Genomic DNA, 57,671 nt, shown 5'->3' on the forward strand with positions numbered 1-57,671 from the left:
ATTCTTCATAGGACTCGCCTCTCTTTACTCAGATGCCGGTTTGCTTTCTCTACAGATTAAGCATGGCACATTGTTAGGGGGGCGGGTCCATCTTATTTCCTACCTGTAGGAGCTCGGTCTCCGAGCGATTTTTTGCTTAATCCAACCGTTCGATAATGGTTGAAATCCCCTGACCCATACCGATACACATGGTTGCCAGACCTAGTCTGCCGCCCTTGTCTTCCAGTATGTTCAGCAAGGTGGTGCTGATACGGGTGCCAGAGCAGCCCAGTGGGTGACCCAGTGCAATCGCGCCACCATTCAGGTTCACCTTGTCATCCATTTTGTCCAGCAGCTTCAGGTTTTTCAGTACCGACAAGCCCTGTGCAGCAAAGGCTTCGTTCAGCTCAACATAATCGATATCTTCGATTTTCAGGCCGGCCTTTTTCAGCGCTTTCTGGGTAGCAGGTACCGGACCAAAGCCCATGATCGATGGATCGCAACCAGCCACACCCATGCTGACAATACGGGCACGCGGTTTCAGACCCAATTCCTGGGCTTTAGCCGCTGACATAATCAGCATGGCGGACGCACCGTCGGAATAGGCTGATGAAGTCCCTGCGGTGACCGTACCCACTTTCGGCACGAATACCGGCTTGAGCTGGCCCAGGGTTTCCACCGTCGTCTCCGGGCGAATCACTTCGTCGTAGGTTAGCAGGGATTTAAAGCCCTTTTCATCATGCCCTTCAACCGGCAGGATTTCGTTATCAAAGCGGCCTTGCAAGCGGGCTTCATAAGCCAGGCGATGTGAACGGGCGCCCATCTCATCCTGCATCTCACGGGTGATGCCGTTCATCTTGCCCAGCATCTCGGCTGTTACACCCATCAGCATGGCCGCTTTGGCCGCGTATTTGGATGCCTGCGGATTGATATCCACACCATGGGCCATATCGACATGCCCCATGTGCTCCACCCCACCGACCAGGTAAACATCACCCTGACCTGACAGGATCGATGCGGCGGCGGTGTGCATCGCTGACATGGAAGAACCACATAAGCGGTTGACTGTTTGCGCCGCAACCGTATGTGGCAAACCGGCAATCACCGCGGCGTTACGGCCAATGTTAAAGCCCTGCTCCAGGGTCTGGTTTACGCAGCCCCAGATAATGTCATCTATATCAGCCGGGTTCAGCGCCGGGTTGCGTTTCAGAATACCCTGCATCACCGCCGCAGACAGCCCTTCAGCACGAACATTACGGAAGGAGCCACCTTTGGATCGGCCCATCGGGGTACGTATGGCATCCACGATTACCGCGTCATTAGGTTGTAAAGTCATCAGAATTCCTCCGTTATTCGCCGAAATAGGTTTCGCCGTTCGCAGCCATCTGCTGCATACGTGCGGTTGGCTGGTACAGCGGACCTAAGTCCGCATAAGGCGCAGCCATCTCCAGGAAGGCCTGCAAGCCCATCTGATCGAGGTAATGCAACGCACCACCACGGAACGGCGGGAAGCCGATGCCATAAATCAGACCCATATCGGCCTCAGCCGGGGTGGCCACTATGCCATCTTCAAGACAGCGAACTGTTTCGATACACAGAGGAATCATCATTCGGGCAATGATCTCTTCATCGCTAAAATCACGCGCTGCGCCAACAATCCCTTCCAGCAGCGCCGGAACCGATTCATCAATCAGCTTGACCTGCTTGCCGCGACGGTCCAGCTCGTAGCGGTAAAAGCCCTTGTCATTTTTCTGACCATAGCGTTCCTGTTTATACATGCGATCTATGGCATTTTCGCCTTCATGTCCCATGCGATCCGGGAAGCCTTCGGCCATAACCGCATCCGCATGATGACCGGTATCGATACCCACTACGTCCAGCAGATACGCTGGCCCCATAGGCCAACCGAACTTTTCCATCACTTTATCTACGCGGGTAAAATCGGCGCCATCACGCAGCAGCAGACTGAAACCGGCAAAGTAAGGGAAAAGTACCCGGTTCACCAGGAATCCCGGGCAGTCATTCACCACGATCGGGGTTTTACCCATGGATTTGGCATAGGCCACGGTACGGGCGATCGCCGCTTCAGAGCTTTGCTCACCACGAATGACTTCGACCAGCGGCATGCGGTGCACCGGGTTGAAAAAATGCATACCACAGAAATTTTCCGGGCGCTGCAGTGATTTCGCCAGTGCTGTGATTGAGATGGTCGAGGTATTGGAAGTGATAATCGTGTCATCACTGACCTGCTGCTCCACTTCAGCCAGAACTGCCGCTTTGATTTTGGCATTTTCCACAACAGCCTCAACCACCAGATCGACACGACCAAAGTCACCATAACTCAGGGTCGGGGTAATCTGTGTCAGCACTTTGGCCATCTTCTGTGCATCCATACGGCCACGTTTAACCTGGCCGTTCAGCAGTTTGGTGGCTTCATCAAGACCCAGCTGCAAAGCTTTATCATTGATATCCTTCATCAGGATCGGCACGCCCTTGGAGGCAGACTGATAAGCCACACCGCCGCCCATAATACCTGCACCCAACACAGCCGCCAGCTTCACCGGCGTAGTATCTTTCTCAAAGGCTTTGCTGACTTTTTTAACATACTGATCTTTTAAGAACAGACCCACTAATGCCTTGGTCACACTGTTGGTTGCCAGCTTGGCAAAGCCTTTGGCTTCGACCTGAATGGCTTTATCGCGGGTCATATTGGCGCTCTTCTGAATCGAATTCAGTGCCGCCATAGGTGCCGGATAATGTGGTCCAGCTTTGGCACCGATAAACCCCTTGGCGGATTCGAACGCCATCATCTGTTCAACCTGGTTTAACTTGATCGCGGTAGTCTTTTCAGTACGACGCGCCTGGTAATCAAACACACCATCTGCTGATTTAGTCAGCAGATCCAATGCAGCATCACGCACAGCCTCAGTGGCAACAACAGCATCAACAGCACCATCTTTCAGTGCATCTGCTGCACGTTTTTCCGCACCACCACAGATCCACTCATTGGCATTATCCACACCGATCAGGCGCGGCAGGCGTACGGTGCCACCCCAACCCGGGTAGATACCGAGCTTCACTTCCGGCAGTCCTACCTTGGCCTTGTCACCCATCACCCGGAAATCGGTAGACAGGCAAAGTTCGAAACCACCGCCCAGCGCAATACCATTAATGGCGGTGACTGTCGGGCAAGGCAGGTCTTCAATGGCATTGAAAATCTCATGTAATGACAGCAGATGTTCAACAATGCTCTCTTCCGACTGATCAAACATCTGGCTGAATTCAGTGATATCGGCGCCGACAATAAAACAGTCTTTGGCACTACTGAACATGACACCCTTGACGTCCGCTAACGCGCTAATGGCGGCAACGGCTTCACGCAGTTCATTCAGTGTCAATTGATTGAATTTATTAACACTGTCACCCTGCAAGTCAAACACTACCTCAACGCAACCACCATCAATCTGGCGCGCTGTAATCGCTTTACCTTGATAAATCATTCCTGCTCTCCTGTATTAGAGACTTGCTTCCAGTTCGGGAACCGCGTCGAACAGATCGGCGACCAGTCCATAATCAGCCACCTGAAAAATCGGTGCCTCTTCGTCTTTGTTGATCGCAACGATCACTTTGGAATCTTTCATACCCGCCAGATGCTGAATCGCACCGGAAATACCTACGGCGATATACAGATCAGGCGCCACCATCTTGCCGGTCTGCCCTACCTGCATATCATTCGGCACATAACCCGCATCCACCGCCGCACGGGATGCACCCACCGCCGCACCCAGCTTGTCGGCCACTCGGTACAAGAGGTCAAAGTTTTCACCCTTACCCAGGCCACGACCACCCGACACCACAGTACTGGCCGCGGTTAACTCCGGACGATCAGATTCGGCCAGCGCTTCATGACTGAAGCTGACATCAGCACTGTCAAATACCTTGTCCAGCATCTGTACAGAGGCGTTGCCGCCGTCAGCCGCAACCGGATCAAAGGCGGTGCCACGCACTGTCATGACTACGACAGGATCACTGGTTTCGACTGTGGCGATGGCATTTCCGGCATAAATAGCGCGTTTAAAGCGTTGTGGTGACTCAACGGCCATCACATCAGTCAACTGGTTAACGTCCAATAGCGCGGCAACCCGCGGCAGGATATTTTTACCCGTAGTGGTCGATGCGGCCAGAATATGGCTGTAACCTTCCGCCTGATCCAGCAGCAATTGACTGATATTTTCAGCCAGCTGATGGGCATAGGCCGGTGCATCGGCACAGAGTACCTGAGTGACGCCCGCCACTTTGGCGGCCTGCTCTGCAACGGCAGCGCAGTTGTGTCCCGCCACCAGCAGGGTGATGTCTTTACCTATCGCCTGAGCGGCGGCCAATACATTCAGGGTCACTGGTTTGAGTCCCTGATTATCATGTTCGGCCAGTATTAGAATACTCATGCAATCACCTTTGCTTCATTGCGCAGCTTGTCAATCAACTCTGCGACAGAACCCACTTTAATACCCGCACTACGCTGTGCCGGGGGCTCCACCGATACCAGGGTGATGTTGGACGCGACCGTAACACCCAGTTCCTCAGCCGTCTTGACATCCAGCGGCTTTTTCTTGGCTTTCATGATGTTTGGCAGGGAGGCATAACGCGGTTCATTCAGGCGTAAATCGGTGGTGACAACGGCTGGCAAGGTGACGTTGAGGGTTTGTAAGCCCCCATCTACTTCACGCGTGACCTGTAGTGTTTTCCCGTCAATCTTCACTTCTGAGGCGAAGGTAGCCTGAGGACGATCAAGCAGGGCGGCCAACATCTGGCCGGTCTGGTTGTTATCCGAATCGATAGCTTGCTTGCCCAGTAAAATCAGATCAGGCTGTTCAGCTTCTGCCACCTTAGCCAGCAAACGTGCCACTGACAGGGCATCAGGAGCCGCCTCGGTATCAATACGCAAGGCACGATCAGCCCCCAACGCCAGGGCGGTTCTAAGCTGTTCTTCACAGGACTTGTTACCGATGGATACCACCAGAATTTCCGTGGCAATACCTTGTTCTTTAAGGCGTACCGCTTGTTCAACCGCGATTTCACAGAAGGGGTTTAACGCCATTTTGACATTGGCGAGATCAACATCGCTACGGTCAGCTTTGACACGAACCTTGACGTTGTAATCGATCACGCGCTTTACGGCGACGAGTATTTTCATTATTACTCCTCTGATTGTTATTTTTTTCAAGGGTAACAATATGCGTCAGAGTGTCGCTTTTAACAATAACAAAATCCACCCGCTTGCATGACAAAAGCGATCACTCTAAGAAAGACAATATTATTTTTTCGGCTTTTGCATAAACGCCATAAACGCGGCACGTGCTTCATCTGAGCTTAAACGGGCCGCAAAAGCATCCACTTCAGAGACCAGCACCGACTGTAAACGGTTATCATCATGCTGCTTCAGCATCGCTTTGCTCTGTTGCACCGCCTCGGCCCCCATGCTGGCCAATGCGCGCGCTTTATCCATGGCAAAATCGATCACCGAACCTTGTTCTACACACTGATTCACCAGCCCGACTTCAACCGCTTGCTCAGCGCCAAACGCCTCTCCCAACACTAGCAGTTCAAAGGCTTTGCGATGACCCAGGCTGGATGGCAACAACAGACTGGTGCCACCCTCCGGCACCAGCCCCATGCGCGTGAAGGGTAGCTGAAAGCGTGCGCTGGCATCCGCATAGACCAGATCACAATGCAGCAGCATGGAAGTACCGATACCTATAGCCACACCCGATACAGCCGCCACAACCGGCTTGGGGAAGGTTGAAATGCATTGCAGAAAGCCCAGCGGGATACGAATTTTCTCAGGATCATTGATCGCCGCGACAAAGTCATTAATGTCGTTACCGGCGGAAAAATCACTGCCACTGCCACTCAGCACCACCACTCGCACGCCAGCATCTTTGGCAGCAGCATTCAGTGCGTCAGTCAGGGCCTGATACATCGCACCGGTCAGGGCATTTTTTTTACCGGGTCGATTCAGCGTCAGATGTAAAATACCCTGCTGCTGCACTGTTACTATTACGGCATCCGTCATTTTGCTTGCTCCAGATAACCACTAGAGAGCTGTGCAAAGTGATCAGTGGCATCCCGATACTCATCCTGCAGACGTTCCACTAACTCAGCCACTGGCGGTGCATCGGCAATCGAACCCACACCCTGCCCGGCTGACCAGATACTTTTCCAGGCGCTGGCACCACCTTCCGGTGCCTGTAATTCCTCACCCAGATCTACTTTTTTCTTTTCACCACTGTCCGGCTCCAACCCTGCTTTTTCCAGGCTTGGTTTGAGGAAGTTGGCCCAGATACCGGATATTTTCGGTGTGTAAGTGATATCAGCGGCACTGGATTCAACAATCATCTGTTTGTATTCAGGGTTGGCGCGGCTTTCCCGGGTATTGATAAAGCGTGTACCCATGTAGGCCAGATCAGCACCCATCATCTGCGCAGTCGCGACATCCTGCCCCGTCGACATGGAGCCTGACAGAATTATAGTGCCCTGATAAAACTGACGAATTTCAGCCAGTAAAGCAAAGGGGCTCAGGGTACCGGCATGACCACCGGCACCGTTACACACAGCGATCAAGCCATCAACACCCGCCGAAGCGGCTTTTTTAGCATGACGCACATTGATCACATCATGGAACACCAGCCCGCCATAACTGTGCACAGCATCGACGAGATCCTTGACCGCCCCCAGGGAAGTAATAATCAACGGTACTTTGTGTTTGATGCAGAGTTCCAGATCAGCCTGCACCCGCGGGTTGGTATGGTGTACGATCAGGTTAACTCCAAAGGGTGCCGCTTTTTTGCCTGTTTCTGCTTCAAAACTGTCCAGAGCTTCACGTATCTGTATCAGCCAGGACTCAAAACCCTCACTGCTACGCTCGTTCAGCGCCGGAAATGTCCCGACGACGCCAGCTTTACAGGCCTCGATAACCAGCTCCGGACCTGACACCAAGAACATCGGTGCCGAAATTAAAGGCAAGCGCAATCTGCCCTGAAAGGATTCGGGGATACTCATGTTGTTATTCTCCGTGTTAAACGCTGAGCACTAGCCGTTTGGCGGCTCAGCCAAGTAGAGTTCCGGCAAATATTGCTGCACTGCCGGTGAATTTTGTGCCCAGGTATGGCAGGTATTCAGCAATCCCTTGGCACCCAGTTTGACCATATCCTCATCACCACTGGGCCAAAGTGTCTGGATGGCCGTAGTTGTCAGAGGTTTCAGCAACTCATTCAGGTGGGTGCAGCCTTGAACGCCCCCGGTCAGCTCCAGCGCTTTGCGGTGCCATCCTGAACCTATCCGTGTACCTTCCAAGCGCTTATAGACAGCCACGATACCAGGGCACATCTGAAAGGGTGTGGCATCCATGCTGGCCTCTACCTGATGAATTTTCAGACTGCGGTCCAGTGTCAGACGCATACGGATATCATGAAAATACTCACCCGCTGCAACAAAACCGCCACGCTCAGGGTTATCCAGTGTATTAGTCTTTTTATCGGTCATTCGGGCTTCAATATCCCAAAGACCATCTTCCCGCTCATAGCCTTCACAAACGATCTGACGACGGTGGTGAAGCTTACGGCGAACGGGTTTAGACAAGGGCATGTATTTCTCCTGAAATCTGTAGAGCAGAACTCAAGCCACCTTGTCAGCGGCCTGCTGCTCCTTAAGCTTACGCCTGAGTACCTTACCCACATTGGTTTTGGGCAGGTCGGCAACGAATTCGATATATTTGGGTATTTTATACCGAGTCAGGCGCTCTTTACTCCAGTCTTTCAGTTCTTTGATATCCGGTATTTCATCTCTGGCTACGGCAATAAGTTTAACCGCCTCGCCACTGTGCTCATCGGCTACACCGATGGCAGCGCATTCAAGAATCGCAGGGTGCGAACAAAACACATCTTCCACCTCATTCGGGTAGACATTAAAACCCGATACCAGAATCATATCCTTGGCGCGATCGACTATGCGCAGATAGCCTCCTGGTTCACGAACCGCCACATCACCGGTCATAAAGTAGCCGTCATCGGTAAAGCAAGCCTTAGTTTCGCGCTCTCGCTGCCAATAGCCCACCATCACCTGTGGACCTTTAACACAGAGTTCACCTGGTGTTCCGTCTTGAACCGGCTCACCCTCCGGGTCAAGAATAGCGACTTCAGTGGCCGCGACAGGTACACCAATGGTACCTAATTGAATCGCACCTGGTCGGTTGATTGAAACCACCGGAGAGGTTTCCGTAAGACCATAGCCTTCCATAATCTCGCAGCCGGTAACCTGTTTCCACAGATCCGCCGCCTTATGAGTTAAAGCACAGCCGCCTGAAATCGTCAGAGTAAACTGGCTAAAATCGATATTTCTGAAGCCAGGATGATTGCACATACCAATAAACAGCGTATTCAGACCCATAAATGCGGTCATTTGCCATTTCTTCAGCTCTTTGACAAAGCCATCAATATCACGCGGATTAGCGATCAATACGCTATGTCCACCATAGCCCATCACCACCAACGAAATAGTAAAGGCATAAATATGATACAGCGGCAAAGGTGCTATGGTGGTTTCAACACAACCGACAGGTGCCTCATCGAGGACATCCACTCCCTGGAGCATATTCGATATCAGATTTGCGTGGCTGAGCACAGCGCCTTTGGAAAGTCCGGTAGTGCCACCGGTATACTGCAACACAGCGGTATCGGATGGTTTAATACTGACAGGCTCTGGCTGTTGCCCGATATACTTCAGCAACACTTGACGCAGATGCAGTGCACCCGGGAGATAAAACTCTGGCTCCATCTTTTTTAGATATTTAACCGCGGCATTGAGCAGATGCCGTTTTACAAACCCATGCAGATCTCCCACCTGAGTCAGAAACACTTGCTCTATAGCAGTATTGGCCAGAATTTTTTCGGCATTGTGCGCCATGCTTTTATGAATCACCAGCGCCCGGGCTCCCGAGTCGATAAACTGATGTTGCATTTCCCGCGGGGTATACAGGGGGTTAGTATTCACAACCACCAAGCCAGCTTTTAGTGCACCAAACAGTACTACCGGATACTGAATCAGGTTGGGTAGCTGAATCGCGATTCTATCACCTGGCTTCAGGTCGGTTTCGCGCTGCAGATAAACTGCAAACGCATCCGCCAGTTGGTGCAATTCAGAATAGTTCAATGTACGCCCAAAGCTGGTATAAGCTGGTTTCGGCGCATAGTCTTTGCAGGTACGCTCAAAGACATCAACTATATTACTGTAACCATAGTGATTGAGGGATTCAGGAATATGACTTCCACGTTGGTTATCCATAATAGGATCCTGATTTTATTTTTATAAATGCAAAAAAGTTAGCTGTATTATAGCAGTTGGATCAGCTTGCCAGCTGTGCAAGCCGATCCGGTACAAATCAACTAGGTGGGAAAATTGAGGTCAAACGTGTAGCCAGCATAATATCACCATCAGCCTGGATACGACCGGTCATAAAAGCCTGCATACCATCTGTCTCACCGCTCATGACCTCTTCTAATGTCTGGCCATCCATCGTCAGGGTAACACTGGGATCACTGTGTTCACCCTGCTCCACCTTACAGCTGCCGTTATCTACGCTAACATTCCAGGCTTCACCATCAGTAATCTGATATTGAAACACAGCACTTAGATCACCTGCGGCGCTGCTATTGAAACGCTGTTGCATTGCTGAGAAAACTGCATGTAAATCTGCCATAGTCGGGGCCTCTGCTGTTCGGGATTTGGTTTTATAACGCTTGGCATTCAAGCTCAGCGCCGCGGACAGCACACGCTGTCCGGCCTTGGTTCGTAATAACGCTTTCATTATCCACCCACTGCCTTAGAAGGCAAAATGCTCTGAGTCAAGTTCCATCAGATTATCGGCACCGGATAGCATCACTTCGGCCAGTGTTCGTGTGCGTGGCAGTAGGCGCTCAAAGTAGAAACGCGCTGTCTTCAGTTTGGCGTGATAGAAATCGGCATCACTCGGGTTTTCCGTCAGTTTGCGCATCGCCACTTCCGCTTGACGTGCCCAGAGCCAGGCCAGGGTGATATAACCGGAATACATCAGATACTCGACTGATGCCGCCCCGACCTCTTCGCGGTTTTTCATCGCTTTCATACCTATCTGCAGTGTCAAATCGCCCCACTCTTTATTTAAGCGCGACAAGGCACTGACAAACGGCTGCATCTGTTCATTATCCGTTTGAGACTGACAGAATTTGTGGATGATTTTGGTGAAGCGTTTGAGCAGCTCACCTTGAGACATGAGTACTTTTCGGCCTAATAGATCCAGTGCCTGGACCTGCGTAGTGCCTTCATAGATGGTCGCAATACGGGCATCACGCAGGTTCTGCTCCATACCCCACTCGGCAATATAGCCATGCCCACCAAACACCTGTACCCCATGACTGGCAGATTCCAGACCAGTTTCAGTCAGAAACGCCTTGGCGATAGGCGTCAACAACGACAGCAGATCTTCAGCTTCCTGTTTTTCTTCAGCCGTTTGCGCCAGCTTGGCACGGTCTACCTGCTGAGCGGCGAAATAGATCAGTGCACGACCGCCTTCAGCAAAGGCTTTTTGGGTCAGCAGCATGCTGCGTACAGCTGGGTGTACGATAATAGGGTCAGCCGCTTTATCTGGATGTTTGGGTCCACTCAAAGCACGCATTTGTAAACGGTCGCGAGCATAAGCAAGCGAATTCTGAAAGCCCCACTCCGTATGCGACAAGCCCTGCAAGGCCGTACCAATACGTGCCGTGTTCATAAAAGTGAACATGCAATTAAGGCCCTTATTAGGTGGACCGATAAGATAACCCGTTGCACTATCAAAATTCATTACACAGGTAGCATTGCCGTGAATACCCATCTTGTGTTCGATAGAACCACAGCTGACCGCATTGCGCTCACCGACATTGCCTTCGGCATCTGGCAGGAATTTGGGCACGATGAACAAGGAGATACCCTTGGTACCGGCGGGTGCATCTGGCAGACGCGCCAGCACGATATGGACAATATTACCGGCAAGATCATGCTCGCCCGCAGAGATAAAAATTTTGGTGCCACTGATACGGTAGCTACCATCGTCGGCCGGTTCTGCTTTAGTACGCAGCATGCCCAGATCCGTGCCACAGTGTGCTTCAGTCAAACACATGGTACCGGTCCACTCACCGGATACCAGCTTGGTCAGATAGGTTTGCTTCTGCTCCTGGGTGCCATGGGCTTCAAGGGTATTCATAGCACCGTGGCTTAATCCCGGATACATGCTCCAGGACCAATTGGCACTGCCGACCATTTCATTAATGAAAATGCCTAACGACTCAGGCAACCCCTGCCCACCCCATTCAGGGTTATGAGCCAGAGAAGGCCAGCCACCCTCAACAAAGGCCTGATAAGCTTCAGCAAAGCCATCCGGTGTTTTCACCTCACCCTCGTTAAACTGACAGCCTTGCTGATCACCTACCTGGTTAAGCGGTGACAACACACGCTCAGCAAATTTCGCACCCTCTTCGAGGATGGCAGAGACCATATCTGGGGTAGCCTCTTCACAGCCGGGTAAACTCTGGTAATGTTGTTCCAACTCCAGCACGTCATTCAGCATAAACTGCATATCGCGTAGGGGAGCTTTATATTCGGCCATAACGCAAACCTCATCTTATCGTTATTGTACTTAAGTTATGTACAGAATGGACGAAATGCCGCAATCTACCAATAACAAAAGCTACCAATATTACTGACAAAAGCGCTCTAGCGATTTAAATCATCATCAAATAAGTCCGGTGAAGAGGTCAGCTCTGGATGGGGTTTCAGGAAAGCTGTCAGCGCTGGCAGCAGGATCAACGCACCCAACATGTTCCACAGGAACATAAAGGTCAACAGGATGCCCATATCGGCCTGAAACTTAATCGGTGAAAAGACCCAGAGCACCACCCCGATAGCCAGGGTTAACCCGGTAAAGGCGACGGGCTTCCCTGTGGTTCTAAGGGTTTCGAAGTAGGCATCGGTAAGCTTCATGCCCTGCTCCAAATAGTTACTCAGGCGCGAGTAGATATAAATGCCATAATCCACACCTATGCCAACTCCCAGCGCGATCACCGGCAAGGTGGCCACTTTCACCCCAATACCCATCACCGCCATTAATGCCTGACATAACAAGGACGTCAGCGCCAACGGCAGAATAATACACAATACAGTTTTGAATGAACGGAAGGTCAGCAGACATAATAGACTGACGACACCATAAACCCAGGCCAGCATCTCGTATTGCGCACGCGCAATCACCTGATTGGTCGCAGCTTCAAAACCGCTGTTGCCGGCAGCCAACTCAAAACGCAGGGTTTCAGAATTATAGCTTGCGGCAAAAAGCTCCGCCTCCTGACTGACCCGGTTCAAGGTATCGGCTTTGTGATCATCCAGAAACAAAATCACCGGCAGCAAGGAACAGTTGGCATTCATCAGCCCCCCTGGCACATAAGCCAGGGATGCATTGATGACAAACTGATTGCGACTCACGGCACGCCATTTGGGGTTACCTTCATTCAAACCGGCGGTGATACGCTTGGACAAATCGGCCAGGGAAATACTCGACTGCACCCCCGGTACCGACTGCATATGGTGCTGAAAACGCTCCACGGATGACAAGGTATTGAAGTGACTGCACTGTTCGGGTTGCGTCACAGCCATCACCACAAATACATCACTGGAGGTGGAGTAGTTAGTGGTCACAAAGTCATTATCAACATTGTAACGTGAATCGGCACGCAGCTCGGGGGCACCCTTATCAAGATCCCCTATCTGTAAATCACGCGCAGTATAGAGGCCAACCACCACCAGCATCAACGCTACACTTAATGCCGCAGCAGCCCCTTTGCGGGTCGCAAACCAGGTCAATACACGCCAGTGCTCGCCCCCTTGATCTGATTGCATCTGAGCATGACGTATCGCCCGCTCCCCCACCCCAAGATAGGACATCAGCAAGGGTAACAATAACAGATTGGTCAGAATGATAACTGCCACACCCAGAGAGGCGGCCACGGCCAGCTCCTGAATCACCTGAATATCGATTACCATCAGGGTAAAGAAGCCTATGCCATCCGACACCAGCGCCGTTAATCCAGGAATGTAGAGCAAACGAAACGCACCACGCGCAGCATGCCACTTATCCGGATTACCAAGGCTCTCCAGCCGGATACTGTTAACGATCTGCACCCCGTGACTCACGGCAATAGCAAACACCAGAAAGGGCACCAGCATGGAATAGGGATCTATGCCATAGCCGAGCGCATTCAACAGGCCAAGCTGCCAAATAACAGCAATCAACGAGCAGGCCAGCGGAATCAACGTACCGTTTATGCTGCGTGAATAGAGATACAACAGCACCATCGTAATCACAATGGCCAGTGCAAAGAACAGCGCTACCTGTTTGGCGCCCTCAATCAAATCACCAATAATTTTCGCAAAGCCAGTGATATGAATACTGACATCATCTGTCTGATAAGCCTCCCTGACCAGGGTTTCCAGACGTTGAGAGAAGGCATTGTAATCAAGACTTTCACCTGTCTCCGGATCAAAGTCTAACAGCGGCACTTCAATAATCGCCGAGCGAAAATCATTTGCTACCAGCCGGCCAACCTGACCAGAACGCAGCACATTGATTCGCAACTGGTCCAGACTCTCGGCACCACCATCATAATCCGGCGGTATAACCGGGCCGCCAACAAAGCCACGCTCTGTTACTTCTGTCCAACGCACGTTCGGCGTCCAGATGGACTGTAAAGCCGAGCGATCCACCCCTGGTATAAAGAACAGCTCATCGGTTACACGACGCAGTACATCCTGATACTCGGCGTTAAAAATATCCTCGCCCTGAGTCGCTACCGCTACGCGAACACTGTTACCTAACCCTGACAGGTCATCCTGATAGGTCAGGTAGTTCTCTACATAGGGATGACTGGTGGGAATCATTTTGACAAAACTGGCGTCTGGACGTATCTGCACCGCCTGCCAACCCAGTACCAGTGTCACCAGCACAAATACCGACAATACCCATAAACGGTGATGGAACAGCAGGGTTTCAACAAACTGCTCGGAACGACGAATAGGTAACAATAAACTGTGTGCCAGACGCTTCATTGATCAGCTCCCTGCAACGGATAGGTGAAAATACCTTGCTCACCAGCAAGTACCCAGCCATTCGCGATGGGTACGACTGCATTAAAGTGACGTCTTACCCGGGTATTGAGCTCTGTCAGATCCTGATATTGCCCTCCCGTTAACAGAGTACCGCCCAATCCGGCAATCGCCAGTTGTTGATTATCGCTATAACCACCCATAAAACTGACCGTGGTATCCACCGGCACAGCCTCCCAGTCAAAGCCTCCATCCGCACTAACGAACAGGTGGCCGCGCAGCCCGAGCGCAAACAACTCGCCCTTGTGTGCTACCAGATCAAAAAACGATCCCTGATAAGGTGAAGGCAGGGCATACCAGCTATCACCCAGATCATCCGAGCGCATCAACAGACCGGCTTCTCCGGCAATAACCAACGCACCATCCAACAGGGTAATCGCATTCAAATGCATCTGATCAGGGTTGGGTAAGCGCTCACTAATCAACTCCCAGCTCGCGCCCGCATCGGTGGTTGTCAGCGCCGTTCCGTAAGCGCCCAACAAGAAACCTGTATCTGCATCCTTGAACCAGACATTGAGCAAAGGATTCACTGGTCCTTCTTCCAGGGCCACTTCGGCATCTTCCAGCGCGAATAGCAGATCTTCCTCCAGGAAAGGATCATCCGAGGGAGTTTCTACCAGAGCATCCAACTGCGCTTGCAGGCTGGCTATTTTAAGCTCATTGAGCCGATAACCATCGAGATGCAAGGTCCAACTGGCACCGGCATCATTCGTTTGCAGCAACACACCGTCATGGCCGGTCACCCAACCACGCTCAGCACTGGTAAAATGTATCGAGGTCAGCAAGGTCGTCACCGGCACACTGGCTTGCTGCCAATGCTGGCCCTGATCATCAGAATAGATCACCACGCCCAGATCACCGACCGCAACCAGACGATCGCCCGCCTGGGCTATATCAGTCAGCATCACCGCAAAAGCAGCATCCGAATGGGGTGAAGGTTGCTCCAACCGATCAGGCAGAGCGGCGGCAAGCGGTAGCACCATAAGACTGATCCCCAATAGGCTCAGTCTCAACAAAAGTTTTAATGTATTCAGCATGATTGTTGTTATATCGCTGGGTTGTCTGTAATTAATTATTAACGGATTATCAGCTACGCTCAAACAGAGCGGCAATGCCTTGGCCACCACCAATACACATGGTCACCACGGCATAACGCCCCTGAATGCGCTCAAGCTCATACAGCGCTTTAACGGTAATGACCGCACCGGTAGCACCTATAGGATGCCCCAGCGAGATACCGCTACCATTAGGGTTCACTCGTTCGTTCGGCAGATCCAGGTCACGAACAACAGCCAGCGCCTGAGAAGCAAAGGCTTCATTGACCTCCCAGACATCGATGTCGCCCACCTCCAACACAGCCTGGTCCAACAAGCGCTTAACCGCTGGTACTGGTCCAATTCCCATATACTTAGGCTCGACACCAGCAAAGGCATAACCGACCAAGCGTGCCATAGGTTTCAGACCAGAGGCCTGCAACTCTTCACCACTGACCAGCACCAGGGCGGCGGCAGCATCATTCAACCCGGAGGCATTACCTGGTGTTACCGAGCCGTCTTTTTTAAAGGCCGGGCGCAGCTTACGCATATCATCAAGGGTACAGTTGTAACGCAAATGCTCATCGGTATCGAACACCTGCTCGCCCTGGCGGGTTTTAATAGTGATTGGCAAAATTTGCTCTTTAAAGCGGCCGTGTTCTATGGCGGCCTGGGCACGCTGATGACTCTGTACCGCCAACAGATCCTGATCTTCACGGCTGACATCCCACTTTTCGGCGATGTTTTCGGCGGTCACACCCATATGCACGTTTTCAATCGGACAGGTCAGAGCACCCACCATCGAATCCAGCACCTGAGCATCGCCCATGCGCTGCCCCCAGCGCCCTGACGGCATCCAGTAGTTGGTGCAGCTCATGGACTCAGCCCCCCCGGCTACGGCGGCATGACACACACCCAGCTCAATTTGCTGAGCCGCAGAAATAATGGCCTGCAAGCCACTGCCACAAAGACGATTAACTGTCAGCGCAGGCGTTGTATCCGCCAAACCACCTGACAAGGCGGCTACTCTGGACATATACAAATCACGACGCTCGGTCGGAACAACATTACCAAACACGCAATGGCCAATATGAGCAGGCGTCACACCACTGCGACGCACCGCTTCCGCAACAACTTTACCTGCCAGATCAGCGGGCGGTTGATCCTTGAGTGAGCCACCAAAGCTGCCTATCGCCGTTCTGACGGCGGCAACCACATAAACATCCCGATCATTCATGGTAAGACCCTTTATTATTGCTACTTATCGGACTTAGATGACTGACAGCATCGCGCATACGATCATCGGCTTCAATAACACAAGCCGCCAGCCTGCCTGACAATATAGTTCAGAGTAACGAGCAACTTAACTTAACTATTCACCTTTAATCAGTAAAAAGAAAGCCCGATTGAAAACAAAAGCACGGCCAGAATATGTAATAATTACCCAGACACAACTAACGGACCGACTGCACGATGATCTTAACGCTGTTCTTTGTCGCGGCAATGCTGATGATCAGCATTCTGCTAAGCCCACTATCTAACCGAATAGGTCTGCCGGTACTGCTGCTGTTTCTTGGCGTCGGCATGTTAGCGGGACAAAACGGTTTCGGTCATCTACTACCCGCCGATGCAGAAACGACTTTTCTGGTCGGACATTTGGCTCTGGCGATCATTCTTCTGGACGGCGGCATGCGTACCCGTGCCGAAACCTTCCGGGTTGGCTTGAAACCGGCCTTGACCCTGGCAACTCTTGGAGTGGTCATCACGGCCGGCATTACCGGCCTTGCCGCTGTCTGGATTCTGGATCTGCCGCTGATCTATGGTCTGCTGATCGGTACCATCATCTCCTCAACAGATGCTGCCGCGGTATTCGCCTTGTTACAGAACCGTGGGTTACGCCTGAATCAACGTGTCAGCGCCACACTGGAAATCGAATCTGGCAGCAATGACCCCATGGCGATATTTCTGACCATTGTGCTGCTGGAACTGATCGTACAGGAAACCCCACCCGGGGTACTGGACTCCTTATGGCTGCTGGTAAAACAGTTAACACTGGGTGGTATCGGCGGCTTGCTGGGTGGCTTTTTGCTGGCCTGGCTGCTCAAGCGTTTCCATTTGATCGCCGCTTTTTACCCGCTACTGGTCACCGCGGCAGGGCTCACTGTGTTTTCGGCCACTTACCTGCTAGATGGCAGTGGATTCCTTGCTATCTACCTGATGGGGGTCATCGTCGGCAACCGTCAGGTCAAAAAGATGGAAGATATTCTCCAAGTACATGATGGTCTCGCCTGGCTGGCACAGCTGTGCCTGTTTTTGATGTTAGGTCTATTACTGGCACCGGAAGAAAAAATGAGCCATATAACCGAGGGCATTCTACTCGGTGGTGTATTGATTCTGATCGCCCGTCCGCTGGCGGTAGCACTCACCCTCTGGCCATTTGGTTTTCGCTTTAAGGAGCAAGTTTTTATCTCCTGGGTTGGCCTGCGCGGCGCGGTACCCATTGTACTGGCACTGTTTCCGCTGATGGCTGGCATACCAGATGCTACCATCTTTCCAACCATCGCCTTTATTGTCGTCATCATGTCTCTGCTGGTACAGGGCACCACTCTGGCCGCCTCTGCCCGATGGCTAAAACTGGAGCTGCCGGCAGAACCTAAAGCGATGCAGCACAGTCAACTGGAATGGAGCGAAGGCACAGAGCATCAATTAATGCTGTTTGAGCTGGATGGTGAGCATTGGACACCACCACGCACCCTGAGTGGCATTCGCCTACCCGAAGGCATCGTCATCTGTGCGTTACTTCGCGATAACCAGCTCATGCCCTGGCACAGTGAGCTGAAACTGGCAGGCGGTGACCGGCTGGCGGTGATAGGCCCCGAAGAAACAGAGCTCGCCTTAGCCAAGCTATTCAGCTCAGCCGAATCCATTCCGGCGCTGCGCGAAAATGTGTTCTTTGGTCTGTTCGAGCTGAATGGCGACATTCTGATCAAAGACCTGCAGGCCAGCTTTGGTATTCAGGTCAACGATGGTAACCCAGAACAATCGCTGGCCGACTATGTTGCCAACCACCTGCCGAACCATCCGGTGGTAGGTGACCGGGTACGTATTGGGCCGGTGACACTGGTCGTCAAGGCAATGCAGGGTGACACTGTTCTCAGAGTCGGCCTGAAAATTTCCTGATCGTTAACCTCAAGGTGATTGGATGAAATACTTAACCCTGGTACGCCATGCGAAATCCAGTTGGAAAGATCTCAGTCTGAGCGATTACCAACGCCCTCTGAACCAGCGAGGCCTTCGCGACTTGCCAGCATTGTGCGAACGCCTGGCAGGCTTTAAACTCCTACCTGACAGATTGATCTACAGTCCAGCCAGACGCACTCAAATTACGGCAGAAGGCATCATACACAGACTATCGCTCACGACTGATGCGGTTTTATCTTGCGCCACTGTGTATGAAGCCTCAGCAACCGAGCTACTGAATCTGATCAGTTCAGAAGCCAACAACACCAACCATCTGATGCTGGTGGGCCATAACCCTGGGCTTCAGGATCTCGGCGACTTGCTCACCGCAGAGACCCTGCCCCACTTTCCAACCAGCGCCGTGCTGCACCTGGCACTTCACATTGATCATTGGCAAGAGGCTGGCCCGGCTACGGCCACTTGCCAGTTACTCGATTACCCGGGGCTGCATACACACTGAATGTTAATTTTTCGGACTTAGGGATGATATTGTGGATCTTTACCTGACATCACTGGGTTTTACCGCCAGTATCGTGACACCGATATTTTTTATTGTGTTTCTAGGCTTTATTCTGCGGCGCACAGGACTGATTGATACCAATTTTGTCAACGCCAGCTCAAAGCTGGTGTTTACCATCACCCTGCCAGCACTGGTGTTCATGTCGATTGCAACCATGGACTTCCAGGCCGTATTCAACCCCAGCCAGCTGATCTACGTCATCCTCGGCACCCTGATCACCTTTGTACTCATCTGGTGGCTGGCGGCGCGCTGGATCAAAAACCCCGCTGATTTGGGTGCGTTTATTCAAGGCGCATTTCGCAGTAATTACGGTATTATTGGTCTCGCGGTCAGCTTCAATCTGTTTGGTGAATCCGGCTTAGCACAAGCCTCGCTGCTATTAGCGCTGGTTATTCCGATGTATAACGTGCTGGCGATTCTGTGCCTGACGCTGCCAATGCGCCGCAGTCAATCCGTCAGCCTGGGGTCCACACTGTTTGAAATAGCCAAAAATCCGTTGATACTGGCTGTGGTATTCGCACTGCCCATCTCTTACCTAGGCATCCAGCTACCTGATGTGGTGTCTACCACAGGGCGCTATTTTGCTAACCTGACATTACCCCTGGCGCTACTGGCCATTGGCGGCACACTGAATTTAAAAAGCCTGCGTGACAGTTCAGCACAGGCTTTTTGGGCGACCAGTACCAAGTTGGTACTACTACCGCTGATACTGACCACAGGTGCCTGGTTGGTGGGTTTCAGGACTCAGGAGTTAACCATTATGATGGTGCTGTTTGCCTGCCCGACAGCGGCGGCGAGCTTTGTGATGGCGAAGACCATGGGGGCTAATGCTGAACTCTCGGCCAACATTATTCTGACCACTACGCTCGGCTCAGTGATCACACTGAGTATTGCCATTTATCTGGCCAGTCTGCTGGGCTGGGTTTAACCCGCCCCACAGACCGGGCATTGCGGCTCAGGTGACAGGCGCATTTCCCGCCACTCCATGCGCCGCCCATCCAGAAGCAGCAAACGCCCGGTTAAGGGTTGTCCGGCACCGGCAAGCAGCTTGATGGCTTCCATGGCCTGCACAGAGCCGATGATACCCACCAAGGGCGCCAATACGCCGGACTCTGAGCAACTCAGTGCCTGATCATCTCCCTGAGGGTAAAGACACTGATAACAGGGTGACTCTGGGTTACGCGGGTCAAATACACTCACTTGCCCATCAAAACGTATGGCCGCACCGGATACCAGCGGCTTGCCCGCGTTGAAACAGGCCGCATTCAGAGCAAAGCGAGTGCTGAAATTATCACTGCAATCCAGCACCAGATCGACCTTGGCAACCAGGTCAGCCATGCTGACAGCATCAAGGCGCTGACACAGCGCATGCACCTGAACATCCGGATTGACGGCCTGCAGCGCCAGTTTAGCGGAGTCGACTTTTGATTCGCCGATCCGCTCAGTAGTATGCGCAATCTGGCGCTGTAGATTGGAGAGATCAACCTGATCATCATCCACCAGCCATAGCTCTCCTACACCCGCTGCAGCCAGGTAAAGACTGACGGGACTACCCAATCCGCCCAGCCCAACGATTAACACCCGACTATTCAGTAGTCGCAGTTGCCCATCAATATCGATATCCGGCAACATAATTTGCCGACTGTAGCGCAATAACTGTTCATCGCTCAGAAGCATAGCAGCCTCCAGTTATACGTTCATGGCCATTCAAATCGAGCTGAGTGAAACACTGTTGAAAGCCAGCTGTATCCAACTGCGCCCGCACAGCGCCCCCCTGATCATAGCCATGCTCAAACACCAACCACCCCCCCTTAACCAGGTAATTCGGAGCCTGGTGAATGATATCGATAATATCCGCCATGCCCTGCTGCTCTGCCACCAGTGCAGAACGGGGTTCATAACGTACATCTCCCTGTGTCAGACAGATATGTTCAGAATCTATATAAGGGGGGTTACTGAGGATCAGCTCATAGCGACCCGAGAGCGGCGCGCACCAACTGCCCGCCAAAATCTGAACATTGTGGATACCCAGGCGCTCGGCATTGCGCTGTGCTAATAACACCGCACCCGGGTGCAGTTCGGTGGCCGTTATCTGCCAGCCAGGCCGCTCACTGGCCAATGCCAACGCAATCGCGCCGGTGCCTGTACCCAGATCAGCGACACGCACAGGCTGATCGGAAAACTGCTGCAACGCCCACTCAACTAATAGCTCAGTTTCAGGGCGGGGAATCAGGGTATCCGGGCTCACCTCCAACTCCAGAGTCCAAAACCCCTGTCGTCCGATCAAGTGAGCAACCGGCTCTCCCGCTACACGACGCTCAAGCAGTTGAGTATAGTTCTGTTGTTGTGACTGGCTCAGTTCGATGTCTGGCCAGGCATATAAATAGCTGCGTGGTTTATTCAGCAGATGGCAGAGTAACAGCTCACAATCCAGCTTAGGTGTTTCACTCAAGCCGTCCAGTTGGTCACTGAGTGCAAGCGCCCGGTCAACCCTCATCACTCAGGCTACCTAACTGCTCGGCTTGATACTCATTGCGTAAGGGTTCAATCACCGCAGCCAGATCACCGCTCATGACTTCGTTGAGCTTGTAGAGTGTCAGGTTAATACGGTGATCAGTAACACGGCCCTGAGGAAAATTATAGGTACGGATGCGCTCCGAACGGTCACCGCTACCCACCAGGCTCTTGCGTGTTGAGGCCTGAGCGGCTTGCTGTCGGTCGGTCTCAGCCTGTTGCAGGCGTGAAGCTAACAAGGCCATGGCTTTGGCACGGTTCTTGTGCTGGGAACGCTCATCCTGACACTCCACCACTACCCCGGTGGGCAGATGGGTAAGGCGGATGGCCGAATCGGTTTTGTTAATATGCTGACCACCGGCCCCCGATGCCCGGAAGGTATCTATGCGCAGATCAGCCTTATTAATTTCGATCGCAGCCGCTTCATCCAGCTCCGGCATGACTGCAACGGTACAGGCTGAAGTATGGATTCGCCCCTGAGATTCGGTGTCTGGCACGCGCTGTACGCGGTGAGCACCGGATTCGAACTTCAGCCGGGCATACACTTGCTGACCACTGATGAGGCTCACCACCTCTTTAAAGCCACCATGCTCGCCTTCACTGGCACTGATCATCTCCACACGCCAGCCTTGCAACTCCGCATAGCGCAGGTACATTCGGTACAGATCACCGGCAAAAATAGCCGCTTCATCGCCCCCTGTGCCGGCACGAATTTCGATGAACGCATTGCGGTTGTCATTCGGGTCTTTGGGCAAGAGCAACAGCTGCAAGGCGAGCTCAAGACGACTGCGCGTCTCGGTTGCTGAGTCGATCTCTTCTTCCGCCATGGCGCGCATTTCGGCATCAGCGTCCTGAGCCATCAACTGCGCTTCACGCAGGTCTTCACCCGCCTGAAGCCAGGCGTTGTAATGTTCGACCACGGGTTCCAGCTCAGCATATTCCATGGAGTAGCGACGAAAGCTATTCTGATCACTGATCACACCCGCATCACTCAACAGAGCAGACAGTTCTTCAAACCGATCGGCCAGCGTTTCCAGGCGGTTCTGTATTGATGTTTTCATCAGTGGAGGCTCTCAGTCCTGTTGCTTCGGCAGATCGATGCCAGGAAGTTGAAAAAGTTCTTTAACGGATTTCTGCAGATCATTACGCCCTTCAGCTGAAGCGTCTCTCAAGCTGACAGTCGGTTGATGCAGTAATTTGTTGGTCAGCCCCCGGGCCAGCATTTCAAGCACCTGCTCCGGGGGTTTGCCAGCCTGTAGCTGACGCTGTGCCTTTTCCAGCGCCACTTCACACAAACTATGCGCATGCAGACGCAGGGAGGTAACGGTATCCACCACATCAAGCTCACGCAACTGGCGCATAAACTCATGCGCACCGGCTTCAATGATCTGCTCGGCTTCACGTGCCGCCATTTCTCGTCCGCGCTGATTCTCTTCAATCACTTCGGTCAGATCATCAACCGTATACAGATAGACATCATCTAACTGCCCAACCTGGGGCTCAATATCGCGGGGTACGGCGATATCTACCATAAACATGGGTTTGTGCCGACGCTTTTTTAATGCACTTTCTACGGCGCCTTTACCCAGAATAGGCAGCTGACTGGCAGTGGAAGAGATAATGATATCAATATCAGGCAATACCGAGGGAATATCACCCAAGGCGATAGCTTTGCCGTCAAATAGGGCGGCCAGATCCAGTGCACGGCCCAGTGTACGGTTAGCGACTGTCAGATTGCGCACACCGGCGCGGTATAGGTGCCTGGCTACCAGCTCAATGGTTTCACCAGCGCCGATCAACAGGGCGCGCGATTCACTCAAGTCAGCAAAAATATGCTGCGCCATGCTAACAGCCGCATAAGCCACCGATACAGGGTTCTGACCAATGGCCGTATGGGTTCTGACTTGTTTAGCTACAGTAAAGGCATGCCGGAACAAACGCCCTAATTCAGAACCGATAAAGCCTTCTTCCTGAGAGACACTGTAGGCTGATTTGAGCTGGCCCAGAATCTGGGGCTCCCCCAACACCAACGAATCCAGCCCCGAAGCCACCCGCATCATGTGCCGGGCCGCATCATCATCTTCGAAACAGTAGCTGCATTCACTTAGTCTGACGACATCCAGATCATGATAGTGTGCCAGCCACTGCAGCAATTTTTGCGCGCCGGCATCACCTTCTGCACTACTGTAAACCTCTGTTCGGTTACAGGTCGACAAAATAGCGACTTCTTTTAGACCCGCCAATCTACAGGCATCCTGCATGGCCTGAGCAAGATTCTCTGGCGCAAATGCCACTCGCTCACGCACCTCAACCGGTGCCGTCTTGTGATTAATACCTAATGCCAGCAGTGTCATAGAAATGGATACGCAACCAACTACCTTAAAATAAGCCGCCTATCATACACCTTTACGCTGCGCTGATTAAGCCACCCTTCAAATACTGTGGCGATAAAACCACCCAGGCCTCTGGCACGTATGCAAACAGAATGATGCGTAATCGACAAACAGACCGAAATTCCTCTATAGTGCAGTTGCGTATCGATCGCTAAAGGATAGTTGATATGAACAAAACGCTGCTGGGGCTGTTAGCCGGTACTTTACTTACCGGATGTACAGGCTTGCCTCATGATTCCACGGAAACATCCACCCACGAAGTAGTTGATTTATCGCTACCCGAAGTCAGCTATCAGCCGGGTGAACTCAACCGTGAAATACTGTTTGACTTGCTAAGTGCTGAAATGGGTGGCCATTATGGCCGCTATGACGAAGCCTTAGCCAGCTATATCAAACAGGCTCGCCTGACCGGTGATGCCGCTGTAGCAGAGCGCGCAACGCGTATTGCTCAGTTTATGCGCGACAGCGAAGCTGTTCTGAGCAGCGCCAGCATCTGGGCCGAAGCAGCTCCGCATAACAGTGAGCCGAGGGAGTTACTCGCAGGCATCCTGCTGCATGAGGGACGCTTTGATGAGGCTCTCCCCTGGTTGGAGTCTGTATTAAGTGACTCTGACTCGGATGCCGCCTTGTTAATCAGCTCACAAACTGAATCCATTGATCCGAATGTTGCCAGTCAATACCTGAACCTGCTGAATACAATCATCCAGACTCAACCTGACCGAACCGATCTTCATCTGGCCTTAGGTCTCCTGCACTTGCGCGTGGAAAACCCCAACGCGGCCATGCAAGCCTTTGACCGTGGGCTTGCAATTGAACCCTATCAACCTCAGTTGGTAATGCAAAAAGCCGAGCTACTGCGTAAGCAAAACCGCATAGATCAAGCATTACAACTCGTTAGCCGAGCCGTGTTGCGCCACCAACACAACAATCAGCTGCAGATACAGCAGGCACAACTGCTGATGCTATCAGGCAATTTCAGCCGGGCCGAGCTGATGATGACTGAACTGCTTGAGCTTAGACCACAAGATACCCAGCTACATCTCTATTTTGCCTTACTGCTACTGGACCATGAACGTTATGAAGCCAGTCGTGAACTACTGGAAGCACTGCAGCAAAAAGATCCACAGAACAGCGAAGTTGATTTCTACCTAGGGCATCTGGCGCAACAACGAGGTGAACGAGACATCGCCCTGCTCCACTACAGCGCCGTCAACGAGGGCAGTACATTTCTACAAGCACAAGCACGCTCACTGGAACTACTCAATAGCGCAACTGACCGCCAGCGCGTTGAAAACATCCTCAGTGAAGCCATTAGCCGCCAACCCGGTCTAAGAACCGGACTGGTCATCATGCTGGCAGAATGGTACAAAGCCCATAACCTCAAGACTCTAGCGCTACAACGCCTGAACAGCGAACTGCAACACGCACCCAACGATACCCGTCTGCTTTATACCCGAGCACTGTTTCACGAACCAGAGCAACCACAGCAGACCCTGAATGATTTACGCAGGGCTCTGGAACTGGATCCAACCAACCCCATGTATCAGAATGCACTGGGTTATACGCTAACGCAGTACACGCAACACTATGAAGAAGCCCACCACCTTATTGCGCAAGCTCTAGCACAACAACCCGATGATCCAGCCACGCTGGACTCCATGGGCTGGGTGTTATTCAAGCTTAAGCGCACCGAAGAAGCGCTGTCTTTTCTGCAACGCGCCTACGCCGCTTACCCAGATACAGAGGTCGCGGGCCATCTGATACGTGTATTAGATAAACTAGAACGTCGAGAAGAAGCTGTGGAACTACTCGAAAAACACCTGCAAGCCGCGCCGGATGATCGCCACTTACTTGATGCAGCTGAACAGATCGGAGCTTTCTAGGTGATAAGACTACTACTGCTCTGCATCGCCCTCCTGTTACTCTCCGCCTGCAACGTGACACCACGACTGCCAGCACCAGATACACAGGAGCAAGCCTTTATCTACCAGATGAACAACTGGTCTATGGATGCACGCATCAGTATTAGCCGTGAAGAACGCACCGACAATGCCCGGCTTAGCTGGGAACAGAAACAAGCCGACTATCGTATCGGCCTGACAGCAGGCCCCTTCAACCAGTCAGTTGCACTGATGCGAGGACGCCCAGGCCAGGTAGAGATTCAGGTGGCCGGTGAAGATGATCGCTATGTTGCCCGCACACCCGAAGCCCTGATGCAGGCCATACTGGGCTGGAGCCTGCCTGTAAGTCATGCTGTCTGGTGGATACGGGGTTTGCCAGACCCTACTCACCCTCACGAGTCCTTGGTAGCCGATACTCAACTGCATTTCCTGCAGGCCGGTTGGGATATTCACATTTTACGTTACCAAGAAATCGAGCCAGGAACCCGCCTACCTTCCCGCCTACGAATGGTGCATAATGACCTGACAGTTAATCTGGTCATCACCAGCTGGCAACTCGACGAGAAATGATCCACAGCAAAATCCAACCGGTTCCTCAGTCTTATCGAAGACGGGGGTTGATTTTTGATCTGATTTTGCACAGAATACGCGCCTTCCTTTCAAGGCTGCTTTCTGCCAGAGGAGTTACTGGGGTATCGCCAAGTTGGTAAGGCACTGGATTCTGATTCCAGCATGCGTAGGTTCGAGTCCTACTACCCCAGCCATAATTTATGATGACTGACACGTTTTCAGCACCCAAATTTCACACTGACGCTATCGAGAAGGTAAAGCGCATGTCCAGCTTAATGATCTTCACCGGCAATGCCAATCCAGACTTGGCAAAAAAGGTGGTAGAACGCTTAGATATCCCACTGGGAAAAGCTGACGTTGGCCGATTCAGTGACGGTGAAGTAAGTGTTGAAATACAAGAAAATGTTCGTGGTAAGGATGTTTTCATTATTCAGTCAACTTGCGCACCGACCAACGACAACCTAATGGAATTGATCGTATTTGCTGACGCTATGCGCCGCGCTTCAGCCATGCGTATCACCGCTGTAGTGCCTTATTTTGGCTATGCACGCCAGGATCGTCGTCCACGCTCCACCCGTGTACCCATCAGCGCTAAAGTTGTAGCCAGCATGATGACCAGTGCCGGTGTTGATCGCGTACTGACGGTTGACCTGCACGCCGATCAGATCCAGGGTTTCTTCGATATCCCTGTTGATAACGTCTACGGTTCGCCAGTGCTGCTGGATGACATAGTGGATCAGCAATACGGTAATTTAATGGTAGTTTCACCAGATGTAGGTGGCGTAGTCCGCGCCCGCGCCGTTGCCAAACAGCTCAATTGTGATCTGGCCATTATTGATAAGCGTCGCGAAAAAGCCAATGAATCCCAAGTGATGAATATCATTGGCGATGTCGCTGATCGTACCTGCATCCTGGTTGATGACATGTGTGATACAGCCGGTACGTTATGCAAAGCCGCACAGGCCCTGAAAGACAAAGGAGCTGAACGCGTGGTAGCCTATGTCACTCACCCAGTACTCTCGGGTGCAGCGATTGCCAATATCAATGCCTCACAGCTGGATGAACTGGTTGTAACCGATACCATCCCACTGTCGCCAGCCGCACAGGAATGCAAAAAAATTCGTCAATTGACGCTAGGCCCGATGCTGGCTGAAGCGGTCAGACGTGTTTGCAATGAAGAATCCATCAGCGCGATGTTCCGCTAAGAAACAACGCACTGATCCAGACTCGCAAGAGTCTGAACCAACCGGCACTCACCGGGTGCCGATTTTTCCCTGAATAACAGGGTAACTGAATGCTGCAAATTTCTGGTCGCGGGAATTGCAGTTTTTTTAATTTATAGGTAATACACATGTCAAAATTCGTAATTAACGCCGTAAGCCGTGAAGATCAGGGGAAGGGTGCGAGCCGCCGCCTGCGTCGTCAGGGCATGGTACCGGGCATCGTTTACGGTACCGATACACCCGTTGCTGTTTCTGTAGTCGGTAAAGATCTCTACCGCATGCTGCTGGAAGACGGCTTCTACTCGTCAATCCTGTCTGTTCGTCTGGATGGCAATGACACACTGGTTATCATCAAGGATCTGCAACGCCACCCAGCCAAGCCGGTTGTTCTGCATGTGGATTTCCAGCGTATTGATGATAAACAGAAGATCAAAATCCAGGTACCACTGAACTTTGTAAACTTCGAAAAATCAGCGGCTTCCAAAGCAGCTGCCAAGTTTGCACCAGAAGCCTCTACCGCTGAAGTACTGTGTCTGCCTAAAGATCTGCCGGAAGCACTGGACGTTGACCTGACCAATATCGAAATGGGTCAGATTGCTCACCTGTCCGATATTGTTCTGCCAGAAGGTGTTGATATCGTTGCATTGCGTCGCGGTGAAGATCACGACCAGGGTATCGGTTACTGCTACGCACCACGTGGCGCTAAAAAATAATCAGCCTAACAGCTGATCAATACCGGCATGACTGACACCATTCAACTGATTGTAGGCCTGGGTAATCCCGGTGCAGAATATTCAGGAACACGTCACAATGCCGGTGCTATTCTGGTGGAGCAGCTTGCTGCCCACCAGAACACCCCTCTGAGACCCGAAGCACGCTTTCATGGCCACTACGCCAAAGTGCTGCTTAATGGCCATCCGGTACACTTGCTAATCCCTGCTACCTTCATGAACCTTAGCGGCAAAGCGGTTGCGTCGCTGGCGAATTTTTACAAAATTCCCCCGGAAAACATCCTAGTGGTGCATGATGAACTGGATCTGCAACCTGGCACGGCACGCCTGAAAAAAAGTGGCGGACACGGTGGGCACAATGGGCTCAGAGACATTATCACCCGACTGGGTAATAACAAGGATTTCTATCGTTTGCGCATCGGCATTGGCCACCCAGGCCATGCCAGCCAGGTTTCCGGCTTTGTACTAACACGTGCACCCGAAACCGAGCGCATGCAAACTCAAGCAGCCATTGACGAAGCCCTACGGCATCTACCGCTGGCCGTAGCCGGCGAATGGCAACGCGCAATGAATCAACTGCACAGCTTTTCAGGCTGACAATTAACAGGAACAGATCATGGGCTTTAAATGTGGCATCGTCGGACTGCCTAATGTCGGCAAATCGACCCTTTTCAATGCACTCACAAAAGCAGGCATAGAGGCGCAGAATTTTCCTTTCTGCACCATAGAACCCAATGCCGGCGTTGTCCCCATGCCTGATGCCCGCCTGAAAGTCCTGGCTGATATTGTCAAGCCTGAACGGGTGCTTCCGACTACGATGGAATTCGTTGATATTGCCGGCCTGGTTGCGGGTGCATCTAAAGGAGAAGGCCTGGGTAATAAGTTTCTGGCTAACATTCGCGAAACTGATGCGATTGCCCATGTAGTTCGCTGTTTCGAAGATGACAATGTTATCCACGTCGCTAACCAGATCGACCCCTTGGTCGATATAGAAACAATCAATCTGGAACTGGCACTGGCGGATCTGGACTCTGTAGAGAAACAGCTACAGCGCGTTACGCGTAACGCCAAAGGGGGCGACAAGGACGCCATCGCGGCCAAGGCGCTGCTAGAGAAGTTACTGCCCCACCTGAGCGAAGGCTATCCAGCACGCGGCCTGTCGCTGAACGACGATGAACAGCGATTGATCCAGACTTTCCATCTGCTGACCACCAAGCCGACTATGTATATTGCCAACGTGGCTGAAGATGGCTTTGAAAATAACCCACACCTGGACAAGGTACGTGAACTCGCCGCCACAGAAGGTGCCGAACTGGTCGCTATCTGCAACAAGCTGGAATCCGAGATTGCCGAACTGGAAGATGAAGAGAAGCTGGAGTTCCTGCAAGAGATGGGCATGGAAGAAGCGGGCCTTGATCGCGTTATCCGCGCTGGCTACAGCCTGCTAGGCCTGCAAACCTACTTCACCGCCGGTGTTAAAGAAGTCCGCGCCTGGACCATCCGTATTGGCGACACAGCGCCTAAAGCCGCTGGCGTCATCCATACCGATTTTGAAAAAGGCTTTATTCGCGCTGAAGTAATCGGCTACGAGGACTTCGTTAAAGGCAAGGGCGAACAGGGCGCCAAGGAAGCGGGCAAGTGGCGTCTGGAAGGTAAAGAATATATCGTCAAAGACGGCGATGTCGTCCACTTTCGCTTTAATGTTTAATATCTGTTGAAAAGCCCCAAGAATCAGGGTTTTTTACGCGCAAGCTGTTGACAACAAGGGCCAAAAAGCGAATAATTTGCGGCCTTGAAAGCACGTGGCAATATAGCTCAGTTGGTTAGAGCAACGCATTCATAATGCGTGGGTCGCAGGTTCGAATCCCGCTATTGCCACCAGTTTTCAGCATTCAGTTTTAGGGGTATCGCCAAGCGGTAAGGCAACGGGTTTTGATCCCGTCATGCGGAGGTTCGAATCCTCCTACCCCTGCCATTTTCAGATTTACCGGCAATGTAGCTCAGTTGGTTAGAGCAACGCATTCATAATGCGTGGGTCGCAGGTTCAAATCCCGCCATTGCCACCAGTTTACTGGGGTATCGCCAAGTTGGTAAGGCACTGGATTCTGATTCCAGCATGCGTAGGTTCGAGTCCTACTACCCCAGCCATTTTGATCTAACTCATGCTTTGTGTGTATTTTTTAATCAATAAGTTCACGCTCCTGTAACTGGCCGCTATACTGTCATGTATTAAACTGATATTTAGCCCCTAAAGACAGTTGCAGTCTTATGAATGCTGACATAGCCACTAGCCAGTTAAACAACAATAATAATCCTGCGTGTGATCAACGCAAGAATATATCTATCCTGTTTATCGGTTTTATGCGTGAAAACGCTGCCACTATACAAGCCTCTCTTCAGAGCATACGCATGGCTCCCCGCTGCCGCCTTATCACTAATGAAAAAGAGCTGACCGGCTCATTGTCAGAGCGCAGCTGGGACCTGATACTGCTCAGTAACCACCAGCTTCAGGAGCTTAGCTTTAGCCGCAGCGCTGAACTGGTCAAAAACCTTGATAAAGACATTCCACTACTGCTGCTATGCAATGAGTTACCCGATGCCGAGTCGCACCTGGCACTGCTGGAACAGGGCATCAGTATCGCCTGCAGCGGTGACAATACCAAACTGACACTTACCTACATCCACCAAACCTACATAGCTTTACAGCAACGCCAGAGCTGGCGTTACTGTGAATCACTGCTGGAAAAAGCAGAACGACGTATTCAGTCTCTGATAGATGACTCACGTACTGCCATCTGTTTCAGCATAGATAATAAACTCTGCTACGCTAACGAGCGCTTTTTCGAACAGTTAGGCTACGGCCAACTGAACGACCTGACTGGCCTAAGTCTCGATAAACTGGTATCCCCTGCTGATCGCGACGCGCTGTTCAATAGCATTAATAGCATCCTGTCGGGTGAGGCGCATACAGCTTCAGTAAGTGCACAAATATTACGTGCGGACTCAACCCGCTTTAATGCCACCTTATCACTCCACCCAGCTGTATATTCTGAGACCGATGCCATACAGATAGATATCACTCAACACCTGGCTGACACGGAAATTTTCAATGAAATTGACCCCATTAGTGGACTGTTGAATCAGCAGGGCTTTGCCCGTCAACTGGAACAAAAGATTACACTGGCCCGAAAAGGTGGCAATGATGGCTTCCTATTCTACATCAGCCTGGATGGCTACCAGGCGCTCCACCAGAACACCGGCCAGGAAGGTACTGATCTACTCGCAGGTGCTATCGGCAAACTGCTCAAAAGGCTGGTAAACGAGGCGCATACCCTCGCACGAATTGATGACAACATTTACACGCTACTGTTATCAGATCCACATGTAGAAACAGCCAAGGCCCTTGCTCGCGAGATCTGTCTGGGTGTTTCAGGACTTGGGCTGGCTCTGGGGGAGTACCAGCTACAAACTAGCTGCTCCATCGGTATTTCCATGATCAGTGAAAGCTCACCCCGCGCCACAGAACTACTCAGTCGAGCCGAAACGGCAGCTAAAAGCCTGACCCATAGCGAACGTCATGGTAACGGTTACAGTTTTTTCCAACTGGACCAGAGCACTCCCGTTGTCGCCACAGATGCCAAAGCGGTTCAGCGAGTGGTCGATGCCATCACCCACAACCGCTTCCGCCTGCTTTTTCAGCCCATTGTTCCATTGGATTCACACATTCAGGTTTCAAATTATGAAGTGCTACTGCGCCTGATTACCGAAGACGATAAAGAGATCTCTCCCAATATTTTCATGAGCAGCATCAGTGATGACAATGTACTTGCGCGCATGGATATGTGGGTGCTCGAAGAGTGTGTGATGCTGATGCGTCAGTCGATGGATCAAGGCAAACGTAACCGGCTTTTTATTAACATTACCGGACGAACACTACACAATAAGTCACTGTTACCCTGGTTTGCAGAGCAACTGCGCAGCATGCGCCTGCCGGCAGATCATCTTGTTTTTGAAATCAGCGAAGTGGATGCCCTGGCATCTCCCGCCCACTACAAAGCCTTCTGCAAGGCACTGCATAAACTGCACTGTAAAATTTGCTTGAAGCATTACGGCAGCACGTCTGAGTCAGATTACGTCTTTAATGATGTTCCAGTCGACTATATCAAACTGGACGGCAGTTACCTCAAGGACCTGAACTGCAACACACTTAGTACCAAGCAACTTGAAAGAGTCATTAACCCGCTCAAGAGAAAAAATATAACACTGATCGCACCTATGGTGGAGGACACCCGTCAAATGAGCACACTCTTCCGTTTGGGTATAGAAATGGTACAGGGGCACTATTTACAGCCCCCGCGTCATGAAATGGATTATGCTTTTTTTGAAGAGTGAAACGGCTGCTCAGGAAATGATACCGTCTCTATCCCTAAAGCCGATCAGGTAGAGGATACCGTCCAGCCCCAGCGTTGAAATAGCCTGCTTGGCACTTTCCCTGACCAACGGCTTGGCCCTGAAAGCAATACCCAAACCCGCAATCGACAGCATTGGCAGGTCATTGGCACCATCACCCACGGCAATAGTTTGCTCCAGTTTTAACCCTTCACGCTCAGCGATCTCTCTAAGCAATTGGGCTTTACGCTCACCGTTGACAATCTCTCCAGTGACCTCACCTGTCACCTTACCATCAAGAATGTCTAGCTCATTGGCATAGACATAATCAAACCCGAGACGTTGCTGCAGCCCCTTGGCAAAGTAACTGAAACCACCTGACAGAATCGCTGTTTTAAAGCCCAGCACTTTCAACTGCGACACCAGCGTTTCAGCACCTTCAGTCAGTTTCAGGCGTGCAGCCACTGTCTCCAGAACAGCCACATCTAGCCCTTTTAACAGCGCCACACGTTTACGGAAGCTGGCATTGAAATCCAACTCACCGCGCATAGCCGCTTCGGTAATTTCAGCAACCTGATCACCCACACCGGCTTCTTTAGCTAATTCATCAATGACTTCAGCCTCGATCAGGGTAGAGTCCATATCAAATACCACCAGACGGCGATTACGACGATAGATGTCATCCTGCTGGAAGGCAATATCGACATCATAATCTGACGCAGCCTGCAAGAATGCCTGACGTAGTGCCGAAGCATCTGCTGGAATACCACGCACTGAGAACTCTACACAGGCCTTGGTACGTACCGATTCAGCCCGCGACTCCAGTAGCGAAACCCGCCCCGACAAGCGATTGATATTATCGATATTCAAACCGTGGCGTGCCGCAATATCGGCCACTCTGGAAATATGCAAAGCACTGATACGGCGACCTAACAGAGTAATGATATGGCGCGATTTACCCTGCCCTGTAACCCATTGCTCATAATCCTCCGGATTAACCGGCTCGAAACGCACATGCATATCCAATTTATGTGCCCGAAACAATAGATCCCGCAGTAAGTTAGACGCTCCCGCTTCCGTAGGCACCTGAATCAGGATGCCCAGAGACAGGGTGTTATGAATTACCGCCTGGCCAATATCGAGAATATTGACACTAAAGTTAGCCAGAATACCGGTCATGGCCGCCGTAACCCCCGGCCTATCCTTGCCGGAGATCGTCATCAGGATAATTTCGTTCATCTGTCTCGTTTTTTTCGTGCTGATGGTTTCGCAGAACTACGCTGGCGACTGCGTGTTTTACCACTGGCTTCATCTATTTTTCCGGCACGCACCTGATCACGCTTGCTAGGCTTTTTCGGAGCCTTGGCAGAAGCCTGCCCGCCGGAATCAGCCATATCAAAGTCGATTTTACGTTCATCCAGATCAACGCGAACAACGCGGACTTTCAGCGGATCACCCAGCTTAAACACACGCTTGGTTCTATCACCGACTAAACGCTGCTTACCCGCATCAAAATGGTAGTAATCGCTCGGCAATCCGGTGATATGCACCAGACCTTCAACATACAGATCGCGGATTTCGACGAATAAGCCAAAGCCGGTCACGGCAGCGACAACGCCCTCGAAGGTATTACCTATCTGGCTAAGCATGTATTCACACTTCAACCAGGACACCACATCGCGGGTCGCATCATCGGCGCGGCGTTCAGTCATCGAGCACTGTTCACCCAACGCCAGCATCTCTTCCATGGTATAGCTTTTTACAAACGCCGGATTGGCAACAAAACCAGAGGGGCGTTCTATCCCCTTCACTCGTTTACCCGAATGTATCGCGGCGCGAATATTTCGATGCACCAGCAGATCCGGATAACGCCGAATCGGTGAGGTAAAATGGGCATAGGCTTCATAAGCCAAACCAAAATGCCCTTTGTTTTCAGGACTGTATACAGCCTGCTGCATAGAGCGCAGCATCATGGTCTGAATAATGTGCTGATCCGGACGCGCTTCAATGGTTTCAGCCAGTCGCAAGTAATCCTTGGGCTCTGGCTTATCACCACCGGGCAGATTCAAGCCCAGCTCTCCGAGAAAACCGCGCAGATTCTGTAATTTCTGATCTTTTGGCCCTTCATGGATACGATAAAGTGCCGGTTGCTTATGCTTTTCCAGGAAACGCGCGGTGGCCACATTGGCGCAAAGCATGCATTCTTCGATGATTTTATGCGCATCATTACGATGAATAGGCACAATACGTTCAATTTTACGATCAGGCCCGAATTCAATACGGGTCTCAACGGTATCAAAATCTATAGCGCCACGCTCTTCACGCGCCATACGCAGTTTTTTGTACAACCCATAGAGCACTTCCAGATGCGGTACGACTGGCGCAAATTCAGAGCGCAGTGCCTGCTGCTCATCAGCTTCACCCAGTTGCCCCAGAATGCTGGCTACTTTGTTATAGGTCAGGCGCGCTTTGGAGTTGATCACCGCTTCATAAAAACTGTAGTCAGACAACTTACCCGCTCGGGTAATATTCATTTCGCAGACCATGGCCAGTCGATCCACTTTCGGATTCAACGAGCACAAGCCATTAGACAGTAGTTCTGGCAGCATCGGCACGACATATTCGGGGAAATACACCGAATTACCACGCTTGATCGCTTCGTTGTCCAACGCAGTGCCTGGCTGTACATAGTAAGAAACATCGGCAATTGCGACCCACAAACGCCAGCCACCGAAACGTTTCTTCTCGGCATACACGGCATCATCAAAGTCACGGGCATCTTCGCCATCGATGGTAACCAGCGGCAGATTGCGCAGGTCAGTCCGGTTTTTCTTATCTTTTTCTTCAACTTCCGGCGTCAGTTCAGCGGTCTGCTGCTCAACTTCTACCGGCCATTCATTGGGAATATCGTGACTGTGAATAGCCACCTTAATCTCCATACCGGCCGACAGATGTTCGCCCAATACCTCGATAACCCGAGCACGTGCAGGTTGGCGGCGATTAGGGTATTGCAGGATTTCTGCCACTACCAGTTGACCATCATCGTAATGCAGGTCGGACTGTTCATCAGGAATGATCATGACTTGATTGGTAATGCGCTGGTTCTCTGGAATCAACGAGCCAAAGCCATTCTGACCGTCGAAACGACCCACAACCTTACGAACACCACGTTCCAACACTTCAACGATCTTGGCTTCACGGCGGCCTCTGGCATCAAGACCCACTTCCTGAACCAACACTCTGTCGCCATCAAACACTTCACGCATGTTTCTCGGACTTAGAAACAGGTCGTCCTTACCGTCGTCCGGCTTTAGGAAACCAAAACCGTCACGGTGGCCGATCACGCGACCACTGATCAGATTCATTTTTTCAATCAAGCCAAATTCACTACGACGGTTGGAGATCAACTGACCGTCACGACACATGGCTATCAGGCGACGGCGAATCGCTTCGATATCATCTTCATGCTGCAGGTGCAGCTCATCACAAAGATCCAGGTGCGATATAGGTGCACCCCATTTTTGTAGAAAATCGAGGATGAAATCACGGCTCGGCACAGGATTTTCATACTTCTGCGCTTCCTGTACGGCATTCGGATCTTTTTCAACCCATTTTTTATTCATAGTGTATCCATTTATTAACAAGCGTGTCCTTCATAGGACACATGAGCCGCTCCTGCGTTGCCGAGATAAAGGCCGGCTTAAGATTTTTGCTGATCAGGGAACGAGTTCCTCTTCTTCATCTTCTTTGGGCGGCGGCGGAATCAGATCTTCACGAGTGACATTGAGCAGCAGGAGAATATTCCCCGCTACATAAATCGATGAATAGGTGCCGATAACTACACCTGCCAGCAGCGCTACGGCAAAACCATAAATCATTTCACCACCAAAGAAAGCTAACACCACTAGCACCAGCATGGTCGTCAAGGAGGTAACAATAGTACGGCTCAACGTCTGGTTCAACGAGGTATTCAGTACGTCCAGCGATTCACTGACACGTAATACCCGAAAGTTTTCGCGTATACGATCATACACCACGATGGTGTCATTCAAAGAATAGCCTATGACAGCTAAAAGTGCTGCCAGCACAGTCAAATCAAAATCGATCTGCATCAATGAGAAGAAGCCCAGCACAATGATTACATCATGTGCCAGCGCCAACACCGCCCCCACTGAAAACTTGTATTGAAAACGGAATGCCAGGTAGATCATCACCATAATCAGCGCGACCAATAACCCGAGACCACCCTGTTCACGTAACTCTTCACCCACCTGCGAGCCGACAAACTCATTACGCCGCAAGGTTACGTGAGAGTCTGAGTCCTGCTGCAGCACTTCAAGAATTTTCTGACCCAGTTGCGGATCATGTGCTTCGCCCAGACGGATAAGTATATCGTTGGCTGAGCCAAAGGTTTGCACCACGGCATCGCCATAGTTATTTGCACGCAAAGTATCGCGTACAGCCTCCAGCTCAACAGGTTGCTCATAGGTGACTTCGACCAGGCTGCCGCCGGTAAAATCCAACCCCAGCTTCAAGCCATTGATGGCCAGGGAGCCTATGGACACCAGCAGTAAAAGGATGGAGAAGATCGCCGCGATGCGGCGAGCCCCCATAAAATTAAAATCACGGTTTATATGTATCATCGATGCACCTCAGAGACCCAGCTTTTGCAGTTTACGGCCACCATAAGCCAGATTGACCAGTGCACGCGTAATCACCAGAGCCGCAAACATCGAGGTTATGATCCCCACCGACAGGGTGACGGCAAACCCTTTAACTGGACCGGTACCCATAGCAAACAGGATAATGGCCGCAATCAGCGTGGTCACATTGGCATCCAGAATGGTGCTGAAAGCCCGCTCAAAACCCGCATGTATAGCCGACTGCACGGGTGATCCCGTTCGCAGCTCTTCTTTAATACGTTCAAAAATCAACACATTGGCATCGACTGCCATACCTACGGTCAGCACAATACCGGCAATACCTGGTAGCGTCAGGGTAGCGCCCAGCATAGACATCACCGCGACCAACATCATCAAGTTCAACGTCAAGGCGATATTGGCCAGAAGACCGAACACCCGGTAAAACACCGCCATAAACAGCAGCACCAATGCAAAGCCTATTTTGACCGAGGTCACCCCCATTTCAATATTAGCAGCGCCCAGGCTCGGCCCAATGGTGCGTTCTTCGACAAAGTAAATTGGCGCGGCCAACGCACCTGCACGTAACAACAGCGCCAGTTCAGATGACTCTTGAGGACTATCTAGCCCAGTGATACGGAACTGATTACCCAGTACACTTTGAATGGTAGCCAAGGAGATCAGATGTTTTTCTGTGTAGGGCACACGACGCTCCACCGCTTCACCCTCAACCTGTTCGGTGACAAAGCGGGTCTTGTGTTCAACAAACACCACAGCCATACGCCGTTGCAGGGCATTACGGGTAATCCGGCTCATCATCTGACCACCACGTGCATCCAACGTAATGGAGACCTGGGGCATACCGTTTTCATCAAAGGTGGAGTTAGCATTAGCAACACTGGATCCGGTAATGATGATATCCCGCTCCACGGTCGCCCGACGATTCGGGTCATTGCGGAACGAGAAGATTTCAGTCGCTGCACGACTGGCTTCACTCATGGCTTCCAGTCGAAACTCCAGGTTAGCCGTCTGGCCGATAACACGCTTGGCTGCCGCCGCATCCTGAATACCGGGCAACTGCACGACGATACGATTACGCCCTTGACGCTGAACTAATGGCTCAGCCACACCCAGTTCGTTAACCCGGTTACGCAAGGTGGTCAGGTTTTGCTGGATAGCATAGTCTTCTATCTCACGCACATTCTGTTCATTCAATGTTACATATAAAAACCAGGCATCATCTTGCTGTGCCGATTCAAAAGCAAACTCTGGAAAATCACGACGCAGTCTACTTTGCGCCTGTTCAAGTGCTTCAGCATCAGCAAAGCGTGCTGCCAGCAGGCCATCATCATTCAACTCGACTGAACGATAACGAATCCGTTGCTCACGTAATGTGGTTCTGATATCGCTGGCATAAACTTCCAGACGCTGTGTCACGGCCTGAACCGTATCCACTTCCATTAAAAAGTGCACCCCGCCACGAAGATCAAGCCCCAAAGTCATGGGACTAGCACCTAATGCCGTCAACCAATCAGGGGTGGTGGGTGCCAGATTCATGGCGACCACGTAATTGTCACCCAGCGCACGCGATAGCGCCGCTCTGGCCAGCAACTGTGCATCACCGTTACTGAAGCGCAGCATGCCAGCTTCATTTTCCAGCTCGGCACTTTTAAACTGAATACCTTCCTGCTCGAGCAAGCTAACAGCTTGTGCCATCACACGATCATCAACCTGATGTACAGCACGTGATCCGGAAATCTGCACGGCATAGTCTTCAGGGTAGAGATTGGGTGCTGCATAAATACCGGCAATCACCAGCACCATGGCTATCAGCAAATTTTTCCACAAAGGGTAGCGGTTGAGCATATTGCTCCATCCTCGGTAAACAAAAGCGCCACTTCAACAAGTGGCGCTCACGCTGGATTCAGCCTTCAAATATCCTTAATGGTACCTTTCGGCAGCTCAGCAGCCACGTGGGCTTTCTGAAACTTGAGCTCAACACCATTACTAACTTCAAGTACCAGGTAGTCATCAGTAAGGCGAACCACTTTACCAATAATGCCACCGGCAGTGATGACTTCATCACCCTTACTCAGACCGCCAATCAGGGCCTTATGTTCCTTGGCACGTTTTGCTTGCGGACGCCAGAGGAAGAAATAAAAGATCAGCGCAAAACCAACCAGAAACAACATATTAAACATGCCGGTATCCATACCGCCGGCACCGGCTTCTGCAAAAGCAGGAGTGATAAAGAAGCTCATTAAGGCATTCTCCAGGTTATTTGAAACTCAATTATATTAAAACGTATTCGTATCCATCAGTGGTGGCGTTTCCATCCCCCGAGCACGATAGAAATCGTCCACAAAGGCGCACAATTTACCCTGTTCAAGCGCATTGCGCAAACCGGTCATCAGCGTTTGATAGTAATGCAGGTTATGCAGGGTGCTTAACTGTGCTCCCAGCATCTCTCCACACTTATCTAAATGATGTAGATAGGCCCGACTGAAGTTTTTACAAGTGTAGCAATCACAATTTTCATCCAGCGGACGTGTATCGGTTTTATTCACCGAGTTACGAATTTTCACCACCCCGTTGGAGGTAAACAAAAAGCCATTGCGTGCATTGCGGGTCGGAATGACACAGTCAAACATATCCACGCCTCGACGCACGGCCTCAACGATATCCTCCGGTTTGCCAACCCCCATCAGATAACGCGGTTTATCGGCCGGCATTTGGTGCGCCAGATGATCCAATACGTGAATCATTTCATCTTTTGGCTCACCTACGGAAAGGCCACCAATCGCATAACCATCAAAACCGGTTTCGACCAATCCGGCCAACGATTCATCACGCAGGTGTGGATACATCCCACCCTGCACTATGCCAAACAGTGCTGAAGGGCTATCACCATGTGCCTCCTTGGAGCGTTTTGCCCAGCGCAAGGACATGCGCATGGACTCGGCCGCTTCGATTTCCGTGGCTGGATAGGGGGTACATTCATCGAAAATCATCACGATATCCGAACCCAGTGCCTGCTGCACCTGCATGGATACCTCAGGGCTCAAAAATACTTTACTGCCATCCACAGGAGAGCGGAAAGAAACACCTTCCTCGGTGATTTTGCGCATCTTGCCCAAGCTGAATACCTGAAAACCACCTGAGTCAGTCAGGATAGGGCCCTGCCACTGCATAAAATCATGCAGATCGCCGTGCAGATTGATGATCTCGGTACCCGGGCGCAACATCAGGTGAAAGGTATTACCCAGGACGATCTGTGCACCCAACGCTTTCACATCACGCGGCAACATGCCTTTGACCGTACCATAAGTACCCACCGGCATAAACGCGGGGGTTTCAACCTCACCCCGCGGGAAGGTCAACCGACCCCGGCGTGCTTTGCCTTCTGTCGCCAGGCACTCAAACTGCATAAAACATTCTCTACTCACGCTTGCTCCTCGGCACTCACATCCTGACGGGTCATGAACATGGCATCGCCATAACTGAAAAATCGGTATTTCTGCTGGATAGCTTCCGCATAGGCGGCCTTGATATGCTCATAACCGGCAAAAGCCGATACCAACATCAGCAAGGTTGACTCTGGCAAATGAAAATTAGTGATCAGCGCATCCACGCTACGAAACTGATAACCAGGATAGATAAAAATATTACTATCACCGCAGAAAGCCTGAATCTCGCCACTCTGACTGGCACTTTCCAGTGAGCGCACACTGGTCGTCCCTACGGCTACCACACGCCCTCCTCGAGCACGGGCGGCACGCACGGCTTCACACACGGACTCAGGCACATCAATATACTCTGAATGCATGTGATGATCTTCAACCCGATCCACTTTCACCGGCTGAAAAGTACCCGCGCCAACATGCAGGGTGACAAACGCCGTTTCCACGCCTAATGCCTGCAATTTATCCAGCAGCGGCTGATCAAAATGCAAACCGGCTGTTGGCGCCGCGACAGCACCGGGCTTACGGTTATAGACCGTCTGGTAGCGCTCACGATCTGACTGTTGATCGTCTCGCTGCATGTAGGGTGGCAAGGGCATATGGCCATGCGCTTCCAAGGCCGTCAGCAGATCACCGTTCAGATCAAACTGTAGAATAAACAGATTTTCCTGCCGACCCAGCACCTCGGCTTCAACACCGCCTTCAAGCAGCAACCGACTACCCGTCTTAGGTGCGCGGCTTGAACGTATATGCGCCAGTGCCCGTTGTTCACCCTGCAGGCGCTCAATCAGCACTTCAATTTTACCCCCTGAGGCTTTCTGGCCGAACAGCCGCGCAGGTATTACCCGGGTATCATTAAATACCAACAGATCACCCGGTCTGAGCAATTCTGTCAACTCGCTGAACTGGCGGTGCTGCAACACGCCATCCTTACCATTCACACACAACAAGCGGCTGGCACTGCGGGTTTCCAGTGGATACCGGGCAATCAACTCATCAGGCAATTCAAAGGTGAAGTCACTTACTTGCATCGTCAACCATCATCAAAAATCAAGGTGCAGTATTTTACCCCAAGCAAAAGATTTTTTCAGTGCGGATTGACCCCTGCAATAAAGTGCTTATAATAGCCGCTCTGTTGCAAGGGTGCGTAACGTCTGTGTAACAGAATCATGTTGGCGGTGTGGTGAAATTGGTAGACACGACGGATTCAAAATCCGTTGCCTTAACGGGCGTGGCGGTTCGAGTCCGCCCACCGCTACCAGCAAAAACAAAGCGTTACGCAATAAAGCTTCTGATCATGAATCCACGATCAATGCCTTGTCGATTTTTTCCAGCAGCGTTTTACGTGTGTACGGCTTCACTACATAGCCAGATGCACCCAGCTTAAGACACTCCACTACAACTTCTTTTTCATGCTCACCGCTGATGATAACCACCGGTGCCGACACGGTTCCCGGATGGCGACGCAAATATTTCATCACATCCAGACCCGACATACCCGGCATCATCAGATCAAGCAGAATCAAATCGAACTGACGCCGACGCATCATTTCCAGACCATCAAGACCATTTTCGGCAAAACGAATTTCGAAATGCTCCGCCATCAGCAGCTTGCGTAGCACGCTACGCTGAAACTGATCATCATCCACTATCAGTACCTGCTTTTGCGGCCCCTTGGGGGTTTGCGACACCACCGGCTTGTCATCAATCAGTTTCGACCACTGCGCGTCTTCTTCGTCAGCTGAAAGTGATGGCGTCATTGCCGGCTCTTCAAAACCAGGGGTGCTCCGAGCACGCTCAATCCAGTTATTTTGCTCATCCAGCTGTTTTTTTAATGCAGCCACTTCCCGCAATAACTGTTTGGCATCATCATTGTATTTCAAATCATCAACAGCCTGACGCACAGACAACACCAGCCGGTATGGGTCATAGGTCAACGGCCAGTAGACAATATAATCGTTGATCAGACGCTCACCATAGAGGGTATAGGCTCGCTTGACGTTGGACTTGTTGCACAGAGCCAACACTCGGTAGGGCTTTAACGGAGATTTGCGGGTGGCACTAAACACCGCTTCGGACAGTTGCGCCGCCACATTGAGATCTTCAAATGCCAGGATAAGAATATCAGCATAAGAGAGGCTGAATTCACGCTGCAGATCAGGGATAGTATTCGAAACCTGCATAATCAGCTTTTCAAACTCATCACGCAGTTGTGCATAGACAACCTCCACAATACTCTTGTTACTACCGGCAATAAACACCACTGAGTTTTTATTCATTAACAGACTACCTGTCAACATAACCTAAATTCTCCACTGAATGTTGGTCAATAGCGTTGAGCTCAGCACGACGGCTCTGCCACTCTTCAACCCAGTCAGACAAACGCTCGGCAGGCATTGCACGGGCAATCAACCAGCCCTGCGCGACATCACATCCGGCCTCACGCAAAAAACGCCAGTCTTCGGGATATTCCACTCCCTCAGCAACAGTTTTCAAACCCAGTTGATGGGCCAGATTCAGGCTGGCTTCAACTATAGTTCGAACGTAACTGTCATGACTGACGCCACGGACAAAACTGCCATCTATTTTCAGCTCATTGAAGGGGATATCATGCAACTGACGTAAGGATGAGTGCCCGGTGCCAAAGTCATCAATCGACAAACTGATTTTTTTAATCCTCAGACGAGTCAGTATATCCAGGGATGCCAAGGGATCACTCATCACTCGGCTTTCAGTCACTTCAAGCATCAGCACCGATGCCGGCACACCTATCTCGTGCAACAAACTTTCAACCCGGTCCGGGAAGTCCAGGCTAGCCAGATTGTTCATGGATATATTGACAGCCACCTGCAACGCCAGCCCTTCATCGTTCCAGCGTCGGACTTGTAGCAATACGGCCCTGAGTACCTGCTGTGTCAACTGATCTATCAGACCGGTTTCTTCGGCAACCTGAATAAATTGGTCTGGTAGCACCAGACCATCATCTGGATGCTGCCAGCGCACCAGGGTCTCTACCCCCAGTAACTGGCCATCGCGAAGGCTTACCTTGGGCTGATAGTAATTAACCAGCTCTCCGGAATTCAGGGCTTGACGCAATGCTGTCGCATCATAGCTACGCCGCGGAGGTGTTTCGGACAACAAGGGGCCAGATTGCTGCAAGGTTAATTGATGGGCCAGAGCCCGAGCCATAATGGTTTTCAATGCGGCTTGAGACACAGGCTTTTGCATACCACCCAACACTTTGAGTCGATGATGCAACGCCAGATTTTCGGCCGTGGCGATAATACGCCAATCCTCACCACTGACCAGAACCAATCCTCCCCGATAGCTCAGATGCACCAACTGACGGACAAACTCTATACCGTCCATGCCCGGCATCTGCAAATCACAAAATACCAGATCTATTCCATGCCGTTGCTCACTCAGCACCTGTAAAGCATCAACGGCAGAGTGCTGCGCCAACACATCATCATAGCCCAGCTTGGCCAGTTGTTTGACCAGCAAATGACACATGAAAGGCTCATCATCAACGACCAACATTTTCATTAGTCACTCCCCGCAAAACCAATATACGTTTCTATCGCTTGCAGTGTTGCGTCTACCTGCTCCTCAAAGACTTGCAGGCAGGCTTCCACATCGGCACTCCGATTTGATTTGACTGTTTGTTCCAGTGTCGCACACAGCTCACCAAGACGCAGCGCACCTACCGAGCGAGACGATGACTTGAGCTTATGTGCCACACCCGCAATCTGGTTCAGGTCATGTGACTGCCAGGCCTGGACAATCGTTTGCGCATGGTTGCGTACCGACTCCACATAATCACAGAGCAACTCATTCATAACCAACTCATCACCCCCAACCAACTCACTCAGCACCATCGGATTCAGCAGAGCCGTAGCATCATCTATCGGCTGTTCAGCGCCCTGCTTCATGTTGCTTTCCTCTTGTACTTTTCGAACGGGCAACCAGGTTTCCAGCGCGGCTTGTAATTTGGGTATCTGCACCGGTTTGACCAGATAAGCATCCATTCCCACCAATTCGGCCCGATCAGACTCGCCACGCAGTGCATTGGCCGTCAGGGCAAGGATGGGGAAATGCTGCCCTTCAGCTTCTTCATGGCGTATCTGCCCGGTCAGCTCATAACCATCCATTTCGGGCATATGCAGATCAGTCAGCAATATTGAAAAACGTCCTGTACGCCACATTTCCAGCGCCTGCTGTCCATTGTCAGCTATTTCAGCGCTATAACCGAGTAAGCGTAACTGCTGCAGGATCACTATCTGATTGATATCATCATCTTCAGCTACCAGAATCAGTTGATCACTCGACTGGGCCTGATGCTTAAGATTGACCGACAGCGCCTCAGCCGACGCCGCTTGTTGCCGAGAGTAGGCCGTCGGTGGCGATACAAATCCAGCCGCTATACTCAGTGCTTGCAGAAAGGCCTGGCGGCTTAGTGCATCACCATCCAGCAACACCTGCTCCGGATCATCAATACGCGCACGCCGCCTACGCCCCTGCTGTATCTGCAAGCGGCGCAGATGCGGCAAGCTGGCCAGCAGCCCTGACAGCGGCTTTAACTCAGGCTGCCCATTGGTGATCAACACGACCGGCGGAACCTGACAGGACAGCAGGTTTGCCAACGACTCCTCTTCTGCATACACCACCGCTTGACCACCCGCGGCGCTGATGTAGGCAGCCAGATCCTCGGGAGTATAACTGTCTGCAGGCATAATGACGCAGCTCAACCCTTTCAGGCTTGGCCAACTGGGGGCCACATTGACAACTGACTTTTGCATAGGGTGCAACAGGGTAAACGCTGATCCCTGTCCGGGTTGACTCTCTACCCGGATTTTCCCCTGCATCATATCCACCAAGCGCTTGCTGATCGCCAGCCCCAACCCGGTTCCACCAAAACGCCGAGTTGTATCTGATTCGGCTTGCGTAAAGGGATCAAACAGCTCGTTCAGCCGCTCGGCCTGAATACCTATGCCGTTATCCTGAATGATGATGCGTAACTGCTGATCGGCATCCACCAATACCCGCACAGACACCTTACCACGCTGTTCACGCCCACCGGAGAACTTGATTGCATTCCCTACCAGGTTGTACAACACCTGACGCATCCGCACCGGATCTATCTCCACATGGCGAGGCAAGTCCGGACTGATAAATACCGACAGATCCACCTGCTTATCCAGTGCCAACACCACCAGTGAGTTACACAAGTTTTCTACCAGCTCACCCAGATCAGTCGCTTCAGGATTGATCTCTAAGCGACCGGCTTCAATTTTAGAAAAGTCGAGAATATCATCGATGATCCCTAATAAAGAGAGGGCTGAGCGCTGAATGGTTTGTACCAGCCCGCGCTGATAGTCACTCATCTCATCCTGACCCAGTACCTCGATGAGTCCAAGGACACCATTCATTGGTGTCCGTATCTCATGGCTCATGGTGGCTAAAAATGCCGATTTGGCATGACTGGCCTCTTCCGCTTCGACCCGTGCATTGATCAATTGATAGATCAGCGAACGCCGCTCACTGATATCCCTCAGGGTTCCGGTGAAATAAATCTGGCCATGAATTTCATAGCGATTGACAGCCAGCTCCAGCGGAATCAAGGTGCCATCCTTGCAACACCCTTCAACCTCCCGGCTGGAACCGACCACGCGCGCGATCCCTGTCTGATGGTAGTTATTCAAGTAGGCATCATGTTCATCCCGGTGAGGAGCCGGCATCAGCATGGACACATTCTTCCCGAGCATCTCGTCGATGGCGTAGCCAAAAATTTTGGTTGCCGCCGGATTCACCCGCTGGATAATACCTGTCTCATCAATGGTGATAACGCATTCCATCAGATTATTGAGTACGGCTTCGATTTCCTGCTCCTTGGCATTCAACGCCAGCAGGGCTTCACCACGCTCTTCAATTCGGATACGCAGTTTGTCATTCAACAGTTGCAGTTGCTCAGTAGCTTCATGCTGCAGGGTAACATCATGCGCCGACGCATAGATCAGACCATTGGGCTGCGGCAGCGCCTTCCATTCCAGCCAGCGCCAACTGCCATTTGTGCACAGATAACGGTTTTTAAACTCGCTAGCGCGCTCACCCGTGTTGATCTTCGCCATCTGTTGCTCAGTTGTTTCGCGATCATCCGGATGGATCAGATTGCTAAACGGCTGGCTCAGCAGTTCTTTTTCAGTCCAGCCAAGTATCTGGGTAAAGGCCGGATTGACGCGCCGAAATTTGCCCTGGATATCGGCGATACACAGCAGATCCAGCGACACAGAGAAAAAACGATCCAATTGTTCTTCGGCTTCCTTGCGGGCAGTAATATCCTGGATCACCACCAGCGAGCCAAATCCACCCTCCATTGCATAAGGCACTGATGACCAATCAACCACAAAAGGCGTACCATCAAGTCGTAAACAGATCGTGGTGACGCTTTCTTCCAGGGTTTCTCCGGCAGATATTCGCCGAATTCGCTCGGCAATGGCGGCACGGTGATCCTGCTCCACCAGCGCCAGCACCGAATGGCCAACCACCTGTTCCAATGACTCAGCGGCAAAGGTATCGAGGCCCCGAGAGTTCAGGTAGACCACACGACCTTCATGCTGCAGCAGGATGGTAAAGGGCGCTGTTTCGATCAGGCTACGGTAACGCCCTTCGCTCTCCTGCAAGGCCAGCTCAGTGGAGCGGCGATGCTGTAATTCTTCACGCAGCTCTTGAGTACGTTTTGCCACTTCCGCGCGAGTAGCCGCATAACGTCCGGCACTGCCAAGCGTTGCAAACACGGCCATAAAAGCGGCAATAACCGAGAAAACCAGATAAAGCTGCTCTTCAAAGGTTGAACCCGGCTTCCAGGTCGGTGTTGCTGGCTCCATTTCCAAACGCCAGGTTCGTGACGCGATATTTATATCTCTGATCCAACCGGCGGCCTGCTCGGCGGGCAAAGTATCCCACAAGACAGTGCGTGCATCTGCCAGGGTGACATCACTCACCCTGAGATTGATATCCTGTGCCTCAGCCAATTGAACCAGGGGGGCCAGCCAGGCTTTGATGTCATAGAGTCCAACCACATAACCCTGCAAGGGCAACTCATCACCGGGCACACCTTGGTGCAACGGGTGCTGTGAATCCTGGTAAACGGCCTGGAACACCAACACCCCGAGCTTACCGCTGCGCAGCAAGGGCACCATAGGCGCCATGACCGGTCGACCGGTGGAGCGTGCCTGCTGCATCGCCTCAACCCGCGGCTGCTCAAAGCCATGATCGAGACCCAAGGCGATGGCATTATCTGCTGCAGGCTCACTAAACAGGACAGGAAACAGCACGTCGCGTTGTGCAAGAGGTGACACTTGCTGATCTGAGCCCAGCTCAAATACCTGTCCATGGGAATGCAACAGATTTCGCTCAAAGGCTTTCAGCTCAGAGCGCAATACCAGTGGCGACCAATCGATTGCCAGCACAGCAGGTTCATCGGTAATAAAGCGTGTGTAGCTGGCGAACTCAGACCGGTGAACACGAACACTGGAAGCAAAAAAACGCTCCACACCGATCAGTGGGTTAATCAGATTGGGCAAGGTTTCAAAGCGCAGATCACTGATCTCTTCAAATAGACGATCCAACTCCAGCTGACTGCGGCCTTTTTCCAGACGGGCCAGCGCATAATTGCCTAGCAGCAATAAAATAGCCGTCATTGCCAAGGGCAAAATAATGCGATAGGAGCCAACCTGCGGTCCTGAACGCTGGCGATCTTGCCACAGCAGCAACACAATAGGTGCAAACAGCAATACCCCCAGCGTATCGCCAACCCACCAAATCAACCATTCAGCACGCAGCTCCTGAGCCGTCATCGATGCCATCAGATACTGGCTGATCACCCCGACACTGGGAGCTATTACGCAGGTCAGCGGGCCTGCCAGCAACAGAAAGCGTAGCAGATCCGCATCTTTAGCCAAGGGTTCGGGCCGTCGGACCAAGGATTGTACCAAGGTTGCCGCAATCACAGCCTGTAGCGAAGCCGCCGTAGCAACGAATAGGCTAGACAGCAGAACAGCAAAACTCTGCTGCATCCATAGATCGACCAGCAGGCTACCAATCCAGATACCCGGCCAGCACCCTCGTCCCCAGATCAACAAGGCCGCCAGCCCCAATCCGGCCGCGGGCCAGAAGGGTACAGAATAACCTTCAGAAAAAGCGACCGAAACCGTCAGTATGCCTAGCAGAGCATAGCCAAGCGACAGTGCCAGTATATATACCAGTCGGGTATGAAGCGGTTTTTCTCTAGCCGGGCTTACCTGGGGTTCTAGCATCTGGACAAAGTACCTTTTTATAGTGCTTCACTATAGAGTACTGACAGACATTCAGCCACAATAAGTGCCCCCAGCTTCATCGATGAGTGACCGGTAACTGTCAAGAACACCCGCCAGCAAAATAACGACTCAACATGGCACAGCGAGAGCACAAACTTGATCTGTATCATTGATTGATGCGGCTTTACTTGCGGCCTGTTTTTTTTATCTGCACAATTCGGGCCTCATACCTAGGTTTGCTCAGTAAGGACTCTGCAATGCGAACAGCCATATTTGGCTTTATGCTGTTATTACTGATGCCTATCAGTCAGTTTGCCGAAGCGATAGATCTACGCGAACTGCGCATGATCAATCAGCAGGTGAACCTGGATTATCAGCGCCGCGAGCAAACCGGGCAGCGATACAGTCATTCAGCACTGGCCAAATATCACCTGGTACGCCAGCGTTTCCCCGATGCAAGAATGATGATTACCCATGCTCAGCATATCACTCCCAGTGGCTACGAAATCGAGCCTCATACGGTAGTCACCGTCGAGGCAAATAACCGCATTTGGGTTATGGACTATGAATTACTGAATATTTATACCGCTGAAGATCGACGCGACTTGAAACCAGTCACCAGTATTGAGCTTCGCGAAGATGAGGTATGGATTCACCACAACCATGAGGATTGGAGCATTCACAGCAGCCAGCCAGCCGACTCAGCCACGGAAGCCAAGCTGAGATCGACTTTGCTGAATTCACCTAGCTAGGCGGTTGCCAGTCTCTCTGAGACTGCACTACTGTCGAGAATCGTCGCCAGCATATCGGCCGTGACCGCACTCAACGTCCAACCCAAGTGACCATGGCCGGTATTGTAAAAGACCGTCGGCAGGCGTCCGCGCCCTACTTTGGGCATCATATTTGGCATCATTGGTCTTAATCCGGCCCAGGGCACTACACTGCGGGTACTGACATCCGGAAAGCACTGATTGACCCAGTCGACCAGAGGCTTGATGCGATCTGCGCGAATATCCTTGTTGTAGCCATTAAACTCAGCGGTACCAGCCACTCGAAAGCGGTCTTGACCCAATCGGCTGCTCACCAGTTTGGTTTCGTCATCCAGCAGGCTAACCTGGGGTGCCGCTGCCTGGCTTTCGGCATCCAGCAGATTGACGGTAATCGAATAGCCTTTTACCGGATAGATGTTCACCCGATCGCCCAGTGCGGCGGCCAGCTTTCGACTAGCAACTCCTGCTGACACGACCAGCGCATCAAAGTTGTGTGATATTCTCTCACCCTGATGGCTAACAACCACTGTGGCGCTCCTGGCGTCGGCGCTAACATCCACAACATCCTGCTCATAGAGGCAGTTGACCCCCATGCGTTCACACGCGCTGGCGAGTCCCTGGGTATATTTATGAATATCACCCGTAGAGTCACTCGGGGTTAAAAAGCCGCCATAAAACTGCCCTTTGAGAGTAGGCTCAATACGTTGAATATCGCTGCTCGCTAGCGTTTCACGTACCAGCCCCCCTTTTGCCAGCAGCTTGGAAACCTGTTGTGCATGCTCAAAGCCAGCCTGGTCACGATAAATATGCAGTATGCCCTTCTGCTTGAGATCAAAATCTATCTGCTCATCAGCCGCCCAGCCTAGCAACAATTCACGTGCCGCAATCGCCAGCCGTGCTGTTTCAGTAGTGTTTTGCTCATACTGCGGAATCGCGGCGATAAACTCGGCAAACCAGGAGAGCTTGTGCCAGGAAGGTTTGGGGTTGACCAGCAGAGGAGCATCTTTTTTCAGCATCCACTTCATACCTTTGAAAATGGTCGCCCAATAAGTCCAGACTTCGGCATTAGAAGCGGACAACTGCCCACCATTGGCAAAGGAGGTTTCCATCGCGGCGTAGCGCTGTTTTTCGAACAGGGTAACCTGATAGCCACGTTTGGCCAGGGCATAAGCTGAGGTGACGCCGGTAATACCGCCGCCAATGACTGCAATTGATTTCATCGCGAACAACTCCGAAGCAACATAGGGTTAGACAGGGCCATAGTGCACCTGCCACCCCCTCCGTCGCTGTACCTGAGAGATTCACGCCAATAACAGCGCTTGCTCCTTCGGTGTGCCGCTGCAAGCGACAACTCTTCGGAGTTTAGTGAACGATACCGGTCCATTTGCCTGAGAGTTTCCGGGGCGGTTGCTCCTTCGGCGCCGCTCAACCTTTATACAAGGCCAGCGATCTCTCCCGATATCATTCTTCATTAAACTTGCGCCAGTTTAACACCCGCGCGGCAGCGCATCCATGCGCCCAAAGAATAATATTATCCTAGCCAGATCTGCTGTGCATTGACGAACTCGTGGATGCCTTGAGGACCCAACTCCCGTCCCAGACCAGAGCATTTAATCCCGCCACTGGGTAAGCGTGGATCGGTTTTGACTATGCCATTCACAGCCACCTGTCCCACTTCCAGACGCCGCGCCAACTGCTCGCCGCGATGGCGCTCTGTCCACACACCCGCGGCCAGGCCGTAACGGCTATCATTAGCCATGGCAATAGCTTCGTCGGCATCAGCGGCTTTCATCACCACCGCCACAGGACCAAAGGTTTCTTCCACCGCTGCTGTCATGCCTGGCTTAACATCAGCCAACAGGGTAACTGGGTAGAAGAACCCTGCCCCTTCAGGCAGCTCACCCCCGAGCAGACAACGGGCACCCGCGGCCACTGTCTCAGTCACCTGGCGATGCAGGTTCTGGCGCAGATCGTCGCGTGCCATAGGGCCAACATCGGTGCTTTCTTCAGCCGGATCACCTAACTTCAAGCGCGCAAGACGCTCCTTGAGCATCGCCAGCAACTGATCATAGACAGCGGCTTCGACGATGATCCGTTTCGCCGCGATGCAGGACTGACCCGCATTGATGATCCGCGACAGGGTAATGGTATCGGCGGCTTTTTCCAGATCGGCATCGGCCAGTACGATACAGGCATCAGAACCACCTAACTCCAGTACCACCGGCTTGATTTCTGAACCGGCAATCGCCGCCACAGCACTGCCGGCTTTTTCAGATCCGGTAAGCGACACAGCCTGCACACGTGGATCACGGATCACCCGCTCTATCGCGGCATTATCCATCGGCATATTCTGCATAATGCCAGCCGGAGCACCTACCTGGTCAAACAGGTCGGCGATGGCTTGCGCACTGGCGGGTACATGCAAGTCATGCTTCATCAGGCAGGTATTCCCAGCCATCAGTGCCGGGGCACAGAAACGAAACGCCAGCCAGAAAGGGGCATTCCAAGGCAAAATTCCAAGCACGGTGCCCAACGGCAAATACTGCACATAGCTGTGACTGGCATCCGACTCCAGCGTCAAGCTACTCAGATAGGCTTCGGCTTGCTCGGCGTAATGTTCAGCACACCAAGCCGATTTGAGCACCTCGCTTCGGGCTTCCTTGATCGGTTTACCCATTTCCAGTGTCATCAACGGCGCCAGCGTTTCCACGTCCTCACGCATTTTTGCCGCAACGGCTTTAAGGACCTCGGCACGCTCGGCATAAGAGGTGAGTTTCCAGCTGTTATAGGCTTCTCTGGCGCGCACTAGGGTCACTTCTTGTGCTGCTGCATTCAGTACAGGTGAGTCCTGCAGTTTTTCACCGGTTGCCGGGTTAATTACGGGCACTGTCATCAAGCACTCTCCTTTTTCACTTTACTGAGTTTTCCAGCTGTTTTTATATTGGCCTGAGCTGAAACCAACTGCATATCCGAGGGTGCAGACAATTCCTTCTCTTCTTTCTGACTCTCTTTGGCTGGCTTTGCCTTACTTTCTTTCCCTTTTGGCGCATATTCCGGTTTGACCACAAAGTCTTCCGGCAGGGTAAAGAAGGATTCACAACCATCGGCGGTGATATGCAGGGTATCCGAAATACCCACGGTTTTATCACCGTCCACACCCCACATCCATGGAATAATATGGAAGGTCATGCCCTCACGCAGCACACTGGAATCACCTTGTTTGAGACTGATGATATAGCCCTCATCCCAGCTTGGCGGAAAGGCGATACCAATGGAGTAGCCCGAACGCGTAATCAACCGGCCACCGACATCATTACTGGTAATAATGGCGCGAACCAGATTATCTGCATCCGATACGGTCAAACCGGGGCGCAGCACTTCCTTAAGTTTGTGCAGCGCCAGCTTCATGGTTTCCTGGGCCTTGTAAAAGGAGTCGGTCATATTACCCAGTACCACCGTGCGCATCATCGCCGTGTGATAGCGGCGGTAACAGCCGCCCACCTCAAGAAACACGTGCTCACCCGCTTCGATCTTGCGGCCTTCCCAGGTGGCATGACCAATCATGCTGCGCGGCCCGGAGGTCACGTAGGGCATAACGGCTGGAAACTCCCCCCCGGCACAAAACATCGCATGGCTGATCGCTGCGGCCACCTCATTTTCGGTTACATCAGCAGCGCAGGCATCAAAGCCAGCCTGCATGCCTGCCTCGGTAGCCAGCGCCGCTTTACGCATCACCTCTATCTCATACTTGGATTTGGTAATGCGCCCCTCTTCAACAATACCGAAGCAGTCCAGCAGACGGCCATTAGTAAAGGTGGTGTGAATAGCATCCTGATGGTAAGCCGGGAAAAAATAACTGTTACGTTCATAACCGATATTTTTCCCACTTAAGCCAAACTCCTTAAGTGCCTCGACCAGCATCTGGATAGCATCCCCGGTATCCGGATAGGGTCGTGTGATCTCAACCCAGGTACGGGCGTGGATATTTGACTCCTCCAGTACCCGGGTAATCATAAACGAGTCTTTTTCCAGCGGCACCACCAGTGCCTGGAAGAAGGAGTACCCCGTGGTCTGATAATCCGTCAGATACATGATATTTTCGGGATCACTGATCACCACCGCATCCAGCAATCGTTCCCGCATGCGCTGCCTTAACTCGTTGATACGCCGCTCGTACTCTTCGAACGGAAACGTCATATCATCGCGTTTTTTCATTGAGCCTCCTTGGCCGCCTTGACTGCTGCCGCAAAGATCTCCAGTCCCTGAGTCAGATCTTCATCCGGAATGGTCAACGGTGGAATCATTTTAATCACCATGCCGCCTGTACCACAGCCACCCAGCAGTAACCCACGGTTAAAGCATTCAGTAACAATCGCTTTGGATAGCGCACTGTCACCTATATCGATGGCTTGCATCATGCCTTTGCCTCGCACCTGCCAGGCACCCGCGCTGGTAGCCGCAATGGCATCCAAAGCAGCAGCCATCTGCTCGCCTTTGCGCTTAACCTCAGTCATGAGCTTGTCGTCGTGGAAGTAGGACATCGCCACCTTACCGGCGACAAAGGAAAAGCCCTGACCACGGAAAGTCCCGGTATGCTCACCGGGAGACCAGTGCTTGTCATGTTCAGGTTTGACCAGGTTCATCGCCAGCGGCGTGCCAAAGCCACCGATGCCTTTCGCCAGGGTGACGATATCAGGGTCCAGCCCCATACCATCAAAGCTGAAGTAGCTACCGGTACGGCCACAGCCCGCCTGAATATCATCCAGAATGAACAAAGCCCCCAGATCGTGAGCCAGTTTCTGTACTGCCAGCAACCACTCTTTACTGGCTACATGCACGCCACCTTCAGCCTGAATCGGCTCAATCACAAAGGCGGCTGGTGGTTCCAGACCACTGGAGCTGTCGGCAAACTGTGCCCGCAGTCGGTCAACTGAATCGACTCCACAGCCCATTTCACAGCTACGGCAAGGGGTTTCGCAACCAAATGGCATACGTATCACATGTTCCAGCGGTACACCGGCCGCGTTACGGAAATAACTGTTTGCCGTCAGCGCCAGTGACCCTAAGGTCATGCCATGGAAGCCATGAGTGCAAGCCACAACAGTTTTACGCCCGGTAACCCGACGAGCCAGTTTTAACGCCGCTTCAACCGCGTTGGTGCCGGTAGGCCCCATAAACTGCATTTTGTGGTTCATTCCTCGCGGGACCAGCACGGTTTCAGCAAAGGCTGAGAGAAAATCACGCTTAACAGTCGTGCTGGTATCCAGACTATGCGCGATCCCATCCGCCTCAATAAATTCAATCAACGCCTTTTTCATCAAGGGGTTGTTATGCCCGAAATTAAGCACCCCTGCACCGGCGAAGAAATCGATATAAGATTTGCCTGCTTCATCGACCTGCCGGGCGTTTGAAGCGGATTTGAACACGGTTGGATAAATACGGCAGTAACCGCGGATCTCTGATTCCCACTTTTCGAATACCTGCATGGAAATCCTCCTTCATTATGACAAGGGTTTGAACCCGTTATTGATTCTGTCTGGTCGTAAATTATTCTTCTAACCAGACAGCATTTGGTTAGGCCACTGACAATTCAGCCGCCCGGACTAGCAGCAACCCAGGGAATATCCGAGGTTGCTATCAGGGTCAGGTCTGCTCCGGAACCGGAACACCTGCAAGTCTTGAAAACACCCGTGTTACCCTGGAAATCAGGGCATCATTAAAGTCATATTGCGCATTATGGCAAGGTCGCCCATGCTGCAACTGACCGTCATCACTACCGATCAAAGCGAACGCACCGGGTATTTCTTTAAGATAATAACTAAAGTCTTCCGAAGCCATAATCGGCAGCGGGGTTGTCAGACTCAACACCTGCTCACCAAACTCTGACTCCAGTTGCTGGCGAAAGTTTGCCGCTGGCTCTGGATGATTAATGGTGGCATCGTAGCGCGGAAAAATTTCCACCTGACACTGAGTGCCATAAGCTCTGGCAGTTGCCGTTGAGATTTCTTCAATCAATGACGACAGTACCTTGCGCGTGGCTGGTTGTGCAATACGAAAGCCCCCTTCAATCACCGCCGTATCTGGAATCACGGTAGGTGAACTGCGCGCATCCACTGATGTGACGCTCAACACTGTAGCATCTTGGGGTGGCAAACGGCGACTGACAATCTGTTGCAGCGCCACAACAATCGCCGACGCCGCCAACACTGGATCCTGACACGCCTCCGGTTGACTGGAGTGTCCGCCCTGTCCAGTTACCGTCAGACGAAAGGTGCCGTTACCCGCCATCACCGCTCCATCCGGGCAAACTGCCTGACCAAAGGCAATGGCTGGCCAGTTGTGCCAACCATAAATAACATCAATACCCTTTAGAGCCCCTTCCTCGATCATTCGCAGCGCGCCATGACCACCTTCTTCTGCTGGTTGAAACAACAGCGTCACCGGCCCGGGCAGCTGTTCTTCATGAGCCTTAAGCCAGTAAGCGGCCGCCATCAAGGTTGCGGTATGACCATCATGCCCGCAGGCATGCATACAGCCGGGGCTCTGAGAGCTCCAAGGCATGCCACTTTTTTCATCTATAGGTAGCGCATCCATATCACCGCGCAAGGCAATGTGAGGGCCCGGCTTATCCCTGGCCAAGCGTCCCAGGGTGCCGTGTTTGGCACAAGCTTCCCAAGGTATATTTAGCGCGGTTAACTCCTGACGCACACGCTTGGCCGTTGCTACCTCTTGCCAGGTGAGCTCAGGCTGCTTATGCAGTTCACGCCGCAGTGAAATGGCTTGTTGAATGTGCTGGTCCCAAAGTGCGGTCAAATCTGTAACTCCTAACGGTTTCCCACTATCTACACCAGGCCGAGTAAACATCAGCCTGTGAAATTTTATTTCCTCCAAATAATGTAGCACATGTAATCAGGGTTACCAGCATCAGGATCAAATCGGTATAGGTTAGGGGCTCAGAAAAAGCGCACCCCGACTTTTAATACCCGGTCACCGGATACTTCACTAACTACCCAGTGAATACCATGCCAACTGACATCATCACCTACAACCGGGTGCCCACCCACTCTTGCAGCAATAAACTCACCCAAGGTCAGTGACCCTTCACCTTGGGTAATAGCCAAGCCATAGGCTTTCGCAATATCATCCAGCAAGGCGTCACCATCTATGACGAAGGGACCGAAAAATTGCTGCTTTTTCTTTAAATGTGACTCGCCACTGAATAACTTATTCAATGGCTCGACATCATCACCCCTACCGATTACACAGACGACATCACCGACTTTTATCCGCGTACTGCCCTTAGGGTGAACCATCATATGCTCTCTGAAAATAGCTGAGATCAACACACCCGAGGGTAATATCAACATACGAATTGGCGTGTCATCGAGTTTGGAGTTATCAACCTGATAAACAAACAACTCGTAATCATTTTCCGGCAGGATACCCAGCACATCACGGTGATTCGGCTCAACACCCTTGGGCACTTCCACTTTGAGCCAGCGTGCCATCCAGGGCAAAGTACCACCCTGAATCAGCAAAGACATCAACACCACTGCAAAAGCAACATTGAAGTACAGCGCCGCATTCTCAACACCGCCTATCACCGGAAAAATAGCCAGCACGATCGGCACAGCCCCTCTCAGTCCGACCCAACTGATAAACCAAACCTCATGCCAACGAAATTTAAAGAAAGGTTTGATCGATAAGAAAACCGCTATGGGACGTGCAATAAAGATCAGCGCCAAGCCAATTAAGATGGCAGGCA

44 protein-coding genes, 6 tRNA genes and 1 riboswitch (1 of these 51 running past the window's edge) are annotated in these 57,671 nt (G+C 51.8%); of the genes, 17 read left to right on the forward strand and 33 right to left on the reverse strand.

The window, feature by feature from the left end:
- Window positions 1-136 precede the first annotated feature (136 nt).
- The 13 genes from fadA to ACN0R1_RS08635 form a co-directional block, all read right to left on the reverse strand.
- A complete protein-coding gene (gene fadA, locus ACN0R1_RS08575; RefSeq protein ID WP_417581887.1) occupies window positions 137-1,315 on the reverse strand; it encodes an acetyl-CoA C-acyltransferase FadA in 1,179 nt (392 codons plus the stop codon).
- A 13-nt stretch (window positions 1,316-1,328) separates the two neighbouring features.
- On the reverse strand, window positions 1,329-3,479 hold the full coding sequence (gene fadB / locus ACN0R1_RS08580; protein ID WP_417581889.1) for a fatty acid oxidation complex subunit alpha FadB: 2,151 nt from the start codon (window positions 3,477-3,479) through the stop codon (window positions 1,329-1,331).
- Window positions 3,480-3,494: 15 nt separating this feature from the next.
- Entirely contained in the window at window positions 3,495-4,424 is a 930-nt protein-coding gene (locus ACN0R1_RS08585; RefSeq protein WP_417581891.1) for an electron transfer flavoprotein subunit alpha/FixB family protein, read from the reverse strand.
- Window positions 4,421-5,173, reverse strand: a complete 753-nt coding sequence (locus ACN0R1_RS08590; protein ID WP_417581893.1) for an electron transfer flavoprotein subunit beta/FixA family protein — start codon at window positions 5,171-5,173, stop codon at window positions 4,421-4,423. Before ACN0R1_RS08590 ends, ACN0R1_RS08585 begins: the two co-directional genes overlap by 4 nt.
- Before the next feature lie 120 nt (window positions 5,174-5,293).
- Entirely contained in the window at window positions 5,294-6,052 is a 759-nt protein-coding gene (locus tag ACN0R1_RS08595; protein ID WP_417581895.1) for an enoyl-CoA hydratase-related protein, read from the reverse strand.
- On the reverse strand, window positions 6,049-7,038 hold the full coding sequence (locus tag ACN0R1_RS08600) for an NAD(P)H-dependent flavin oxidoreductase (protein ID WP_417581897.1): 990 nt from the start codon (window positions 7,036-7,038) through the stop codon (window positions 6,049-6,051). The genes ACN0R1_RS08595 and ACN0R1_RS08600 overlap by 4 nt, the downstream gene beginning before the upstream one ends.
- 30 nt (window positions 7,039-7,068) lie before the next feature.
- A complete protein-coding gene (locus ACN0R1_RS08605; protein ID WP_417581899.1) occupies window positions 7,069-7,623 on the reverse strand; it encodes a DUF2889 domain-containing protein in 555 nt (184 codons plus the stop codon).
- Window positions 7,624-7,653: 30 nt separating this feature from the next.
- Complete coding sequence (locus ACN0R1_RS08610) at window positions 7,654-9,318, reverse strand: AMP-binding protein (RefSeq protein ID WP_417581901.1); 1,665 nt, start codon at window positions 9,316-9,318, stop codon at window positions 7,654-7,656.
- A gap of 97 nt (window positions 9,319-9,415) precedes the next feature.
- The gene (locus tag ACN0R1_RS08615; RefSeq protein ID WP_417581903.1) at window positions 9,416-9,841 is read right to left on the reverse strand and encodes an SCP2 sterol-binding domain-containing protein; all 426 of its coding nucleotides are present in this window, start codon (window positions 9,839-9,841) and stop codon (window positions 9,416-9,418) included.
- 15 nt (window positions 9,842-9,856) lie between these two features.
- Window positions 9,857-11,656, reverse strand: coding sequence for an acyl-CoA dehydrogenase C-terminal domain-containing protein (locus ACN0R1_RS08620; protein WP_417581905.1), 1,800 nt, complete (start codon window positions 11,654-11,656; stop codon window positions 9,857-9,859).
- A gap of 107 nt (window positions 11,657-11,763) precedes the next feature.
- The gene (locus tag ACN0R1_RS08625; protein WP_417581907.1) at window positions 11,764-14,148 is read right to left on the reverse strand and encodes an efflux RND transporter permease subunit; all 2,385 of its coding nucleotides are present in this window, start codon (window positions 14,146-14,148) and stop codon (window positions 11,764-11,766) included.
- Complete coding sequence (locus ACN0R1_RS08630) at window positions 14,145-15,188, reverse strand: WD40/YVTN/BNR-like repeat-containing protein (RefSeq protein WP_417581909.1); 1,044 nt, start codon at window positions 15,186-15,188, stop codon at window positions 14,145-14,147. The genes ACN0R1_RS08625 and ACN0R1_RS08630 overlap by 4 nt, the downstream gene beginning before the upstream one ends.
- Before the next feature lie 103 nt (window positions 15,189-15,291).
- On the reverse strand, window positions 15,292-16,476 hold the full coding sequence (locus tag ACN0R1_RS08635) for an acetyl-CoA C-acyltransferase family protein (RefSeq protein ID WP_417581911.1): 1,185 nt from the start codon (window positions 16,474-16,476) through the stop codon (window positions 15,292-15,294).
- Between the two features lie 236 nt (window positions 16,477-16,712).
- On the opposite strand from ACN0R1_RS08635, the gene ACN0R1_RS08640 reads away from it, so the two are divergent.
- Genes ACN0R1_RS08640 through ACN0R1_RS08650 form a run of 3 tightly spaced genes read left to right on the forward strand, consistent with a single transcriptional unit; the run spans window position 16,713 to window position 19,927 of the window.
- A complete protein-coding gene (locus ACN0R1_RS08640; protein WP_417581913.1) occupies window positions 16,713-18,419 on the forward strand; it encodes a potassium/proton antiporter in 1,707 nt (568 codons plus the stop codon).
- A 22-nt stretch (window positions 18,420-18,441) separates the two neighbouring features.
- Entirely contained in the window at window positions 18,442-18,939 is a 498-nt protein-coding gene (locus ACN0R1_RS08645; RefSeq protein ID WP_417581915.1) for a SixA phosphatase family protein, read from the forward strand.
- A gap of 31 nt (window positions 18,940-18,970) precedes the next feature.
- Window positions 18,971-19,927: an AEC family transporter gene (locus ACN0R1_RS08650; RefSeq protein ID WP_417581917.1), complete on the forward strand. Its 957-nt coding sequence runs from the start codon at window positions 18,971-18,973 to the stop codon at window positions 19,925-19,927.
- Here the strand turns inward: ACN0R1_RS08650 and ACN0R1_RS08655 are convergent.
- From ACN0R1_RS08655 to hemA, 4 genes are read right to left on the reverse strand one after another with little or no spacing between them, the layout of a single operon-like run.
- A complete protein-coding gene (locus tag ACN0R1_RS08655) occupies window positions 19,924-20,676 on the reverse strand; it encodes a molybdopterin-synthase adenylyltransferase MoeB (RefSeq protein WP_417581919.1) in 753 nt (250 codons plus the stop codon). The genes ACN0R1_RS08650 and ACN0R1_RS08655 overlap by 4 nt on opposite strands.
- Entirely contained in the window at window positions 20,660-21,496 is an 837-nt protein-coding gene (gene prmC / locus ACN0R1_RS08660) for a peptide chain release factor N(5)-glutamine methyltransferase (protein ID WP_417582115.1), read from the reverse strand. Before prmC ends, ACN0R1_RS08655 begins: the two co-directional genes overlap by 17 nt.
- A complete protein-coding gene (prfA, locus tag ACN0R1_RS08665; RefSeq protein ID WP_417581921.1) occupies window positions 21,486-22,574 on the reverse strand; it encodes a peptide chain release factor 1 in 1,089 nt (362 codons plus the stop codon). The genes prmC and prfA overlap by 11 nt, the downstream gene beginning before the upstream one ends.
- Before the next feature lie 12 nt (window positions 22,575-22,586).
- On the reverse strand, window positions 22,587-23,867 hold the full coding sequence (gene hemA / locus ACN0R1_RS08670) for a glutamyl-tRNA reductase (protein ID WP_417581923.1): 1,281 nt from the start codon (window positions 23,865-23,867) through the stop codon (window positions 22,587-22,589).
- Between the two features lie 206 nt (window positions 23,868-24,073).
- Here hemA and ACN0R1_RS08675 point away from each other — a divergent pair, with 206 nt between their 5' ends.
- The 12 genes from ACN0R1_RS08675 to ACN0R1_RS08730 all read left to right on the forward strand — a co-directional run bounded on the left by ACN0R1_RS08675 (window position 24,074) and on the right by ACN0R1_RS08730 (window position 32,723).
- On the forward strand, window positions 24,074-25,789 hold the full coding sequence (locus tag ACN0R1_RS08675; RefSeq protein WP_417581925.1) for a tetratricopeptide repeat protein: 1,716 nt from the start codon (window positions 24,074-24,076) through the stop codon (window positions 25,787-25,789).
- Entirely contained in the window at window positions 25,790-26,377 is a 588-nt protein-coding gene (gene lolB / locus ACN0R1_RS08680; RefSeq protein WP_417581927.1) for a lipoprotein insertase outer membrane protein LolB, read from the forward strand.
- Between the two features lie 118 nt (window positions 26,378-26,495).
- A tRNA-Gln gene (locus tag ACN0R1_RS08685) sits at window positions 26,496-26,571 on the forward strand.
- Window positions 26,572-26,640: 69 nt separating this feature from the next.
- Window positions 26,641-27,582, forward strand: coding sequence for a ribose-phosphate pyrophosphokinase (locus ACN0R1_RS08690; RefSeq protein ID WP_417581929.1), 942 nt, complete (start codon window positions 26,641-26,643; stop codon window positions 27,580-27,582).
- Window positions 27,583-27,728: 146 nt separating this feature from the next.
- Complete coding sequence (locus tag ACN0R1_RS08695) at window positions 27,729-28,313, forward strand: 50S ribosomal protein L25/general stress protein Ctc (protein WP_417581931.1); 585 nt, start codon at window positions 27,729-27,731, stop codon at window positions 28,311-28,313.
- A 27-nt stretch (window positions 28,314-28,340) separates the two neighbouring features.
- Entirely contained in the window at window positions 28,341-28,928 is a 588-nt protein-coding gene (gene pth, locus ACN0R1_RS08700; protein WP_417581933.1) for an aminoacyl-tRNA hydrolase, read from the forward strand.
- 19 nt (window positions 28,929-28,947) lie between these two features.
- The gene (ychF, locus tag ACN0R1_RS08705; protein ID WP_151057566.1) at window positions 28,948-30,039 is read left to right on the forward strand and encodes a redox-regulated ATPase YchF; all 1,092 of its coding nucleotides are present in this window, start codon (window positions 28,948-28,950) and stop codon (window positions 30,037-30,039) included.
- Window positions 30,040-30,135: 96 nt separating this feature from the next.
- Window positions 30,136-30,212 (forward strand) — tRNA-Met (locus ACN0R1_RS08710).
- Window positions 30,213-30,231: 19 nt separating this feature from the next.
- A tRNA-Gln gene (locus tag ACN0R1_RS08715) sits at window positions 30,232-30,306 on the forward strand.
- 14 nt (window positions 30,307-30,320) lie between these two features.
- Window positions 30,321-30,397, forward strand: a tRNA-Met gene (locus ACN0R1_RS08720).
- A 6-nt stretch (window positions 30,398-30,403) separates the two neighbouring features.
- Window positions 30,404-30,479: transfer RNA gene (locus ACN0R1_RS08725), tRNA-Gln, on the forward strand.
- 120 nt (window positions 30,480-30,599) lie between these two features.
- On the forward strand, window positions 30,600-32,723 hold the full coding sequence (locus ACN0R1_RS08730) for an EAL domain-containing protein (RefSeq protein ID WP_417581935.1): 2,124 nt from the start codon (window positions 30,600-30,602) through the stop codon (window positions 32,721-32,723).
- 9 nt (window positions 32,724-32,732) lie between these two features.
- Here ACN0R1_RS08730 and serB read toward each other — a convergent pair whose 3' ends face one another.
- The 7 genes from serB to queA form a co-directional block, all read right to left on the reverse strand.
- Window positions 32,733-33,959, reverse strand: coding sequence for a phosphoserine phosphatase SerB (serB, locus tag ACN0R1_RS08735; protein ID WP_417581937.1), 1,227 nt, complete (start codon window positions 33,957-33,959; stop codon window positions 32,733-32,735).
- Window positions 33,956-36,343: a ribonuclease R gene (gene rnr / locus ACN0R1_RS08740; protein WP_417581938.1), complete on the reverse strand. Its 2,388-nt coding sequence runs from the start codon at window positions 36,341-36,343 to the stop codon at window positions 33,956-33,958. Before rnr ends, serB begins: the two co-directional genes overlap by 4 nt.
- Window positions 36,344-36,436: 93 nt before the next feature.
- A complete protein-coding gene (secF, locus tag ACN0R1_RS08745; protein WP_417581940.1) occupies window positions 36,437-37,363 on the reverse strand; it encodes a protein translocase subunit SecF in 927 nt (308 codons plus the stop codon).
- Between the two features lie 9 nt (window positions 37,364-37,372).
- Window positions 37,373-39,226, reverse strand: a complete 1,854-nt coding sequence (gene secD, locus ACN0R1_RS08750; protein WP_417581942.1) for a protein translocase subunit SecD — start codon at window positions 39,224-39,226, stop codon at window positions 37,373-37,375.
- A gap of 65 nt (window positions 39,227-39,291) precedes the next feature.
- The gene (gene yajC, locus ACN0R1_RS08755; RefSeq protein ID WP_417581944.1) at window positions 39,292-39,621 is read right to left on the reverse strand and encodes a preprotein translocase subunit YajC; all 330 of its coding nucleotides are present in this window, start codon (window positions 39,619-39,621) and stop codon (window positions 39,292-39,294) included.
- Window positions 39,622-39,657: 36 nt separating this feature from the next.
- On the reverse strand, window positions 39,658-40,788 hold the full coding sequence (tgt, locus tag ACN0R1_RS08760; protein WP_417582116.1) for a tRNA guanosine(34) transglycosylase Tgt: 1,131 nt from the start codon (window positions 40,786-40,788) through the stop codon (window positions 39,658-39,660).
- Window positions 40,789-40,802: 14 nt separating this feature from the next.
- Complete coding sequence (gene queA / locus ACN0R1_RS08765; protein WP_417581946.1) at window positions 40,803-41,852, reverse strand: tRNA preQ1(34) S-adenosylmethionine ribosyltransferase-isomerase QueA; 1,050 nt, start codon at window positions 41,850-41,852, stop codon at window positions 40,803-40,805.
- A gap of 143 nt (window positions 41,853-41,995) precedes the next feature.
- Between queA and ACN0R1_RS08770 the strand changes: the two genes are divergently transcribed.
- Window positions 41,996-42,082: transfer RNA gene (locus tag ACN0R1_RS08770), tRNA-Leu, on the forward strand.
- A 34-nt stretch (window positions 42,083-42,116) separates the two neighbouring features.
- Here the strand turns inward: ACN0R1_RS08770 and ACN0R1_RS08775 are convergent.
- Genes ACN0R1_RS08775 through ACN0R1_RS08785 form a run of 3 tightly spaced genes read right to left on the reverse strand, consistent with a single transcriptional unit; the run spans window position 42,117 to window position 49,136 of the window.
- Window positions 42,117-43,100: a response regulator gene (locus ACN0R1_RS08775; RefSeq protein ID WP_417581948.1), complete on the reverse strand. Its 984-nt coding sequence runs from the start codon at window positions 43,098-43,100 to the stop codon at window positions 42,117-42,119.
- A 7-nt stretch (window positions 43,101-43,107) separates the two neighbouring features.
- A complete protein-coding gene (locus ACN0R1_RS08780; RefSeq protein ID WP_417581950.1) occupies window positions 43,108-44,367 on the reverse strand; it encodes an EAL domain-containing protein in 1,260 nt (419 codons plus the stop codon).
- Window positions 44,367-49,136, reverse strand: a complete 4,770-nt coding sequence (locus ACN0R1_RS08785; protein WP_417581952.1) for a PAS domain S-box protein — start codon at window positions 49,134-49,136, stop codon at window positions 44,367-44,369. Before ACN0R1_RS08785 ends, ACN0R1_RS08780 begins: the two co-directional genes overlap by 1 nt.
- 257 nt (window positions 49,137-49,393) lie before the next feature.
- Between ACN0R1_RS08785 and ACN0R1_RS08790 the strand changes: the two genes are divergently transcribed.
- Entirely contained in the window at window positions 49,394-49,888 is a 495-nt protein-coding gene (locus ACN0R1_RS08790) for a hypothetical protein (protein ID WP_417581954.1), read from the forward strand.
- On the opposite strand, the gene ACN0R1_RS08795 is transcribed toward ACN0R1_RS08790, so the two are convergent.
- The 6 genes from ACN0R1_RS08795 to ACN0R1_RS08820 all read right to left on the reverse strand — a co-directional run.
- A complete protein-coding gene (locus ACN0R1_RS08795) occupies window positions 49,885-51,126 on the reverse strand; it encodes a D-amino acid dehydrogenase (protein WP_417581956.1) in 1,242 nt (413 codons plus the stop codon). The two genes, ACN0R1_RS08790 and ACN0R1_RS08795, sit on opposite strands and share 4 nt — an antisense overlap.
- 146 nt (window positions 51,127-51,272) lie before the next feature.
- Window positions 51,273-51,374, reverse strand: a riboswitch (glycine riboswitch).
- Window positions 51,375-51,437: 63 nt separating this feature from the next.
- Window positions 51,438-52,799 carry an NAD-dependent succinate-semialdehyde dehydrogenase gene (locus tag ACN0R1_RS08800; RefSeq protein ID WP_417581958.1) on the reverse strand — a complete coding sequence of 454 codons (1,362 nt, stop codon included), beginning with the start codon at window positions 52,797-52,799 and terminating at the stop codon, window positions 51,438-51,440.
- Complete coding sequence (doeA, locus tag ACN0R1_RS08805; protein ID WP_417581960.1) at window positions 52,799-54,121, reverse strand: ectoine hydrolase; 1,323 nt, start codon at window positions 54,119-54,121, stop codon at window positions 52,799-52,801. Before doeA ends, ACN0R1_RS08800 begins: the two co-directional genes overlap by 1 nt.
- Window positions 54,118-55,392 (reverse strand): aspartate aminotransferase family protein, encoded by a 1,275-nt coding sequence (locus ACN0R1_RS08810; protein ID WP_417581962.1) that lies wholly within the window; start codon window positions 55,390-55,392, stop codon window positions 54,118-54,120. Before ACN0R1_RS08810 ends, doeA begins: the two co-directional genes overlap by 4 nt.
- 157 nt (window positions 55,393-55,549) lie before the next feature.
- Entirely contained in the window at window positions 55,550-56,719 is a 1,170-nt protein-coding gene (doeB2, locus tag ACN0R1_RS08815) for a N(2)-acetyl-L-2,4-diaminobutanoate deacetylase DoeB2 (protein WP_417581964.1), read from the reverse strand.
- Between the two features lie 140 nt (window positions 56,720-56,859).
- On the reverse strand, window positions 56,860-57,671 hold the 3' portion of the coding sequence (locus tag ACN0R1_RS08820; protein WP_417581966.1) for a potassium/proton antiporter. It continues 895 nt past the right edge of the window; only the last 812 of its 1,707 coding nucleotides appear in the window; its start codon lies beyond the right edge, outside the window — the gene reads right to left on this strand; its stop codon occupies window positions 56,860-56,862.

It is taken from the genome of Nitrincola sp., from assembly GCF_048264025.1.
Lineage (GTDB): Bacteria > Pseudomonadota > Gammaproteobacteria > Pseudomonadales > Balneatricaceae > Nitrincola.

What these genes read in the sequence shown, in the direction of transcription:
- fadA (WP_417581887.1), bottom strand. Translation starts at nt 1,315, where the DNA reads ATGACTTTACAACCTAATGACGCGGTAATCGTGGATGCCATACGTACC.
- fadB (WP_417581889.1), bottom strand. Translation starts at nt 3,479, where the DNA reads ATGATTTATCAAGGTAAAGCGATTACAGCGCGCCAGATTGATGGTGGT.
- ACN0R1_RS08585 (WP_417581891.1), bottom strand. Translation starts at nt 4,424, where the DNA reads ATGAGTATTCTAATACTGGCCGAACATGATAATCAGGGACTCAAACCA.
- ACN0R1_RS08590 (WP_417581893.1), bottom strand. Translation starts at nt 5,173, where the DNA reads ATGAAAATACTCGTCGCCGTAAAGCGCGTGATCGATTACAACGTCAAG.
- ACN0R1_RS08595 (WP_417581895.1), bottom strand. Translation starts at nt 6,052, where the DNA reads ATGACGGATGCCGTAATAGTAACAGTGCAGCAGCAGGGTATTTTACAT.
- ACN0R1_RS08600 (WP_417581897.1), bottom strand. Translation starts at nt 7,038, where the DNA reads ATGAGTATCCCCGAATCCTTTCAGGGCAGATTGCGCTTGCCTTTAATT.
- ACN0R1_RS08605 (WP_417581899.1), bottom strand. Translation starts at nt 7,623, where the DNA reads ATGCCCTTGTCTAAACCCGTTCGCCGTAAGCTTCACCACCGTCGTCAG.
- ACN0R1_RS08610 (WP_417581901.1), bottom strand. Translation starts at nt 9,318, where the DNA reads ATGGATAACCAACGTGGAAGTCATATTCCTGAATCCCTCAATCACTAT.
- ACN0R1_RS08615 (WP_417581903.1), bottom strand. Translation starts at nt 9,841, where the DNA reads ATGAAAGCGTTATTACGAACCAAGGCCGGACAGCGTGTGCTGTCCGCG.
- ACN0R1_RS08620 (WP_417581905.1), bottom strand. Translation starts at nt 11,656, where the DNA reads ATGGCCGAATATAAAGCTCCCCTACGCGATATGCAGTTTATGCTGAAT.
- ACN0R1_RS08625 (WP_417581907.1), bottom strand. Translation starts at nt 14,148, where the DNA reads ATGAAGCGTCTGGCACACAGTTTATTGTTACCTATTCGTCGTTCCGAG.
- ACN0R1_RS08630 (WP_417581909.1), bottom strand. Translation starts at nt 15,188, where the DNA reads ATGGTGCTACCGCTTGCCGCCGCTCTGCCTGATCGGTTGGAGCAACCT.
- ACN0R1_RS08635 (WP_417581911.1), bottom strand. Translation starts at nt 16,476, where the DNA reads ATGAATGATCGGGATGTTTATGTGGTTGCCGCCGTCAGAACGGCGATA.
- ACN0R1_RS08640 (WP_417581913.1), top strand. Translation starts at nt 16,713, where the DNA reads ATGATCTTAACGCTGTTCTTTGTCGCGGCAATGCTGATGATCAGCATT.
- ACN0R1_RS08645 (WP_417581915.1), top strand. Translation starts at nt 18,442, where the DNA reads ATGAAATACTTAACCCTGGTACGCCATGCGAAATCCAGTTGGAAAGAT.
- ACN0R1_RS08655 (WP_417581919.1), bottom strand. Translation starts at nt 20,676, where the DNA reads ATGCTTCTGAGCGATGAACAGTTATTGCGCTACAGTCGGCAAATTATG.
- prmC (WP_417582115.1), bottom strand. Translation starts at nt 21,496, where the DNA reads ATGAGGGTTGACCGGGCGCTTGCACTCAGTGACCAACTGGACGGCTTG.
- prfA (WP_417581921.1), bottom strand. Translation starts at nt 22,574, where the DNA reads ATGAAAACATCAATACAGAACCGCCTGGAAACGCTGGCCGATCGGTTT.
- hemA (WP_417581923.1), bottom strand. Translation starts at nt 23,867, where the DNA reads ATGACACTGCTGGCATTAGGTATTAATCACAAGACGGCACCGGTTGAG.
- ACN0R1_RS08675 (WP_417581925.1), top strand. Translation starts at nt 24,074, where the DNA reads ATGAACAAAACGCTGCTGGGGCTGTTAGCCGGTACTTTACTTACCGGA.
- ACN0R1_RS08690 (WP_417581929.1), top strand. Translation starts at nt 26,641, where the DNA reads ATGTCCAGCTTAATGATCTTCACCGGCAATGCCAATCCAGACTTGGCA.
- ACN0R1_RS08695 (WP_417581931.1), top strand. Translation starts at nt 27,729, where the DNA reads ATGTCAAAATTCGTAATTAACGCCGTAAGCCGTGAAGATCAGGGGAAG.
- pth (WP_417581933.1), top strand. Translation starts at nt 28,341, where the DNA reads ATGACTGACACCATTCAACTGATTGTAGGCCTGGGTAATCCCGGTGCA.
- ychF (WP_151057566.1), top strand. Translation starts at nt 28,948, where the DNA reads ATGGGCTTTAAATGTGGCATCGTCGGACTGCCTAATGTCGGCAAATCG.
- ACN0R1_RS08730 (WP_417581935.1), top strand. Translation starts at nt 30,600, where the DNA reads ATGAATGCTGACATAGCCACTAGCCAGTTAAACAACAATAATAATCCT.
- serB (WP_417581937.1), bottom strand. Translation starts at nt 33,959, where the DNA reads ATGAACGAAATTATCCTGATGACGATCTCCGGCAAGGATAGGCCGGGG.
- rnr (WP_417581938.1), bottom strand. Translation starts at nt 36,343, where the DNA reads ATGAATAAAAAATGGGTTGAAAAAGATCCGAATGCCGTACAGGAAGCG.
- secF (WP_417581940.1), bottom strand. Translation starts at nt 37,363, where the DNA reads ATGATACATATAAACCGTGATTTTAATTTTATGGGGGCTCGCCGCATC.
- secD (WP_417581942.1), bottom strand. Translation starts at nt 39,226, where the DNA reads ATGCTCAACCGCTACCCTTTGTGGAAAAATTTGCTGATAGCCATGGTG.
- yajC (WP_417581944.1), bottom strand. Translation starts at nt 39,621, where the DNA reads ATGAGCTTCTTTATCACTCCTGCTTTTGCAGAAGCCGGTGCCGGCGGT.
- tgt (WP_417582116.1), bottom strand. Translation starts at nt 40,788, where the DNA reads ATGCAGTTTGAGTGCCTGGCGACAGAAGGCAAAGCACGCCGGGGTCGG.
- queA (WP_417581946.1), bottom strand. Translation starts at nt 41,852, where the DNA reads ATGCAAGTAAGTGACTTCACCTTTGAATTGCCTGATGAGTTGATTGCC.
- ACN0R1_RS08775 (WP_417581948.1), bottom strand. Translation starts at nt 43,100, where the DNA reads ATGAATAAAAACTCAGTGGTGTTTATTGCCGGTAGTAACAAGAGTATT.
- ACN0R1_RS08780 (WP_417581950.1), bottom strand. Translation starts at nt 44,367, where the DNA reads ATGAAAATGTTGGTCGTTGATGATGAGCCTTTCATGTGTCATTTGCTG.
- ACN0R1_RS08785 (WP_417581952.1), bottom strand. Translation starts at nt 49,136, where the DNA reads ATGCTAGAACCCCAGGTAAGCCCGGCTAGAGAAAAACCGCTTCATACC.
- ACN0R1_RS08790 (WP_417581954.1), top strand. Translation starts at nt 49,394, where the DNA reads ATGCGAACAGCCATATTTGGCTTTATGCTGTTATTACTGATGCCTATC.
- ACN0R1_RS08795 (WP_417581956.1), bottom strand. Translation starts at nt 51,126, where the DNA reads ATGAAATCAATTGCAGTCATTGGCGGCGGTATTACCGGCGTCACCTCA.
- ACN0R1_RS08800 (WP_417581958.1), bottom strand. Translation starts at nt 52,799, where the DNA reads ATGACAGTGCCCGTAATTAACCCGGCAACCGGTGAAAAACTGCAGGAC.
- doeA (WP_417581960.1), bottom strand. Translation starts at nt 54,121, where the DNA reads ATGAAAAAACGCGATGATATGACGTTTCCGTTCGAAGAGTACGAGCGG.
- ACN0R1_RS08810 (WP_417581962.1), bottom strand. Translation starts at nt 55,392, where the DNA reads ATGCAGGTATTCGAAAAGTGGGAATCAGAGATCCGCGGTTACTGCCGT.